The organism is Kocuria sp. CPCC 205258, from assembly GCF_040981005.1.
GTDB classification, from domain to species: Bacteria; Actinomycetota; Actinomycetes; order Actinomycetales; family Micrococcaceae; genus Kocuria; species Kocuria rosea.
In genome coordinates, this window is record NZ_JAVKPS010000017.1 from 1 (window position 1) to 45,898 (window position 45,898).

General features: G+C 63.3%; 39 protein-coding genes. 18 read left to right on the forward strand and 21 right to left on the reverse strand.

Annotated elements, in window-relative coordinates; all coding sequences use genetic code 11:
- From RF644_RS18005 to RF644_RS18015, 3 genes are all read right to left on the reverse strand, one after another.
- Positions 1–726 (reverse strand): ParA family protein (locus RF644_RS18005; protein ID WP_368797556.1); only part of this gene is annotated, 726 nt, incomplete at its 3' end.
- 82 nt (positions 727–808) lie between these two features.
- Positions 809–1,141, reverse strand: a complete 333-nt coding sequence (locus RF644_RS18010; RefSeq protein ID WP_368797557.1) for a hypothetical protein — start codon at positions 1,139–1,141, stop codon at positions 809–811.
- A gap of 75 nt (positions 1,142–1,216) precedes the next feature.
- A complete protein-coding gene (locus tag RF644_RS18015) occupies positions 1,217–1,480 on the reverse strand; it encodes a glutaredoxin domain-containing protein (RefSeq protein ID WP_368797558.1) in 264 nt (87 codons plus the stop codon).
- Positions 1,481–1,513: 33 nt separating this feature from the next.
- Between RF644_RS18015 and RF644_RS18020 the strand changes: the two genes are divergently transcribed.
- Positions 1,514–1,696 (forward strand): hypothetical protein, encoded by a 183-nt coding sequence (locus RF644_RS18020; RefSeq protein ID WP_368797559.1) that lies wholly within the window; start codon positions 1,514–1,516, stop codon positions 1,694–1,696.
- Positions 1,697–2,463: 767 nt separating this feature from the next.
- Here the strand turns inward: RF644_RS18020 and RF644_RS18025 are convergent.
- From RF644_RS18025 to RF644_RS18040, 4 genes are all read right to left on the reverse strand, one after another.
- On the reverse strand, positions 2,464–3,723 hold the full coding sequence (locus tag RF644_RS18025; protein ID WP_368797560.1) for a Y-family DNA polymerase: 1,260 nt from the start codon (positions 3,721–3,723) through the stop codon (positions 2,464–2,466).
- 14 nt (positions 3,724–3,737) lie between these two features.
- Positions 3,738–4,178 (reverse strand): LexA family protein, encoded by a 441-nt coding sequence (locus RF644_RS18030; RefSeq protein ID WP_368797561.1) that lies wholly within the window; start codon positions 4,176–4,178, stop codon positions 3,738–3,740.
- A gap of 125 nt (positions 4,179–4,303) precedes the next feature.
- A complete protein-coding gene (locus tag RF644_RS18035; RefSeq protein WP_368797562.1) occupies positions 4,304–5,407 on the reverse strand; it encodes a hypothetical protein in 1,104 nt (367 codons plus the stop codon).
- Between the two features lie 270 nt (positions 5,408–5,677).
- A complete protein-coding gene (locus tag RF644_RS18040) occupies positions 5,678–5,893 on the reverse strand; it encodes a hypothetical protein (RefSeq protein WP_047802221.1) in 216 nt (71 codons plus the stop codon).
- Between the two features lie 249 nt (positions 5,894–6,142).
- Between RF644_RS18040 and RF644_RS18045 the strand changes: the two genes are divergently transcribed.
- Genes RF644_RS18045 through RF644_RS18060 form a run of 4 tightly spaced genes read left to right on the forward strand, consistent with a single transcriptional unit; the run spans position 6,143 to position 8,599 of the window.
- Positions 6,143–6,556, forward strand: coding sequence for a hypothetical protein (locus tag RF644_RS18045; RefSeq protein ID WP_368797563.1), 414 nt, complete (start codon positions 6,143–6,145; stop codon positions 6,554–6,556).
- Positions 6,556–7,557 carry a hypothetical protein gene (locus tag RF644_RS18050; protein ID WP_368797564.1) on the forward strand — a complete coding sequence of 334 codons (1,002 nt, stop codon included), beginning with the start codon at positions 6,556–6,558 and terminating at the stop codon, positions 7,555–7,557. Before RF644_RS18045 ends, RF644_RS18050 begins: the two co-directional genes overlap by 1 nt.
- Positions 7,554–8,147, forward strand: a complete 594-nt coding sequence (locus tag RF644_RS18055; protein ID WP_336650597.1) for a hypothetical protein — start codon at positions 7,554–7,556, stop codon at positions 8,145–8,147. The genes RF644_RS18050 and RF644_RS18055 overlap by 4 nt, the downstream gene beginning before the upstream one ends.
- A gap of 11 nt (positions 8,148–8,158) precedes the next feature.
- Positions 8,159–8,599, forward strand: a complete 441-nt coding sequence (locus tag RF644_RS18060) for a hypothetical protein (protein WP_368797565.1) — start codon at positions 8,159–8,161, stop codon at positions 8,597–8,599.
- Between the two features lie 55 nt (positions 8,600–8,654).
- On the opposite strand, the gene RF644_RS18065 is transcribed toward RF644_RS18060, so the two are convergent.
- From RF644_RS18065 to RF644_RS18080, 4 genes are read right to left on the reverse strand one after another with little or no spacing between them, the layout of a single operon-like run.
- Entirely contained in the window at positions 8,655–9,239 is a 585-nt protein-coding gene (locus RF644_RS18065) for a hypothetical protein (protein WP_368797590.1), read from the reverse strand.
- Positions 9,236–10,348 carry a transglycosylase SLT domain-containing protein gene (locus RF644_RS18070; RefSeq protein ID WP_368797566.1) on the reverse strand — a complete coding sequence of 371 codons (1,113 nt, stop codon included), beginning with the start codon at positions 10,346–10,348 and terminating at the stop codon, positions 9,236–9,238. The genes RF644_RS18065 and RF644_RS18070 overlap by 4 nt, the downstream gene beginning before the upstream one ends.
- Complete coding sequence (locus tag RF644_RS18075) at positions 10,348–11,766, reverse strand: chromosome partitioning protein ParA (protein ID WP_368797567.1); 1,419 nt, start codon at positions 11,764–11,766, stop codon at positions 10,348–10,350. Before RF644_RS18075 ends, RF644_RS18070 begins: the two co-directional genes overlap by 1 nt.
- A gap of 16 nt (positions 11,767–11,782) precedes the next feature.
- Positions 11,783–12,025, reverse strand: coding sequence for a helix-turn-helix domain-containing protein (locus tag RF644_RS18080; protein ID WP_368797568.1), 243 nt, complete (start codon positions 12,023–12,025; stop codon positions 11,783–11,785).
- 170 nt (positions 12,026–12,195) lie between these two features.
- Between RF644_RS18080 and RF644_RS18085 the strand changes: the two genes are divergently transcribed.
- The 9 genes from RF644_RS18085 (at position 12,196) to RF644_RS18125 (ending at position 22,284) form a co-directional block, all read left to right on the forward strand.
- The gene (locus tag RF644_RS18085; protein ID WP_368797569.1) at positions 12,196–12,819 is read left to right on the forward strand and encodes a DUF6668 family protein; all 624 of its coding nucleotides are present in this window, start codon (positions 12,196–12,198) and stop codon (positions 12,817–12,819) included.
- Positions 12,816–13,115: a hypothetical protein gene (locus RF644_RS18090; RefSeq protein ID WP_290468098.1), complete on the forward strand. Its 300-nt coding sequence runs from the start codon at positions 12,816–12,818 to the stop codon at positions 13,113–13,115. Before RF644_RS18085 ends, RF644_RS18090 begins: the two co-directional genes overlap by 4 nt.
- Positions 13,116–13,154: 39 nt before the next feature.
- The gene (locus RF644_RS18095) at positions 13,155–13,904 is read left to right on the forward strand and encodes a hypothetical protein (protein WP_368797570.1); all 750 of its coding nucleotides are present in this window, start codon (positions 13,155–13,157) and stop codon (positions 13,902–13,904) included.
- Positions 13,897–15,735 (forward strand): hypothetical protein, encoded by a 1,839-nt coding sequence (locus RF644_RS18100; protein ID WP_368797571.1) that lies wholly within the window; start codon positions 13,897–13,899, stop codon positions 15,733–15,735. The genes RF644_RS18095 and RF644_RS18100 overlap by 8 nt, the downstream gene beginning before the upstream one ends.
- On the forward strand, positions 15,716–17,230 hold the full coding sequence (locus RF644_RS18105; protein ID WP_368797572.1) for an SCO6880 family protein: 1,515 nt from the start codon (positions 15,716–15,718) through the stop codon (positions 17,228–17,230). Before RF644_RS18100 ends, RF644_RS18105 begins: the two co-directional genes overlap by 20 nt.
- Positions 17,230–18,984, forward strand: coding sequence for an ATP/GTP-binding protein (locus RF644_RS18110; RefSeq protein WP_368797573.1), 1,755 nt, complete (start codon positions 17,230–17,232; stop codon positions 18,982–18,984). The genes RF644_RS18105 and RF644_RS18110 overlap by 1 nt, the downstream gene beginning before the upstream one ends.
- Positions 18,981–20,774, forward strand: a complete 1,794-nt coding sequence (locus RF644_RS18115) for a type IV secretory system conjugative DNA transfer family protein (protein WP_368797574.1) — start codon at positions 18,981–18,983, stop codon at positions 20,772–20,774. The genes RF644_RS18110 and RF644_RS18115 overlap by 4 nt, the downstream gene beginning before the upstream one ends.
- A complete protein-coding gene (locus RF644_RS18120; RefSeq protein WP_368797575.1) occupies positions 20,771–21,175 on the forward strand; it encodes a DUF4913 domain-containing protein in 405 nt (134 codons plus the stop codon). Before RF644_RS18115 ends, RF644_RS18120 begins: the two co-directional genes overlap by 4 nt.
- Before the next feature lie 263 nt (positions 21,176–21,438).
- Complete coding sequence (locus RF644_RS18125; protein WP_368797576.1) at positions 21,439–22,284, forward strand: serine/threonine-protein kinase; 846 nt, start codon at positions 21,439–21,441, stop codon at positions 22,282–22,284.
- Positions 22,285–24,402: 2,118 nt separating this feature from the next.
- Here the strand turns inward: RF644_RS18125 and RF644_RS18130 are convergent.
- The 3 genes from RF644_RS18130 to mobC are packed head-to-tail and all read right to left on the reverse strand — an operon-like array spanning position 24,403 to position 27,061.
- A complete protein-coding gene (locus RF644_RS18130) occupies positions 24,403–25,170 on the reverse strand; it encodes a hypothetical protein (RefSeq protein WP_368797577.1) in 768 nt (255 codons plus the stop codon).
- A gap of 2 nt (positions 25,171–25,172) precedes the next feature.
- On the reverse strand, positions 25,173–26,675 hold the full coding sequence (locus RF644_RS18135; protein ID WP_368797578.1) for a relaxase/mobilization nuclease domain-containing protein: 1,503 nt from the start codon (positions 26,673–26,675) through the stop codon (positions 25,173–25,175).
- The gene (gene mobC, locus RF644_RS18140; RefSeq protein ID WP_368797579.1) at positions 26,672–27,061 is read right to left on the reverse strand and encodes a plasmid mobilization relaxosome protein MobC; all 390 of its coding nucleotides are present in this window, start codon (positions 27,059–27,061) and stop codon (positions 26,672–26,674) included. Before mobC ends, RF644_RS18135 begins: the two co-directional genes overlap by 4 nt.
- A 214-nt stretch (positions 27,062–27,275) precedes the next feature.
- On the opposite strand from mobC, the gene RF644_RS18145 reads away from it, so the two are divergent.
- Positions 27,276–27,605 (forward strand): hypothetical protein, encoded by a 330-nt coding sequence (locus RF644_RS18145; RefSeq protein WP_368797580.1) that lies wholly within the window; start codon positions 27,276–27,278, stop codon positions 27,603–27,605.
- 588 nt (positions 27,606–28,193) lie between these two features.
- On the opposite strand, the gene RF644_RS18150 is transcribed toward RF644_RS18145, so the two are convergent.
- The 4 genes from RF644_RS18150 to RF644_RS18165 form a co-directional block, all read right to left on the reverse strand.
- Positions 28,194–29,540, reverse strand: a complete 1,347-nt coding sequence (locus tag RF644_RS18150; RefSeq protein ID WP_368797581.1) for a GTP pyrophosphokinase family protein — start codon at positions 29,538–29,540, stop codon at positions 28,194–28,196.
- 315 nt (positions 29,541–29,855) lie between these two features.
- Complete coding sequence (locus RF644_RS18155; RefSeq protein WP_368797582.1) at positions 29,856–30,275, reverse strand: hypothetical protein; 420 nt, start codon at positions 30,273–30,275, stop codon at positions 29,856–29,858.
- A gap of 206 nt (positions 30,276–30,481) precedes the next feature.
- Entirely contained in the window at positions 30,482–31,069 is a 588-nt protein-coding gene (locus RF644_RS18160; RefSeq protein ID WP_368797583.1) for a hypothetical protein, read from the reverse strand.
- A 323-nt stretch (positions 31,070–31,392) separates the two neighbouring features.
- Positions 31,393–32,115 (reverse strand): HNH endonuclease family protein, encoded by a 723-nt coding sequence (locus RF644_RS18165; RefSeq protein ID WP_368797584.1) that lies wholly within the window; start codon positions 32,113–32,115, stop codon positions 31,393–31,395.
- A 924-nt stretch (positions 32,116–33,039) separates the two neighbouring features.
- Here RF644_RS18165 and RF644_RS18170 point away from each other — a divergent pair.
- Together RF644_RS18170 and RF644_RS18175 are read left to right on the forward strand one after the other, a co-directional pair.
- Positions 33,040–35,946 carry a CHAT domain-containing protein gene (locus RF644_RS18170; RefSeq protein WP_368797585.1) on the forward strand — a complete coding sequence of 969 codons (2,907 nt, stop codon included), beginning with the start codon at positions 33,040–33,042 and terminating at the stop codon, positions 35,944–35,946.
- 480 nt (positions 35,947–36,426) lie between these two features.
- Positions 36,427–37,044 (forward strand): recombinase family protein, encoded by a 618-nt coding sequence (locus RF644_RS18175; protein WP_368797591.1) that lies wholly within the window; start codon positions 36,427–36,429, stop codon positions 37,042–37,044.
- Positions 37,045–37,582: 538 nt separating this feature from the next.
- Here RF644_RS18175 and RF644_RS18180 read toward each other — a convergent pair.
- Positions 37,583–39,280 carry a DUF262 domain-containing protein gene (locus RF644_RS18180; protein WP_368797586.1) on the reverse strand — a complete coding sequence of 566 codons (1,698 nt, stop codon included), beginning with the start codon at positions 39,278–39,280 and terminating at the stop codon, positions 37,583–37,585.
- Between the two features lie 5 nt (positions 39,281–39,285).
- The gene (locus RF644_RS18185) at positions 39,286–44,160 is read right to left on the reverse strand and encodes a DEAD/DEAH box helicase (protein ID WP_368797587.1); all 4,875 of its coding nucleotides are present in this window, start codon (positions 44,158–44,160) and stop codon (positions 39,286–39,288) included.
- Between the two features lie 549 nt (positions 44,161–44,709).
- Between RF644_RS18185 and RF644_RS18190 the strand changes: the two genes are divergently transcribed.
- Positions 44,710–45,039, forward strand: a complete 330-nt coding sequence (locus tag RF644_RS18190; protein WP_368797588.1) for an Lsr2 family protein — start codon at positions 44,710–44,712, stop codon at positions 45,037–45,039.
- A gap of 282 nt (positions 45,040–45,321) precedes the next feature.
- On the opposite strand, the gene RF644_RS18195 is transcribed toward RF644_RS18190, so the two are convergent.
- On the reverse strand, positions 45,322–45,729 hold the full coding sequence (locus RF644_RS18195) for a hypothetical protein (protein ID WP_368797589.1): 408 nt from the start codon (positions 45,727–45,729) through the stop codon (positions 45,322–45,324).
- Positions 45,730–45,898 lie beyond the last annotated feature (169 nt).

Genomic DNA, 45,898 nt, shown 5'->3' on the forward strand with positions numbered 1-45,898 from the left:
GCGGTCCAGGGCATCGCCGGTCTCGATGGCGTCGCGGATCACCGCGCGCTTGGGGATGGGCGGGTCCAGCAGCTGCTCCCCCAGGGCTTCTTGGAGGGTCAGTCGCCATTCGCGCCCGGCCAGGGTCGCCGGCTCCCACTTGTTGAGCAGCACCCCGCGGATCGTGAGGTCGGGGTTGTAGTGCTGCTGGACGGAGCCGATGGTGTCGCGCATCAACGCCACCCCGTCGGCGGCGAACAGGCCGGCCTCGGTGACCATCACGGCACCGTGGGCGGCCACCAGGGCGTTGACGGTGAGCATGCCCAGGTTCGGCGGGCAGTCGATGATGACCAGGTCGTAGCGCTCCCCCACCGCCTGGAGGGCGCGCTGGAGGGTCCGGGCGCGTTCCTCGGTGCGGGGGGCCTGGGTGAGTTCTTGCTCGATGATCGCCAGGGCCCGCCCCACAGTGGGGGCTAGGTCCACCCCGGGCCAGATGGTCGACACGATGACGTCGACCAGGGTTACGGGCTCCTCCCCCGGTGCCTGCTGAGGGTTGATGACATCGGCCAGGCTGACTTCATCCAGGGGGAGCCGTTCGGGGGTTAGGGCGGTGGTGAGGTTGCCCTGCGGGTCCATGTCGATGGCGAGCACGCGCTTGTCCGCGCGCTGGGCCGCACGGATGAGGTGGTAGGCCGTGGTGGTCTTGCCCACGCCACCCTTTTGCAGCACGGTGGCAAGGATGTCCATACGGTGCCTCCTTTGAGTGTTTCTCTCAGTTTAGTAAATGGAGGCGTTGAGTAAATGGAATGCACAGGTGTGTCGACGGGGCTCACGCGGTGATGGAGAAGTACACGCGGTAGAGGTCGTCCCGGGCGCGGCAGGCGGTGGCGGTGACCTCCACCAGGTGTTCCCCGTCGAGGTGGCCGGCGTTAACGCACGCCTCGGTGGCAGCATCCGAAAGGTGCTTGGCCTTCCGCGCCAGGTTCTCGAGGCGCCGGGCGTGGCGAGTGAGCCACTGAGTGTACTTCTCGCTGTCGGCAGCGGCCTGGGCGGCCGCGCGTAGCTTCTCGATCTCGGCCAGGACCTCCTGGGCGGCCTGTGCCGCCTCTTGGGCGGTTGCCCGGTGCTTGCTGGTCCGGTGGTGTTCGGGCTGGATGGTCATGGCGTCCTCCTGGGGGCGGGTGAACTTCCCGGGGTCCGGGCATGGGGATGCCGTGAATCTGCGGGTGATCACTGGTCAGGTCAGCTGGGCGCGCTGTCGCACCAGGGCGTAGAGCTTGTCCGGGCGCAGTCCGTGCCAGTGGTCGAGGACGGTGCCGTCGTCGTCGCGGACCACGGTCACGGGTACTCCCTGGTAGCCCAGGCCGCGGAGGAAGTCGGCGGCCGCGGGCAGGGAGGCGACATTAATCAGGCCGAAGGGGATGTCCTTGCGGTCCATGGACTGGCCGGCAGCCTGGCAGTCGACACACCCGGGGAGGGTGTAAAGGGTGATGGTGGTCATGATGCCCTCCTGAGCTCAGGGGAAGAGCGGGGCTTGGACGTAGAGGCTGTGCCCGGCGACGGCACCGTCGTCGTCGAGGACGGCAACGACTCCGGCGGTGCCGGCACCGGGAACACCGTGGGGATAGAGCACGTGGGCGATGTCGAAGTAGTGAAGCCATCCTCGCCAACAGGTCTGACTTCAGAACTTCTTCCATTAATTTACTCCATTACATGAATGGAATAAATGGCCTAAATGGAAGCTTTTGAGGAGCGGTTGGGAATGGTCGCGCAGACAAAGGCCCCTCACTGACGAGCAGTCGGCAGGGGGCGTGAGCATCCGCGTGAACACCGCATGGAAGGGTGGCCGCCTAAGAGTCCCTGCAAACGTGGAGTGGCTCGAATCCCTCGGGGATGGAGGCGAGCAGCTGCTCGCGGGCGGCAACGTATCCCTCGCCCTCGGCTTCAACCTTCTGGACCGCCGTAGATTAGATCATGCCGACGATCTTTCTGTTGGGACCCTTCTTCGTGCAGCGACATGCCCGTCCTGCGAAGACTTCAGCAGGGCCCACATGCGTCGAAGCGCGCGGATGCCGACTCATCCCAGTCCGCTGCTTCTCCTGGACTCCAGTGCCCACAGAGCGACTGAGTCGTCGGAGCTCAGAGGGCTGAGCGGACACCCAAAGCTCCCATCCTCCCTGGACACTTCCATCCCCCTCACACTATCTAATTGGAGTATTAGCCTCTATTTACTCCAAACCATCCATTTACCCCATCACAGTTGTACGCCACCTCGGCCGCAAAAAAGGTGCTGGTAGTGATCGCGGTCCAGTCCGGGCTCGCAGGTTCCCGCAGCTTCCCTTGGGCAATCATTTTGGAGGCCCGCCAGGGCCGAGGAAATGTGCGGCAGCCATCGTCCGCCAACCCAGTCCCAAGGAGGACTGTCGCCTTGATCGACTGGGGGAGTAGGTCAGTTCTAGTGCGGCCCAGCTAAGAAGTGCGTGTTCAGGAGACGGTGCGGAGCTCGTTCCAGTCGGTGGTGTAGTGCGGGGAGAGATCTGCTTGGCGATTGGTCCAGGGGGCGGGGGAGTGGGCGCCGTGTCGGCCCAGGGCGAGGGTTTCGGTGCCGAAGCGGCGGTTCACCGCATCGATGAGCTCCCCGATCGGAGCCGGCTGCTCGAGCACCCCGGGCAGAACTGGCACGGCGCCCTCGGGGGCGAGGTCTGTGCAGAGGATGCCGGCGCGCATGTACTGCATCCCGTGCATGAGCTTGGGCACCAGTGCCGCCCGAGCTGCGGCCACCAGGGGAGTGGGCTCGTTGGTGGGCACGGCCAGGCGCACGTGGGCTGAGGCATTGTGGGTGGGTCCGGGCCGGTGCGGGGAGGTGCTGGCGAAGACGGTGAGGCGCCCAGCGACCTCGCCCTCTTTGCGCAGCCGACGGGAGGCGCGTTGGGCGAACTCGGCCACCGCCTGGCCCACGATCTCCGGGTCCCAGATCGGGTCCGGGAACGACCGGGAGACCAGGATCTGCTGTTTGGTGGCGACCTCGTCCTCGACGGGGATGGCGGGGAAGCCGTTGAGCTCCAGGACGGTGCGCATCTGCACCACGGAGAACTTGTGCCGGATCGTCACCGGGTCGGCATCGCGCAGGTCGGCGATGGTCTCGATGCCCATCGCCTCCAGGCGCTTGGCCAGCCGTCCCGCGATGCCCCAGACCTCGGTGACGGGCAGGGCCGCCATGAGCCGGTCCCAGTACCCCTCGGGGGCCTGGTCCCAGTGGACCACCCCACCGGTGGCGGGCAGCTTCTTCGCGGCCTCGGTGGCGATCTTCGCCCGCGTCTTCGAGGCGGCTATCCCGATGCTCACCGGCAGTCCGACATTGCGGGCCACGGTGGCTTTCAGCCGGCGCGCCCACCGCACCTGCTCCGCCGGGGTGCCCTCGGGTGGGAGGAGGAAGCACTCGTCGATGGAGTACACCTCCTGACCCCGTGCGTGGCGGGCCAGCAGCAGCATCACCCGCTCCGACAGGTCCGCGTAGAGCTGGTAGTTGGAGGAACGTTTGATCAACCCCCAGCGGGTGGCGTCGGCGCGCAGCTGGAACCAGGGGTCACCCATCTTGATCCCCAGGGCTTTAGCCTCAGCGCTGCGGGCGACGACACAACCGTCGTTGTTGGAGAGCACCACCAGCGGTTTACCCGCTAGGGAGGGTTCGAAGAGGGCCTCGCAGGAGGCGTAGAAGTTGTTCACGTCGACCAGGGCGATCACCGTCGTCCACCGTCCTAGTGCAGCTTCCGCTGGTTGACGTGGCGGATGCCGTAGACCACGACACCCCAAATGTGCAGGGTCGACAGCGACGGGACCTCCACGTCCGGGTAGGCCGGGTTCTCCGGGTGCAGCACGACCCGGTCGGGGTGGACGTGAAGGGTCTTGATGGTGAAGTCCCCGTCGAGGACGGCGATCACGACATCGCCGTCCTTGGGGGTCAGGGACCGGTCCACGAGGACTTCGTCGCCGGAGTAGATCCCGATGCCTTCCATGGAGTCTCCGGTGACGCGGAGGATGAAGGTGGACGTCACGTCTCTGATCAGGACCTCGTTGAGGTCGATCCGGCCGTCGTCGAAGCTGTCCTGGGCAGGGGAGGGGAAGCCAGCCGGGACTCGGACCAGGACCGCAGAGACCAGCGCGGGGCGGTCAATGGTGAGCGGTACTGGGTGTCTCATGCGGCCAGGATAGAACACATATTCTAAAGCTCAGCCCATAAACACAATAGATCCGAACAAATATACGGTTGACTAGTGCTGATGGTGCGGATTCTCCCCCGCTGACCGGACACGCCAAGGCCCGGCTACGGAGCCGAGGCCGCCGCACCAGCGGCCTGGTTCTGGCCGGCGGCGATCTGGGCGGCCCAGCGTTGCCGGAACGGCAGGCGGGGGCCAGGCGCAGGGGAGGACGCGGGGACGGCCGCGGAGGCAGCCGTCCGGGCCGCGTAGCGTTCGGCGGCCGCGCGTGCGGCTGCGCGGCGCTGGGCGGCCTCGGCGGCGACCCGCTGATCGCGGGACCGCAGGGGGGTGCCGTCGGGGTGGGTCCAGGCACGCATCCGGGCGGCCAGCCAGGCGGCGGGGTTGTCGATGCCCTCCACGGTGAGGAAGCCGTAGCGGGTGCCCTGAGGCGTCCAGTCCAGGGCGGTGAGCACATCGGCGATGGTCCATCCGGCCTCGAAGAACGGTTTGCACACGCTCACGACGTGGGCGGTGGTGAGATGGCGCAGGACGATGGCCTCGTGCTGGAGCTCCAGGGCCGCCGCCCGCTGAGTCTCCTTCCGCGCCCGACGGGTCACCCGCTTCGTCAAAGGCTCCGTCGTCGCATGACGGGGCCACAGCGGGGCTGTACGACGGCTTAGGGCGGCGACCACCTCGCGCCGTTGCGCGGCGCGTTTTCGGGTGGGTCGCGGCGTAGCCGCGTCCTTCGGGGAAAGCTCTTCGCGCGCGTGCGGGGAAAGACTCTCCCACTTCGTGGGGACCGGGGTGTCAATTAGTTCCACAGGCTCACCCGCCGGCTGAGGGGTGCTGTGGATGAGCGCGTAGACGGGGGCCTCGCCCTGGGTGCGGCCGGTGGCGGCCGGGGTGCGCCCTGCGCTGCGGCCGGTGGCCACCACGGCCAGCAGCCCGCACTCGCGCAGGTGACGGATCACCCGCGCCACGGTGGAGCGGGAGCGGTCGATCTTGTTGGCCACCCAGTCCCAGGTCGTGCGCCAGGTGCGCGAGGCGGGGTCCTGCTGGCGGCAGATGATCTCCACCACGGCCAACAGGTTCGCCCGGGCATCGGCACGGATCAACTCCAGGCTGGGGTGCTCCAGCACGGCCCGGCGCCAGGCGGCGACGTGCTTGGCGAGCTGACAGCCCTTGGGCACAGCCCGCAGCACGACGGCCTTGGACTGCTCATGCTCCACCCGCACCCGCCGGCGACGTGAGGGGAACTCCCCAGCGGCCTCGAGGGCAGCGTCAGGGGCGGAATGTGACCGAAAATCGGCGTGACTGAGTGAAGAGGGGTCCATTTGCGGACGCGCCTCAGGTACACTAGGGGACACAACAGTCCCCTGGTATTGGATTCATGACAGGTTCCGATTCAGTTAGCTGTTGGAACGGCTGTCGCGAGTTTGGCGACCTGAGACAGCCGAATGACTTCGACGGCCCGCCCTGCCAGGCGGGTCGTCAGTCGTTTAAGCGGAATTAGCCAGCGGTAGGCGCGGCTCCTCCCTGTTGTCGAGCTTGTTGGACCTTCCAGCGTCGCGGTCGATCAAGGCGCCGATGTATTCGGCCATGCTGAGCCCCGCCTGATGCGATGCTTCGATCGCCGCGCGGTGTTGTTCTGGAGACACACGCGCCATCAGGGCCACCTTGTGGCCCTGCAACTTCGGCTGCTGGTACTCGGTCATGGGTCGATCATGGCATATCGACACTGCTACCGATAGCGGTATCAGGTGTGTCTCGGTGATTTTTCATCCCTCCGGTACACGAGGCGAGCAGCGATGGCCTGAGTCATCTACGGCCGGGCGCAAAGTGCCGCGCGGCATGCATCCACCCTAATACATGTTGAACATGTTCAACATAAACATGTTCAAGTTCCGGGTAGCCTGGAGGGCATGTCTTGGCTAGGGGGAACTGTTTCCCGTTCCGACTCCGATGTGCTGGCTGAGCTGCCGGACCATCTCACCTGGGAGGGTCTTCATCTGGAGGTGCAGCGTCGGCACGGCAAGCCCATCCACATCGAGCCGGCGCCGGCGTGGTTGGGTCAGGACGTCACGGGGTTGTGGTTGGAGAAGGCTGAGCGGTCCTGGATTTTCCATGCTGCCGGAGAGAGCGAGCTGCTGCGCCGGCACGTGATCCTGCACGAGTACGGACACATCCTCCTCATGCACGGTGGATGCGAGCTGACGCTGGGGAACGCCTTCGCCCACATCGGGGGCTCCCGACGGATCAAGACCCTTCTCGGGCGGTCCTCGACCTGGACGGCCCAGGAGATCGCGGCAGAGAACGCCGCCACGAGGTTGGCCGCCCGACTGATCCAGCAGGTGGATCCTCTGCTCGAGGCCTTCTGATGAGCCTCGGAGCGGTGTTGAGTCTGCTCAAGGCCGTGGCGTTCCTCTTCGCCGCCGTGGCAGTGGTCGTTCGTCTGCCACGAGTGGCGCGGCGACGCCGAGTGGACTTCGTCTGGGTGGGCACGGCGTTGGCGGCACTGGCCTTCTCGGCCAACGGGGTCATGGTTCCCGAACGGACCGTGGATGCGTGGCTGGGCGGGGAGAACATCTTCCATTTGGTGCGCAACCTGCTCGCACTCAGCGCCGTATGGTGCCTGCGGGCGGCCCTTGTCCAGTCCCTGCAACGCAGGGACTGGAGCCGGTCGCGGACATTGCGGGAGGCCGCCATAGGTAGCGCCTTGCTGCTGGGACTGACGGCAGCGTTCTTCTCGATCGACCGGGGCCCGACCTCGGGAGCGTTCATTCCGGACCACCTTGCCCAGGGCGGCACCCTGGTCTACACGCTGCTCATCATGGTGATGGGAGCCTGGAATGCCGCCGATGTTGCCCGTGTCGCCTTCCGGGAACTCACCCTGCGCCAGCATGGGCACGACCGCCTGCTGTGGCCGGGGCTGCTCGGCCTGGGTGTGGGAGGTTCTCTGCTCGTGCTCGGCTGCACGCTCGAGGCCGGCTACGCAGTCCTCGGGTATTCAGGCACGTGGGATGCTATAGCTGTGGCCCTGCGGGCCTCGTTCGGCCCGGTCTTCCTGCCCGGGGCCGTGCTGGTGTGCTTAGCCGTGGCGTGGCTGGGTCTCTACGCCCAAGGCCGGCGCCTGAAGATGGGTCTGCGCATGGACATCCTGAGGATCGCCCCGGTGTGGGCCCAACTCGGCGCGGACCGGTGGAGCCCTGGTGGGCGCCCTCCGGATTGGTCCAGCGCTCTGTCGGCTGATCCCCAGAAGGTTCTCTACAGTGCCGTCATTGCCGTCGAAGACGCCCTGCGGGCCGAAAACGCGGGCCTGTCGGAAAAGCAACGGTGTGCCCTGCAGGCCGCCGAGAGGAGATTTGAACTCACATCATGAGCACCTCGATCGTCGTCCCCCGCTGGGAGAGAACCGCCACGGAAGCCTTCCAGCCTCCGGTGCTGCTGGCGGCACTGCTCATCGCGCTGCCCTGGGGGGCGAACCCATCTGCGGCCTCGCTGTGGTGGGGAATCAGCGCGGCCCTGATCGTGTGCGGGGTTCCGCTGGCCGTGGTCCTCATGCTGGTGCGCCGAGGGGTGCTCACCGACCACCACGTGAGCGTGAAGGAGCACCGCCGACCGGTGATGGCCGGGGTGCTGGTGCTGGTCCTCAGCTACCTCGCGGCGGCGATCCTGCTGCAGGGACCGATCGAGATCGTGGCGCTGCTCGTGGCCACGTTCCTGGCCGGGCTGGTGATCGCTGTGGTGAGTCCGTGGTGGAAGATCTCCGGGCACGGCATGATGATGGGCGGAACTATTGTTGCCCTGACAACATCCTGGGGTGTTGTCGGGCTGCTGTTTGTTCCGGTGGGCCTGGCGGTGTGCTGGAGCCGCATCCGACTCCAGGACCACACCGGTCCGCAGGTGATTTCAGGCTTCATCTACGGGCTGGCCTTCCTGGGCAGCATCTACGCCTGGATCGTTACATGAGGAGAAACCACGTGGGGGACGCCAACCGGGAACGCTCAGCCCAGATCTTGGCCGACAAGATCAACCTGCTGTTGGATACCCTGCGCACCGAAGCCGGCCAGCTCTACGACTTCACCACGATCCAGCAAGGCCTCAAAGACCGCGGCGTGGCCATCTCACGGACGAAATGGCACTACCTGAAAACAGCCGACATCCGGGTGCGTCCCGACGGGAAACTGCTCCGGGCGCTGGGGGAAGTGTTCGGGGTGGACCCGAGATACCTCGTGCAGGAAGATGGGCCGCTCCCTCAGCAGGTTGAGCAAGAACTCCACACGGTCCGCGCCCTCCGGCGAGCCGAGGTCCGCAACTTCGCCGCCCGGGCCCTCGGTCAGATCGATCCTGAAGGGCTTCAGGCGATCCTGGACGTCATCGAGAAGAAGGAAAGTTCCTCTCAGGACGACTCCACACAGTAGGTAAAGGAGGCTGGCCCCGCCACAACGGCAGGGCCGGCCTCCTTCGTTCATCTACCTACTCGGCGTCACCCATGTCGCGGGATTGATGGCCGACGACGTCCCACTGGCCGTCGTGCTCCTCGAGGTAGAGGGTGACCTGCCGACGACCCGTTTCGTGGACGGTGGCCCCGTCGCGGGTATTCCAGGTCCATTCCACGGTGTAGGCGCGGATGGCCTTGTCCGGAGCGACGTCCTGATTGACGTCGCCGTGGACGGGGACGATGGTGGGTGCGCTGTACCCCTGGTGCTCAGCGGCCGCGAGCCACGGGGCACCTGCTGCGTTGCGTTCGGGCTCGACCTGATGCGCGGCCCAGTCGGCGGACATCAGCGGCTTGGCCCGGACCGCGGCAGCGGTCTCGGTGCGATCGGTGGCGGTGTCCCAGAAGTGGAGCATCAGGGCGGCGACCTCGGCAGTGGAATCCACGTCAGTGCGGTCAGCGTCGTCCGGGGTGGTGAAAGTTCCCTCGCCCAGCTGTGGCGGCACAGTAGAGACAGTGGCTTCTGGGGAACTTTGCTGGGCCTTGCTGGGCGAGTCACAGGCGGCAAGCGGCAACGCGCACAGCAGCAGTGCTGCGGCGAGGCTGAGTTGATGGCGCATCATCTCGGCCACGCACCTTTCTCTTTGAGGATGGGCTCGGGGTCGAGGTTGTGCCCTTGGTAGGGGAAGACGAGGTCGGGGGCGCCGGGCTTGTAGATCTCAAAGTGCAGGTGAGTGGCCATGCCGAAGCGTCCGTGGTTGCCCTCGACGCCAATGATGTCCCCGCGTTTGAGCTTCTGGCCCTTGGTCACGTCCCAGGAGTGCAGGTGACAGAACGCGAAGCCGAAGTCGGGGTCGGACCCGTTCTCTTTGGCGATCACGCAGCCATCGGCGGCGTTGAACCCGGTGATTCGCAGGCTGGTGGGGGCAACGACGACTCCGCCGCTGCCGTTGCCGGCCCCGGGGGTGGCGATGTCCACGCCCACGTGCTGGTTGGCCCAGGACGGGACACCGGCCAGGGCGCGGCCGCCGTAACCGGAGGTGAAGACACCGCCGGGCAGCGGGGTCGTCCATTGCCCGTCACCGAGGTCGCCGTCCCAGGCCCTGGCACCGGTAGGAGCCTTGCAGCCGGCGGAGAAATTGCCCTGGGCGCCGTCGAGGATTTTCTCGATGTACTGCTGGGTCTCCGGGTAGGGCGGGACGCCGTGGTGCTCCTGCACCGCACCGGGTCCGGCGTTGTAGGCGGCCAGGGTCAGCCGCACGAGCTCATCCGGATCGTCCCCGGCGATGGGCTGAACTTGGCTTTTCAGGGCTGCCATGTAGCGGCCCAGGGCAGCGATGGCATCTTCGGGATCGAAGGGGTTGCCGCCGCGGCCGTAGGTGTTCCAGGTCGAGGGCATGAACTGGGCCAGGCCCTGGGCGCCGACGGGACTGGTGGTGTCCGGATTCCACCCGGACTCCTGCGCCAGTTGCGCGGCGACCAGACTGGCCGACAGTCCGGCTTGTCTGGCGGCCGCGTCCACGAGCGGCCCCCAGCCGTTGGGAACGGACACCACATTGGCCTTCTCGTTGGTGCCGACGGCGGTGGCCGTGCAGCTGGTGGACAAGCCCGCGGCGTCTTCATCCTCGGCCAGGGTGGCCACGAGCATGGTCAAAGCCATGGTCATGCCCACCGGCAGTCCAAGGAGCAGCAGGGCCGCGCCGCCGAGGGTTCGGGGGCGGGGTCCGGCCATCAGAAGCTCTGGGAGACCAGGGCTGCGGCGTGCAGCCAGGCCCGTCGGGTGGCGGGGCGCAGTTGTCGGTGGTGAATGCGGCCCTGCACCAGGTGCGGGTCGAAGGGGACGATGGCCACCTCACGCACGAACGGGGCGTACTCCTGGGCGATGGCGTGGGCCTTGGTGCTGTGCGAGGGCATCAGCTCGGAGATGACCACCACGGCATTGCGGGCCAGTTCCCCGGCATGGGGGCCTCCGGCGTGCAGGGCTTTGAGGGCGTTGACTCCGCCCTGGGCCTTGTCGGACTCGGTGGTGGTGGCGATGACGATCTGGTCAGTGTGGGCGATCATGTGCGCCCAGTTCTCGCCCCGGGTGGAGTTGCCGCTGTCCATGATGACGAGCCGGTAGTACTTCTCGGCGACCCGGTGCAAGGCGTCCACCTCGGCCCCGGTGATTTCGTGGGTATTGGACGGCGATTCGTCGGAGCGCAGGACGTCGTAGGCATCCTGGGCTTGGTGGTGGACGAAAGCGGCCAGCTCGGCCGCTTTGGCTTCGGCGGTGAGGAAGTGATTGGCGTGGTGGAGAAGGTCCAGTGCGGTGGAGTCGTGGCCGGCGCCGTCGGTGCGCCAGCCCAGGGAACCCATGGCTTCGTTGTTGTCCCAGGCGAGCACGCCGGCCCCGCCGTGGCGGGCGAACTGGGCGGCGAGCAGTGCAACGGTGGGGGTCTTGTTGGCACCGCCCTTCTGGTTGACGACCGCGATGGTGCGGGAGCCGATCCAGTGCCGTGAGACCGCGGCCAGGTCTTCTCGTTCGACTACTTCCCCAGGCCCGGGAGGCAGGTGCATCCCGATACGGTTGAGCATTCCGCGCCAGCCGTGGGTGGCTGGTGCGTCGGCCAGGGAGCTGTCGGTGGCGATGAAACTGGGGGCGGAGTCGATGTCCCAGACTGTCGTGTCCGATGGTTGCAGCGCCGGGGCGCTGGAGGGCGTTGACTTTGCCTGCATGGGACGGGGCTGCGACGCGCTCTCGAAAGTCGGCGCGACGAGGGTGGAAGGCATCGGCTCGGCTTCCTCAAAAGAGGAACTTTCGGGCTCGGTCAGCAGTGGCTCCGGGGCCGACTCGGCGGGCACGAGCTCATCGAGGCTGACCGCACGGCTGCCTCGACGCCCGGCCCGAGGTAGGGGAGTGGCCGTCCCGTCGGTGGAGACCTCCCCGTCAGGCCCAACGACCAGGTAGGTCTCGAGTTCGCTGTCCGAAGACGGGTCGATGGCTACGACTTTGACGGGCCGACCCAAGATACGCGCGGTCTCGGTTAGCTGGGCAATGGCGTCGTCCATCGAGTTCAGGGGGGTCACCACACCGTCGATGGAGACTTCAACGGTGTCGTCGTCGGTGATCGTTGCGGTGCATCGCGGACGGTCGAGCGCCTGCGCCATGGGGATGCCTTTCGTATCAGTCGGTATCCCCCACTCCGAGGTTGGGCTGCTGAGAGACGTTGTAGTGAGCACGCAGGTGCTCTCTCACGTCGTCCCGGAGGATGATCCAGTGCGAGCCCAGCTGTATGGCTGGCACCCGCCCATCCCTCAGCCACCGGTAGGTCACCGTGGTGCTGGACAGCCCCAAAACCTCGGTCAGCTGGGCCACGGTGAGTCGCTCGGGCAACCCGTTGAAAAGTCTGTCCAGCGACTCAGTCATGGAGAGCGCTCCGGCGATCACGGCGGCTCCGGTAGATCAGAGTGGGAAAAAGTTGCTTACGGTTGCACACCATAGCTCGAAACCGCCTATAGTTGAACATGTTCAATTCGGTTCCGTGGGTGGCCCACGGGGATGCACCTCGGTGCATTGGATTCAACTTAGGAGCCTAGATGGGCAATCGGTGGACGGGGTTCGTCGCACCCGGCACGGGGACCCAGACGGTCTCGCTTCTGGAGGAGACCCATCCTGAGCCGCCCCCGGTGCTTCGGGGGGCGCAGGCGCCCCAGCAGGGGGTTTCCGCACCGGACGGCGACCGACGGCTCGAACGGTTCTCCACGTCCTCTGCTGGTCCGTACTGGTTGGGCGCCCATGGCGGAGCGGGAGAGACCACCTTCCGGGAGCTGCTGGGCGGTGTCGAATGCCATCACCGTTGGCCTTCTCCCACCCCAGAGGCACCGTCTCCTGTCGTTGTCCTGCTCGCCCGACAGACGCATGGCGGGTTGGAAGCAGCTCGACGTGCCGCCCAGGACTGGGCCTCCGGGCAACACCCGGAGGTAGTGCTCGCGGGGTTGGTGATCGTGGCCGGCACCCCGGGCAAGACCCCGAAACCCCTGGCAGCAGCGACCCGCGTGATTTCCGGTGGTGTCCCCTCCACCTGGGTGGTGCCCTGGATCGAAGAACTCCGACTCACCGGAGCCACGGACTGGGAGTCCTTGGCCCGTGAGCCGAGGAAAGTCCTCACCGCCCTCGGTGAGGCAGTCGATGAACTCATCTCCGAGAGGACCCCCCAATGATCGACCTCGTACTTGCCACCCAGGACACCGTGCTGGCGTTGCCGGCCAACCTGCCCGACTCCAGCCCCCTGGCCCCTCCCGGCATCGGCGACACCTGGAACCGCATGGTCGGTGTCGGCAAATGGATCGCCCTGGGCATTGCTGTGCTGGGCCTGCTGGTGGTTGGCGGAAAGATGGCCTTCGACGCCCGCCGTGGAGAGACCACTGAAGAAGTATCCGGGATCATCAAGATCGTCCTGGCCGTGGCTCTGATCTCCGGTGGAGCCTCGATCCTGACCTTCATCGCCGGGGCATAACCACCACCAGACGCAGCCCCCACACACGAGGAGCAACACGTGACAGACCACATCGAGACCGACGACAACAGCACATGGTGGAAGACCCCCCGCTTCCTCATCTCAGCCGTTCTCGTCGCGATGCTGATCGTGCTGGGCGTGGTCCTGTGGCTGTGGCCCGACGGAGAGGGGCCTACCCAAGCCGCTCCGGCGCCAGCCACCACCGCCGAACCGGTGGCGGGCGGGGAGTCGGAGTGTGGTTTGGACGCCACCAGCGGCACCACTCTCACGAAAGCGCCGGAGGACGTCGAGTGGACCGCTCTCGGGGCGATCTACGCACCGTCCTCTGAGGAGCACGGACCGGGCACCGTGGACGAGTCGACGGGTGTGCGCTCCTGCTACTCCCACACTCCTGAAGGGGCGTTGCTGACGACGGCGAACATGCTGGCCTCGAGCAACGATCCCCAGCTTCTGCTGGACACTCTCAAGGAGCTTGCCATTGAGAGCCCCGGTAAGGACATCGCCGTGGGGCAGGTCCAGCAGCGGGTCTCCGCGGGGGATGCTTCCACGGTCCCGGTCGAGGTTGCCGGCTTCCGACTGCTTTCGTACACGGGCGAGCGAGCCACGGTCGAGGTCGTATTGGCAGGAGACGACGGGACCGAGAAGACATACATCACCAGTAGTGCAGACCTTATGTGGCAAGACGGCGATTGGCGCTTCGCCCTGCAGGACAACGGCGACACAGGCCCCGTCTCCGGCCAGGTGTCAGACCTGAACGGGTACATCGAGTGGGGACCCCACGATGGCTGAGGAAGAGAAGTGCTTCGCACTCGATGGCTTCTGCAAGGTCAAGGAAGGAGTCAGCGACGCACTCACCGGAGCGGCCGGTGATGCGCTGGATCAGATCGCCGACGGTGTAACCGCTGCCGTGGTCGACACGATCGCTTCCCTGGGGTCGATGTGGACTCGGATCGGCAGCGCCAACCTCACCAGCAACAGTGCACCCGCCTCCCAGGCTCCGGCGCGTGGGGAGTTCAACGCCTACATCGACCTGCTGCTGAGCTACGCGAGCTGGATCGGGCTGGGGGTGTGCGTGTTCGGGGTGCTGTTCCTGGGCATCGTGTTGGCCGCCAACGCCCGCCGCGGCGACGGGGCCGGCTTGGTCAACACCGCCACCGTGCTGGCCTCCGGGGCGGCGCTGATCGGTGGGGCCACCAGCCTGATCGGCTTCCTCGTCCCCGCCCGGGCGGGAAATCTGTCCGGGTCGGTGGGCTTCATTCAGGACCAGACCTTTTACCTCACCCTGGCCGTGGCCGCGCTGAGCGTGATGATCGCCGGGGCCCACATGGCCTGGACCCAGCGCGCTGAACCAGCCCGGGACCTCCTCAAGGGCCTGCTCACCTTGGCCGTGGTCACGGCGTCGGGGGTAACGATCCTCAACGTCTTGGTGGCCGGCACCGACGCCCTGGCGGTGCAGATCATTGACTCCGCCATCGGAGAGGATTTCCAGACCGATGTGCTCCAGCTGCTGGCCCTGGACAACGCCACCAGCGCCGGGGCGGCGGGTCCGGTGTGGTTGGGCGGCAATGTCATTCTGATCATCGTGGGCGGGGTGGTGGCGATCATCGTGAACCTGATCCAGTTGATGCTGATGGTGCTGCGCACCGGGATGCTGTTTTTGATGGCCGGGATCCTGCCGCTGTCGGCGGCGTTTTTGAACACCGAGACGGGCAAGAACTTCTTCCAGAAGGTCATCGCTTGGACCCTGGCTTTCGCCTTCTACAAGCCGGCTGCGGCTCTGATCTATGGGTTGGCGATCAAGATGTCCACCACCGGGGTGTGGGAGGACTCCGGCAGCGGGCTGATCCAGTTCGCCGCCGGGCTGATGATGATCGTCGCCTCCGTGTTCGCCCTGCCCGTGCTCATCGGGTTCCTCAGCCCCGTGCTCGGCTCGATGTCCTCCTCCGGAGGCGGGGGCGGCGCGTTGGGCATCGCGGCGATGGGTGCCGCCATCCCTCAGGGCGCGTCCCATCTGGCGCGGTCTGGGCGTGGCTTCGGCTCCGATTCCTCGTCCACTCCTTCGCCCCAGTCCTCCGCCTCTTCCAAGGGCGGACCAGGCTCCCCGCCCCCTGGGCCCGTTGCAAGCCCCGGCGGCACCACCGGTACTACTGGCACCACGGGGACCAGCGCAGCCAGCACGGCAGGAACGGCTAGTACCGCTGCAGCTGGCGCAGCCGCAGCTCCGGTGGCCCTCGGCATGGCGGCGGCCAACGCCGTGCAGAAGACCGGCGAAGCAGTCTCCGAGACCACCCAATCCAGTGCGGGAGACAGCCCCTCCGGGACCTCCTCGAGCAGTGGATCGACCGGTGCAGGTTCCCAGCCTGCGAGTGGGCAAAGCGGCAGTGGAACGGCCACCTCCCGCGCAGGCGTCGACCCGTCCACGACCAGTCACACCGGGGCGCGCCCTACCCCGGGAGGTAACGCCGCTACATCACCGCCCCGCACCGGAGCTCGGCCCCCGGGACCCTCCGGGGCAAAGCCGACAGTCAAGGCCATCCAGCAACAGGCGCGTGCGTTCAAGGCGCAGATCGCCAACGAGACCGGAAACGAGGGCCGCCCTGATGGCGCAGACCGCAGCTAAAACCGAGAACCGTCCGCGGGTGTACGGCAACTTCCGCACTCCCACCTCCAAGGGCCTGGCCGGGCTCTCCACCGCCGGCACCGTACTGCTGATCGGTGGGGTGGTCGGCGGGATCCTGCTGATGATGCTCAACCTGTGGCTGGTGGCCCTGGGCTTCGAAGCGGTGATCTTGGTCCTGATCGCGCTGTCCATGAGCAAGAACAAGCACGGGCGCACCCTCATCGAGCGCATCGTCCGCCGGGCCGGGTGGGCCAACGCCGTCTACGCCGGGGCCAACGTCTACCGGGCCGGCCCCGTCAGCCGGATCCCCGAGGGCACCACGAAGCTGCCCGGCGTTTCGGCCCGCTCCAGGATCACCGAGCGCGTCGACGGCTACGGCCGCCCCTTCGCCTTGGTCGAGGTCCCGCAGAAACACCACTACACCGTGGTGTTCTCCTCCGAGCCCGACGGCGGGGGCATGGTCGATCAGGAGCACATCAACCGGTGGGTGGACCGCTGGGCGCACTGGCTGGGCATGCTCACCGACGAACCCGGGCTGACCGCCGCCTCGGTGACCATCGAGACCGCCCCGGACTCCGGGTACCGCCTCGCCCGGAAGATCGAGGCCCGCATGAGTCCCGACGCCCCGGCCTTCGCGCGCGACGTCATCAACGAGACCGTGCAGATGCTGCCCACCGGCGCCACCGTCACCCGGGCCTACATCGCGGTGACCTTCAAAGCCTCCGTGCGGGCCGGCGGACGCATCCGCAAGCCGGACGAGGTCGCCGATGACCTGGCCGCCCGCCTGCCCAACCTCACCCTGTCCCTCAACGACACCGGGGCCGGGGTGGCCGCCCCACTCACCGCGCAGCAGCTGTGCGAGGTCATCCGGGTGGCCTACGACCCGGCCGAGGCCATCCTCTTCGACCGCGCCCACGCCCAGGGGGTGGCCCCGGAACTGAACTGGAGCGAGGTCGGCCCCCAGGCCGCCGACACCTTCTGGGACTGCTACCACCACAACAACTCCTGGTCGAAGTCCTGGGCGATGTCGGTGCCCCCGCGCTCCACCGTCCAGGCCAACGTGCTCCAAGCCCTGATCGCCCCGAACCCGGAACTGGTGCGCAAGCGCGTCACCCTGCTCTACCGCCCCATCGACCCCGCCCGGGCCGCGCAGATGGTGGAGAACGACATCAACACCGCCACCTTCAACGCCTCCTCCCGCAACCGCGCCACCGCCCGCGATACCCGCGAAACCCGCGCCGCCCAGGCCACCGCCGCCGAAGAGGCCGACGGGGCCGGCCTGTTGAACTTCGGGCTCGTCGTCACCGCCACCGTCCGAGCACGTGGCGAGCTGGACGAGGCCGAAGCCATCATCGAGAACCTCGGCACCTCGGCGAGGATCCGTCTGGAGGAGGCCTACGGCGCCCAGGACTCCACCTTCGCCGCCGGCCTGCCGCTGGGTGTGGTCATTCCGGACCACCTGGCCCTGCCTTCGACCGTGAGGAACGCCCTCTAATGGCCACCACGAAACGCAACCAGATCATCCTCCCGGCCAGCCGGGGCAACGCCTCGACCACCGTCCTGGACCGGGCCTTCGCCCGCACGAAGCTAGGCAAGGTCTTCGCTAAGCCCAAGCGCACCGGCAGCACCTCGGTGACGGCCGCCTTCACCCGTCGCCCGGGCCCGCGGGGCCACAAGGGCCGGGGTCTGGGCGAGGCGCAGCTGCTGCACCCGATCCGGGAGATGCGCGGCACCAACTATCAGGTCTGCGGGCTGTTCCCCTTCCCCATGGGCGGGGGCTCCCCGCTGGAAGGGGTCCCGCTGGGGCGCAACCTGCTCTCCGGGGAGCCGGTGTGCTGTGACCCGATCTCCTGGTTCCAGAAGCTGCGGGTGATCGCCAACCCATCGGCCTTCATCATGGCCAACCCGGGGCTGGGCAAGTCCTCCCTGCTGCGGCGGATGGCCATCGGGTTGGCCGCCTTCGGGGTGTGGCCGATGGTCCTGGGAGACATCAAGGGCGAACACGTCGCCATGATCGAAGCCCTCGGCGGGGCCGTGCTGCCGCTGGGCCGCGGGGTCGGCCACATCAACCCGCTCGACGACGCCGGCGCCGTGGCGGCGGCCAAGCTGCTATCTCCTGCCAAGGCGGAGGAGCTGCTGGCCGATCTGCACACCCGGCGGTTCGACCTGATCCGGTCGCTGATCGCGATTCTGCGCAAGAAGCCGCTGGACGAGCGTGAGGATCAGATCCTGGACCGGTGCCTCACTGTCCTGGAAGCCCGTCACGCCGAGACCGGCACGGTCCCGGTCATGGCGGATTTGCGCCAGGTGCTCAAGGACAAGCCGGTCGAGGTGCGCGAGGTCTCCCTGGATCGCGGCAACGATGAGCGTTACGAGGCCATCACGGAGGGTCTGGAGTCCTCGCTGAACTCCTTGTGTGGGACCGGGGCGTTCGGGCAGATGTTCGCCCGCCCCTCCACCAACAAGATCGACGCCTCGAGACCGATGGTCTTCGACCTCTCTCGTATCTCCCAGTCCGAGTCCGACCTGCGGGCGGCCACGCTGTTGGCGTGCTGGTCCATCGGCACCGGAACGGTGCGGACCTCCAACATGCTGGCCGACGACGGGGTGATCGCCCGGCAGCGGTTCCTGCTCATCCTCGATGAGCTGTGGAACACCCTGGCGGCCGGGCCCGGCATCGTCGATCAGGTCAACGCGCTGACCCGTCTGAACCGGGAGATGGGGGTCGGGCAGATCATGGCCTCCCACACCCCCTCTGACCTCATGGCTGTCCGTGGGGAGGAGGACCGGGCGAAGGCCAAGGGCATCATGGACCGCTGCGGGATCAAGATCCTCGGCGGGCTGGCCAAGTCGGAGATGCCGCTGCTGACCGAGTCCGTGCCGCTGTCGATGCGCGAGCAGGAACAGCTCGCTGCCTGGCAGGACCCGCCCGCCTGGAACCGCCGCGGGGACGAGGAGATCCAGTACACCAACGACGACGTGTACACCCCCACCGACGCATCGGCCATCAATGATGCCGAGTTGCGGGCCTGGCTTCAGGACCCCGAGAACCGGGAGTGGTACTTCGACGATCGCACCACCTCCCCGCCACCGGGTCAGGGGAAGTTCTTCATCAAGGTCGGCGCGAGGGCGGGGATCCCGTTCTCGATGGAGTTCACCCCCACCGAGCGCCGGTCCCAGGTCCACGACACCGAGAAGAAGTGGCACGAGGCCAAGTTCCGCGCTGCTCAGGAGAGGGGCGAACGATGAGCTCCCTGGACCGCAAGTACAAGACCGGCGGCGGGGAGGTCGCCCTGCTGCTGACCCTGCTCTTTGCCCTGGTCGGCATCCCGGCCATCCTCTACGTCGTCGCCAGCGCCGGCCATGCCTTGACCCCGCGCACCGATCCGCTGCCCACCGGGTACTGGGAACGGTCCCTGGGTGTCTTCACCGGAGACCTCCCGTGGCGCACCACCGAGATCGTCCTGGCCGCCGCCCTCGGACTGGTGGCGGCAGCACTGCTCGTGCTGTGGAACCTCAAGCGCCACCAGAAGGCTCAGAAAATCGTGAAGCACGACCGCTCAGCACCGCGCATGGCTTCGGTCCGCGACGTCGCTCCCTTCACCGAGAAGGAAGCCCGTGCCAAGGCGGCGCGCTTCGGGGTGGAAGCCCCAGGGGTGATGATCGGGAAGATGGTCCGCGGTGGCCACACCCTCTACGCCTCCTGGGAGGACACCCTGGTGCACATCTGGGGCACCCGCACCGGCAAGACCACCTCTCAGGCCGCCCCCTCGATCATCGAGGCGCCGGGGCCGGTGATCGCCACCTCCAACAAGCGCGATCTCTCGGATCTGACCCGCGAGCCCCGCGCCGAAGCAGGGAAGGTGTGGGTCTTCGATCCCCAGGGCGTGGCCGGGGAGAAACCGAGCTGGTGGTGGAACCCGCTGAGCTACGTCACCGACAGTGAACGGGCGGCGGAGATGGCCACCAACTTCGCCCTGGGCTCCCGCGCGGTCGGGGCCAAGGGTGGGGATGCCTATTTCGACTCCGCCGGCAAAGACCTACTTGCCGGGCTGCTGCTCGCTGCTGCCGTGGGGGGGCAACCCATCGAGCGGGTCCATTACTGGCTCTCACGCCCCACCGACGACACCCCGGTTAAACTGCTGGATGAGCATGGGTGGGCCAAGGAAGCTGACTCCCTGTCCGGGGCGATTACTGCCCCCGACAAGCAGCGTGAGGGCATCTTCGGCACCGCCCGCCAGATGGCCTCCTGCCTGAAAAACGAGAAGGTCGCCCCCTGGGTCAACCCCACCGGTCCCGACGATGACCGCCCGGAATTCGACCCCCAGGCCTTTGTGCGCGGCAAGCACACCCTCTACGCCCTGTCCAAGGAAGGGGCGGGCACCGCCGGGCCCCTGGTGACCTCCCTGACCGTGGCCACCGTGACGGCGGCCGAGGAGTACGCCGTCGTCCAGCGAGGAGGTCGGCTGTCCACACCGATGCTGTGCGTGCTGGACGAGGCGGCCAACGTGTGTCGGTGGGCCAACCTGCCCGACCTCTACAGCCACTACGGCTCCCGCGGCATCGTGGTCTCCACGTTCCTGCAGTCCTGGTCCCAGGGCGTGGACGTGTGGGGAGAATCCGGGATGCGCAAACTGTTCTCCACCGCCAACGTCGTCACCTACGGCGGCAACGTCAAAGAAGAGGGCTTCCTCAAGATGCTCTCCGAGCTGATCGGCAAGTACACCTACACCTCCGTCTCCTCCTCCCGGCAGAAGGACAGTGGGTCCACCTCCCGCCAGGACGCCACCGACGACATCCTTTCCGTCGCCGACCTCGCGGCCCTCCCCAAGGGTCGGGCCATCATGCTCGGCTCCGGGGCTCGGGCCGTGCTGCTGCGCACCGTCCCCATCAGCGTCCGCCCCTACGCGCAAGCCGCCGATGCCTCCGAGGCTGCACACAACGCCCCCGCCGTGGAAAAGGAGGTCGCACCTGCTGACACGGTCCAGGATGGCCCCTCTGGCAACCGCTGGGCCGCGCTGGCACAGGAGCAGCGATGAGACTTAGCGACGACTTCGAGGAAGGTGACGAGGACGTCCAGGACCAGCCACAACCCGAGCTGTTCTACCCCAGCGTCGACCAATTCGTCGCCGGCTACCTCACCCAGACCTATCGCCGCAAGATGCCTGTGGCCGGACGCGGCACGGGGGCCACCTGGTGCGCCCAGTGGTGGCGCCACCCCGAAGCCATCAGCCGCCTCACCGCCCTGTGGCGAACCTGGGAACACCTGCGCCTGGACCCCACCACCGGCATGGCCGTGTGGTGGCGCGACTATGCCGACCCCACTATGCGCACCCTCTTCGACGCCAACGGCCCCTTCGAGGGCTGCACCCCTGAAGACCACAATCCGAAGGTCGTCCCCTTGCCCGTCATCGCCCCGACTACCGGCCTTTTCGACTGACCAGTTCGCCGAGTATGAGGGGCGCGATCCGTAACGGGTTGCGCCCCTCAGTTGTAGAAGGCCACCCAGCCCTCTGGGCAGTCCATCGTCAGCACATGCGATGCCCATAGGGCGTGTTCGCAGCGTTCCGCCAGGTGCCTTGTCAGACCTCTGGGTAAGATGCAAAGTGAAGCATTTGCGCCCGCTGTCGGCCGTAAATAGAAGCAGCCGGTCCTCTGAGCCGCTGCTCAAACCTTTGACAACTCCCTACAGGAGAGGCCCACGTGGATCTTCATACTCTTCTCCCAGAGGTCACAGCCGCCCTCGGCATGGAGGACACGTTTCCCCTCACTCAGGGAGGACAGAAAATCGTCCTCCAGGGGACCTTGAGCGGCGCGCCGGCTGTAGCGAAGGTCGTGATACTAGCGCCTGGACCGAATGGCGACATCACCCTGGAACGGGCGAACCGAGAAGTTGAGCTGCTATCGGCAATTGACTCTGACTACGTTGTCAGGGTTCTCACCGATGCCGTGGAAGTGGGGGAGCCTCCCGTAGCTGTGTGCTGGGTCGAAGAGCTCCTGGACGGCGAGGACCTGAGCGGATGCCTTAACGCTGACTGGACGGAGGAAGAGGTATGGGCCCTCCTGGCAGACCTCTCTAAAGCGTTGGAAGCTTGCCATGAACTCGACGTCGTACACCGCGATCTTTCGCCGGGCAACGTACGACGGACGGCTTCAAGGCGCTATGTCCTCATGGATCCAGGTCTCGCGCGGCATTTGGCAAAAACCGCATTGACAGGCCAGTTTCAGCCCGGAACGCCGGGGTGGCGCTCACCCGAGCACGTGCCGGGAGGAGATCCAGTGCCCGCTAGCGATCTATTCGCCGCAGGGATTCTTGCCTTCTATGCGCTCACCAAGACCTTCCCCATCAACCCGCACCTGGATGCTGGGGAGTACGACCGACAGCTCGTGGAATCCCAAGCACCGTCCGTATCCACCCTTGCCCCCCACGTTTCACCCGAGCTTGTCGAGATCATTGACAGATGTCTGCAAAGGCAGCCGGCCCGTCGCTTCCTCGACGGAACTGAACTGCGAGAGGCCCTTGTGAACCTGGGACGGTGCAGCGCATGAGCGGCGTACTGATTCATGACGGTCGTCGAAGTGGCCACCGCAAGTGGAGCATCGAAGCAATCAGTGCCGGCAATGCCAATGGCGTTGTGCTCACGCCCTTCGCGACACCCCGTATTGCGGAGCCACGACACCCTGATGCTGCAGACGTTGCACGTGGCGTCCGAGGAGTTGGGGGCGAAGTGGTTTTTGATGCCATGACCCATGCTTTGTTTCTGCCCAACAGCAATAAGCGCGACTTCTACGATGCCTGGGACTTGTGGGGGCCAACCGGTATCCAGCTCGAGACACCACAGGAGCAACTTGCCCACGTCGAACAAGTGTTTCGTCGGCAAGACCAAGTTGGGTCGCCCCATTTGGCGCCCACCTTGCAGCTTCGATCTCCTCTCTCGCTAGACGCATATAAGGCTCGCAATATAGCGCGAATTGCCAGGGGTCTGGACCGTCAGTCTTGGCAATCTTTGGTCGGTACGCGCGGATTCTGGTCGTCTGGAAGCTATCTGGACGCCTACGTGGGAAGTTTGGCTTCGTTGCGAGCCCCTGTGTGGGTACTGACCATGGCGAACGAGGTGGTGGTGGATCACGTCCCAGATATGCAGGACACAGAAGCGTTCGAAGGATTTTGCCGCACGGTCCACTCGCTGTCCTTGCGATCTCGCGTCATTGTGGCCCACGCTGATTTCGCCGGTCTCCCGGCTGTGGCAGCAGGTGCAGACACCGTAGGGAGCGGCTGGGACCGCGGACAAAAAACCTTTGACCCAACCTCTTTTCATATCAACTCTGACGGCGGAATCCGCATCCCAGCCTCATATGTAACCCAAGGGAGCCTGCACTCCGTCCTACGACGGGACACTGCCGACGCCATCGAGCGGTGGAACCCGCCCCAGGCACGAGCAATTCGCGGGGCCGCAATGCCTCCAAGCGACAAAGCTCAGCACATGCATCATTTGGGTCAGCTACGCGCTGCCGTTGCGCAGCTCAATGCAACAGCAAATCGCCAGGGTAGAGTCAATGCGCTTAGGGCGCGATACCAACAAGCTCACACGGATTACGACACTCTAATCGCTGCTCTGCCAAGGACCGTCCGCCAGTCCGACAAAAGCGCCTGGGCCGTTGCTCCCTCAATGGTCCTCGAGGGCTACGCAACTGCTGAGGGACTCTGACTAGTCACGCTTCGTGCCCACTGCTCAGAGGCAGCTAGGCGAAGGCCGGGGTGTGGCTTGCCCAACCTTGGGCGCACCAGCCATCGATCCTCAACAGCAAGGCCCAAGCCCAGCGCTTTGCATTTGCTCGCCGCCTCAGTCAGGTCTCGCGGCGGCTTCAGCAGTACAACGGCAGCGGCATCACACCAAGACGAATAGCGGAGAGATTGACTGATGCCTTGTTGCCAGTCTGAGACCTTGGCCTCGAATGCATATGACCTGCCGATGGGGGTCAAATCGCCGACACGTTGATATCCCGCGCCTGAGCGCAATAAGTAGCCTCGGCCGACCAGCGAGCTCAAACGGCGCCGCACTTGATCGGAACTCATGCCAAGGGCGCGAGCCAGCGTCTCGGGCGTGCGCGTTCTGTTTGCGGACGTCGCAGCCACAACGCTGCAGTCCGTTACGTTGACCAAAAACGGCAACTTTAGGTTGAGCCGCGCTTGGAGACCAGGCAAACCTCGGGTCACAGCAACGAGATCTGCGATCCCACGAGGCCCGGCCACCTCGGAACTGACGACCACTCCCTGGTCAGCGCTCGGGAGACGTTCAGCCAAAGACCGTAGGGAGCCCTCCAGGAGTCGCTCGTCAGTTGGCTGGAACCGCTGGCCTGGACGAACAGCTGCCGAGACTTCCATCACCGAGGTCGTACCGGCCTTACTCAATGTGCCACGAACCTCTCTACTCCACCCACATGTTTTCCACTTGCCCGGGAGCCGAAACCCTCTTTGACCACGTGCAACTGCTCCGCTCACAGGGAGGTGAAGCGTGTTCGACGATGCGAGGGCATGCGTTGGGCGTTCGGTGAGGATCAAAATCCTACTTGAACGCTCTGACAACCCACGATGTCGCCTACTGGCCGAATCTCGACACGTTTCTACCCTCGCCGGGCCCCTCATGCACAAGTTGCTCGTTGGAATCACCCAAGCCCGAGGGGCCTCTCACGGCCGGCTCCCCGCGCAAGGTGCTTCCGGGCGCGAGGAGCACGCTTGCTGGAGCGCACGGCGTCGGTTGGAGGGGTGCCTTGGTCCTGATCGGTAAGCAGGATAGCTTCTGCGGCTTCCCTGCCTTCGGCACTGCTACCGATCAAGCTACTCAGCCGCGCGGCCAGCCGGGCGCGGCGGTCTCCGGAGTCCCACAGCTCCTCGACTTCGGCGGCTGCGTTGCGGGCATCTTGATCGTTCTGCAGGTCGCCTAATGCGGACCGCTCTACAAGGCGTGCGGCTTCGACTTGGTCGCGTTGAGCGTTGACCGCTTCACGCATCCCTAGTGTCCCGTCCTGGACGGGGACCGGCTTACCCGTGCCGTGGTCACGCAGGTAGTCCTCGACCCCCAGACCGTGCCGGTTCTTCACCTCGACCTCTATGCGCTCACGCGCTGCTCGGGCGACCTGGTCGTGGCCTTCCCATTGACGCGCCAGACCGTACCGCTCCGCGATTTCCTCCGGCTTGGCATCCTCCCAGAAACGGTCCTGGCCTACCGGGGCCAGTTCGGTGCGCGTCATGGCTCTTTGGGCTTCGAAGCGTTCCTCAAGCTCGCGCCGGCGCTGCTGTTGCGCGTGATGCAAGTCTTGAGCTTGTTCGGCACGGCGGCGGGCCATCATCTCGCCCCAGCGACCGGCCACGGCCATCGCCGCTTGGAGGTCACGGGTCAGCAGATCATTCACGCCATCGGGTTGTGCGCTCATCGTCAAAGCTCCATTCCTGTCGCGGTCGATCTGTGCTCGATGTGGGTGCGGGCTGTGGGACCGGTGGTTTCGTTGAGCGAGCCGCGGTCGCGTGTCGGCCCGGCTTGTGCCCGGCTGGCGGCCAGGGTCTTGGGCACGTCGGGCAGCGGCGCAGCGAACTCGGCTAGCTGTCGTTCGATAGCGTCAGCGATCAGAGTGGTCTCGCGCAGTTCCTTATTGTCCCGGTGCATGTCGTAGAGCGCACGGGTCATGCGGACCATCTGCTGCATGATGAGCGCCTGGGCCATCGGGGACGGCGCGCTGGTGGCCGCGAGCAGGAACGCGGTGGTCCCAGCCATCCGCAACGACACCGGCAGCGGGTCTTGGATGCGCACCCCGTTGCGGTGGGCCGAGCGGGCCAGCACGCGCGCCGTGCGTCCCAGCGGCCCGTTCTCCTCCTCAGTGACCTTCGACCAGGCAGCGAGCACCCCGGAGGCCTCCCGGGCCACGTGCGCCCAGCTCTGCTGGTCGTCCGAGGGGACTTTCGTGAGCTGCCTGCGGACCTTCTTGAGGTCTCCTGCAAGCCGTCGAGCTGTCTCTTCGTCGAGCACGGTCCCGCCCGGATCGGGATGGACAATGCGACGATGCCGCTTGGCCGCAATCCACTCCTCGGCCGCCTCCTGCGCCAGCATTGGCTCATCAGGCCAGCGGGTCCGCAAGGAGGGCAGAGTCAGATCTTTGGCGAGCTTGCCGCCACCGAACCACACCGGCCGCATTCCCTTCGGCGGCCGCTCGGCCACCGAGTACCCGGACACCACCGATTGCCCGCCGTCGGCGAAACGCGGGTGGACTAGCAACCCGGCCCGGCGCATCGCACGGACGAACTGGCTCTCGTCTCCGGCGGCGACCGCGCAGGCGCGCACGGTGCGTTCCAGGCGGAACCGCACGGGTTCCCGATCTGTCCCGTGCTGCTTTTCAGCAGGCTTGTAGCCACGTTCGGAGTGCTGCCCCAGTTGGATCAACCCGTACTGCTGCTCGAGCTTTCGTGCCGCCTTCTGTGCCAGATGAAAGTCGGCACCGTCGTGCCACTTCGTGCCATCGGCTCGCACCCGGGAGGCCACGATGTGGATGTGGTCATTGCCTGCAATCGACGTCCCGTGGTGCACCGCGACCCACTGGCACGGTGCCTTGTTCCCGGTGTCGGTGAAGTCCATGTCGTCCATAAACTGGGCCGCGATGTCAGCCCACTCCTGATCGGTGAGCTGACGCTCATCAGCTCGCAGTGACAGCGAGCAGTGCCAGACGTGCTGGGGCATCACAACGTCGAACAGGGACCTGTTGAGGTCCAGTTCCTGCGCAATGGATACGGCGTGATCTTCAGACAACTGGGCGTCGTCGAACCACGCCATGATCGTCGCTGACCCGGTGATCAGGTGCGGATCGGTGTGTTCGTTGCGCCTGCCCGGACCGAGCAGGTAGTTCATCAGCCCCACCGGCCGGTCTCCCTTGGTGATGTTCGGGATCACGGCTTGATCTCCTCCAACACGGTCAGAATCTCCTGACCGATTCGGCGGGCCTCGGCCACGGTCGCGGTCGTCTCGGCCGCCAGCTCCCCCGTCGCGTTGGCGTGGCGGGTGATCTGGTTGACGTTGTTGGCGATGGTGGCCACCAACCGACGAAGCTCCAGCAGCGTGGCCAGCTCCTGCTTCCGCAACATCAACGACGTGGGATCTCCGGTACCCAGGGCGGCGTCAACCAGGATCGCCGACGGCGACAACCCGGTCTGCTGCTCCAGCACCATCAGCTGGGCCCGTTCCTTCTCGGACATCGAAACCCGCACGTACTGGGTCGCACCCTCAATGTTGCGCCGGCGGGAGTGCCAAAGGTGACTTTTCGACTGCTCTTTTGCCACGTCCCTGTCTCCCTCCTCCGGCCCAGCGCAGCACCCCCATACCGTGGGCCCCACACAACCAGTGTGCCACCGCAAAGGCCCGTCGGCCAGCGGAATACGTATTTATGGCACATAAATACATAGCTTGCTCCGTCGAAACACCACGGGTGCGAAGCGCCGGCGGAGCGCCCGTGGACGGTGGAACGCCACGGTGTGCGTCCGTTAAGGTGTGGGCATGGCGAAGCTCACTGACCCCCAGCAGGCAGAGGAAGCCGCTCAGCGACTGCTCAACGACCGGATGGACTACGTCCGTCGGGCGATTGCTACTCGCGGCGCCCTCGACGAGGCACGCGAAGCCCTCAAGGAGGCCGAGAAAAATGACGTTCAGGCGTTCCAGGCCGCGGTGAACAGCGGCGGCTGGACCGTCGACGAGCTACGCAAGATTGGACTTTCCGCACCGGAGAAGGTGCAGAGAGTGCAGCGCCGGCGGAAGCCCACTCAGTCCGCCCCGGACGCGCAGGCCTCGTCCATTCAGAACGGTGGCAGCACCGAGTCGGAGCAGTGACGGCCAGTCGCTGGGTTCTCGCCACGTGCTATGGGGTGCTCCTGAATCTTTCCATCGTCCTGGTGGCTCGGGGCTCGAAGATCGGCTTGATCTCCGGCCTGTTCTTGGTAGTGTCCTTGCTCATCATCTGGCGCGAAGCACACCAGGTGCGCGCGAACCGCGACCTGGACAACCGTGACTGAGTTCCTGGCCCCTTGCCCACATGTGCACGGCAAAAGCTCCATCGCTCCGCGGCTTTTCCCGCACTCATGATGGACACGGGGACCCCATCCGACCACCCGCCCCCAACCGGCAGGTCACCTCACGCACGACCGTGGCTCTTCCGTAACCGCCGACTGTGGACGGCCTCCTGCACGGGTGGTCACCACACGAACAACGGTGCCGCGTTCCGCTGCGCAGGACAACTACCCGACATGCAAAAGCATGCCGACTTCCCTGAACTTGCGGCGCTGCTCGATCAGCAGTACGACCACCTCACGGTTATCACTGACTGCGTCGACGGCCTCTACTGCGCAGGCTCAACCCTCAATGAACTGGAGAACGACTACTACCGACTCTTGCCATACGCTGTTCGCACTCCGAACTGTTTCAGCTCTCGCCTGCAGTACGTCTTATGGTTTCTGCTAGATTCCGCAACCATGCTGCCGCTTCCCTCAAATGCTCCGGCGGCACACCTCCGGCCCTTCCATGGAAGACCCGATTGCGCAGTTCACGCATCATGTCTAGCTCCGCATACTGCTCTTGCGAGATCAGTTCCTCATCACCGAGCCGCCGGAACAGGACCGTCAACGGTGGCAGTCTTGCTCCGTCAGTTCGATAGAGGTCCTTCAGCACGGTTTCAAGCAGCACCCATGAGGCGACGAACTCGCCGAGAGCGAGTGTCTCTAGCGAGTTGCCTTTCGGGCCTGCAACAGAGGAGCGTCGAAGAGCCGAGGGGTGGCGAGACGCCGACATCGCCCGTGAGTACGCGTCGTACCGGGACTTGTTGCCGGAGAGCATGAGATCCGCCAGTTGCTCGGCAACCGGTCGGTGTTCGAAGTCCTGCTCCAACAGATCCAAGTAAGGCTCGATTGCGGACGCGGTTGCTGAGCTCTCGTCAGCGAGGAAGTTAAAGAGAACATCGACCCGACCCAAAGTCGCGTCAGTAAGGTCGATCCCCAGCGTCGCGAGGTGTGTACGAAGAAACTCAGCCAGCTCATAATGATCCCGAAATGGCGTTTTGGCAGCAGCTACTCTCTGATCCCCTGCCATCTGAAGTTGCTCAAGCGCAATCTCCCCGGCGAGAACGAGTCCGTTGAGCTGGTCGAGAAGCGCGTATTCGGATGGAGACAGCTCGCCCTCCAGCGGCTTGTACACCAGGTCATGCTCGACCTCAGACCACGCGTGCATGAGAACGGACGCTACCTGGATCTCAACGAGGGCGGACGCGTACCGCTCTTGTTCGGCGCTCAATCGCGATACGGGAATGTGGACGCGGAAATGCCGCGCACCGTAACCCGAGAACCGCTGCGGACGCTCGACAACGGGCACCGATGACTGCACGGTACTGTCGCCGGTGACAGGCCGCGGCGCGGTGGCCTTCAGATCGACCGGCTTAGCAGATGGAAAGCCCTTCTTGTGCCGCACGTCCAGTGTTGCTCGGATAATCTGCTCCGCTTCATCCATCTGTCCGGGAAAGTAGAGCGCTACCCGCACTCCGGCAAGGTCAGCGATGTCATCTCGAATCGCGGCAACCGAGGGATACTGAGCGTCAAGGTTTCGTCGGTGCAACTTTTCACGTAGCCGATCAACAGACTTGGCCCGACTTGTAACTATGGCGCGGAGACCCGAACTAGCTAGTTCGGCTTCCAGCAGGCCACGAGCCGTGCGTGCCGAGGCATCCCAGAAGTCAAACTGCCGCTCGTACTCGCCTACGAAGTCTTCGATGACCCCCACGCTTGCCTCCTCGGATTGCCCGCTACACCAAGAGTCTATGATTCAGCGCAGCGCGTTCCGATCCGCCGCCGGTGGCACGCCCAATGGCACGCCCGATGGCACGCCCGAGCAACCTCTACCACAGCACGGTCCGCCGCTAACCACCTTATGAAAAAGGCGTTTGCAGAGCCCCTGCCGGTCATAAGTGTGGGCGCCTGCCGTATTCCTGCGGGCCGCCCCAGGGGCAAGCCCGGTTATATGACACCTATCGGTGCGGCAGCCTAAGTAGTAGGGGAGTAGGGCATATGGCTTATTGAGTATTTGGCTCTACTGCACCTACCCCACCGCGCGCATAAGCTCAACGATCTGAAGTAGCAATATCGCTCCAGCGAACGAAATCATTACCAAGGTCACGCCGAACAAACCGATGAAGTATGGGACTCGCATGTATCGCCATAAGTCCGGGTGACTCCGCAACCACGCCCTCTTTAGCAACACGAGGACGTACAGTGCTATCAGCGCGAAAACTGTTCGCCATATGGGTCGCACGCTTTCTGCGACTGCCGCCATGTCCTCCGCTACAAGACCTCGGGCCACGTTCGTCAGCACCAAGACGACCGCGGCGATTAGGTAGGCGGTCACGAGGTTGATGGTGATGTTCTTCCAGAACTCTTCTTGTAGTGCCCACTTAGCTGGCCAGAAGTTAATCCACTTGGGCTTCTGCGTCTCGGTCGCCTCTGTGGCTTGGTTCCCCATGACGACTAGCCTATCCACCTAGCCTGACACTCAAGTAGCCAACCTCGTCTTTCAAACTGTTGAGCATCGCCATGGCGCGTCTGGCACTTCCGGTAGCCGCCCACGCGGCCTACTGCACGTTGAGGAGCTAGGACCTTTAGGGGATGGCTTCTACTCCGACTAGCCTCCAGTTCCTGCAGGTAGTGGGGGAGTAGGGTGTATGGCTTCTAGATGTGGTAGCTGCCCACTCCATCAACCCCGTCTCTAACAAGTGCTTTCTTGGTATTTTTCTGGTTCACCTTAGTATTGATGTATAGAATTATCATGGCTATTACGAAAATAAAGTAGCTGAACATAGCGCTCAGAAATACGGCTGTACTCACGATCATCAAGAATTCTTGAAAATCTAGGCTCGAGGACACATATATTTCGTAGGAGGCAACCGAAACAATGGGCAATACTACGAGAAAGCTAAGTAGGGCAATCTTTATGGGTTTGCCGTAGGGGCCATCCATCACACGTTTGATTTTTGCGCGGCGCATATTTGTCTTCTCGCGTCGTGCCTCGAGCTCATCGAGCAGTTCGTTTTCAAGAAACCGGTTCAGCCGTTTGGAGGCCTCGCTGGAGGAGTCCAGTTTTTCAACGGAACTCGCTGCCAGCTCGATTGTCTTCAGCATCCTGTCTTCGGCCCGGTTCGTCGAGTAGGAGGAGTAGAAGACCGCGAGTCGCTCCAGGGCAATGAACAACAGTACTAGCACCGCTGCCACGACTACCCAAACGCTGTTTGGTAGCAGGTTAAAGAGGGTCTCGGTCATGCTTTGTGCCGTCCGTTCAGTGGGGGTTGATGGCTGCTATCAGTATGTCGAATGCAAAGCACCGCCCCGTCTAGGGTGGATCCTATAATCGATCCCTACTGCAACGTAGTTCGCCGCTAACCGGCCATATGTAAAGCAATGGGTGTTTACTGGCCCGCCATTGGTCTCCGACTGACACACTTGTCGCTTCGTCGAATGTGGATGAGGGACTATCGCTTTCACTGTGAAAGGTCATCTCCATGATGAGGGGTTCCTCGTCGGCGCAGCGCTGAGCGGGCCGGACACCGTTGCGGTGTCCGGCCCGATTGCACCCGGGGGCCCGGTCAGGCCCTGGTGACCTTGATGGTCGCGTTGGGGCAGGCCGCGGCGATCCGGGTCAGTGCTGCCTTTTCCTTGCTGTCGACCTTCAGGCCCCAGCGGATCTTCACCGCGGCCCACTCCCCTACGTAGGCGCAGCGGTGCTTCGGCGGCATCCACTCTTCCGGGCCGCGGGCCTGCTTGGTGGAGTTCAGCTTGGAGCTCTGGGCGCTGAGCGTGCGGTGGTCCCCGAGGTCGTTGTAGAACGCCACCCGCTTGGTCTGGCTCCAGCCCCGCGCCCCGGAGCCCCAGGCCTCGTGCACCGGCACAGTGTGGTCGATCTGCACCGTGGTGGCCGAGGTGTGGGCGCGCCCGTCCCAGGTGGTGACCCACTTGCCGCCCTTGACGGTGCACCGCTTGGTGGTGGTGAAACTCGTCTTCACCTTGGACTCGTTCTGCAGCACCTCGGCCCGGGTGTTCTGGCAGTCCTTGTTGGTGTCTTTCCAGTCGCCGAACTGCTTGTCCCGGTTGTAGCCGGCGTTGTTCTCCGCCGCCACCGGCAGGGACTTCACCGCGGTGCGCAACGGGGCACTGTAGGTGGTCGCCGCCTGCGCCGGCGCCACCCCACCGGTGAAGAGCAGACCCGTCACCACGGTCGAGGCGGCCGCGGCACGCCACCCCGCACGAGTAGTACCCCCAATGGGCGAGGACGAGGTGGGGCGGGGACGCGAGAGCAGACCGAAGGGCACGAGGAGCCTCCAACATCAAAGGGATCAGGGCGCCTGTATCGGCGCCCCCTCATGTTGGCATCACGAATGCAAATAGTACCGATGTGACGCTGACTCGGCGTCTGCGCAGGTGAGAAGGGCGCTGCTTGCCCAGAGCAGGCGGCTTCTGGTCGCCGCCGACACCTGCGGATCCGCCACGACACAGGCATGCAGGCGCCGGCTGTACCCCCTGCGCAGGACAACCCTCGAGCAACCGCTGCAGCAGACAGGAACGTGGCGCCGGTCAGGTCAGGGGAAGCAGACGACCATCCGGCCCCTCGCGCAGGTACCCCAGGTCGGCTGGGGACTGCTGCATCAGCAGATGTCATCAGAGCTGGCTTGATGGCCGCTATTCGGGCCATATGTAAAGCGGATGGATGCTGAGGCGGAATTAGATATTACTTAATAGCGAAGCAGCCATGAACTTGGCAGCACTTGCGGTCTTCAACTACCGATCCACCGACCCGGACACTGGTATATCGCCCACACCACGACAGAACACTTCCAGAATTGGTTGTCACCAGTACCATGGCCACCATGGCCACCGAAGCAGAGTCCTTCCAAGAATCCGATCTGATCCTCGCCACGCTTCCAACGCCTATTGCAGACGAACTCATCGCAACCGGACACGCTCGGCCCGTCCCCAGGGTACGGGCCGGCGATGCCCTGGACGCTGACTTGCTTGTCACCATCTCGCAGATGGCAGCGACAGTCATTACGCTCATACAGGCTCCCGGCACCATAAACCATCTCGTGGAATTGCTGCGAATGGCACGCGGACCCAAACCGGAAGTGACTGGACGCATCGTAGTGAAGGCCAAGGGGGCGCACGGCCGAATCGAACTCAATTTGGATTCAGACACCCCGACGGAGGAGATCGCTCGGGTTTTACGCCTCCTAGCGTAAATGTTAGATCAGAATAACGACTTTCGCGCCCTGAGCGCCGCCGTCGAACAGATCGTCTACAAGGGGCCACCCCGGCAAGCAATTGCCGAGCTGACGCGCATGCGTCCGCAATTATCGGCGACTGAGGCAGCACTGGTCGACTTGTCGATCGCCCAGTTGCTCTTCACTCTTGGAGAATCCACCGAGGCTGCGCAAGCGGCCAAACGCGCAGAGGATGTAGCAGAAACACTCGACACGACGTCTGAGCTGGCGATACGTCTGCAAGCGGCGTTACTCGTAGTTCGCGGAGTGATGTGCGCGATGACAGATCCCCAAGCCGCGATCGATATGTGTATCCGGGCGCGCACCCTTTACAAGGCTCTCGAGGACCCCTGGAAAATGGGAGGCGTCGAGTGCAATCTATCTATTGCCCTCGCCTATCAGGGAAGGGCCTCCGAAGCGCTGGATCAACTGGAGGCTGCGGAGCTTCACTCGAACTCGGCTGCACCGACCCCTGCGCTTCTTGCGTCACGACTCCGAGCCATTCAAGTGAATCGTGCTGCACTGCTTTCAATGTTGCAGCAAGATAAAGACTATCTGTCAGCAAGCATCTCAGCACGTTCAGCAGCGGTTGATGCTGGCGACCATCCAAATATTGGCCGCATCGATCTCAACCTTGCGGCTTACTACCACTCTCGGCAGCAGTTCGGCTCTGCACTTCGGGCGGCAAACAGCTCAACCCAGGCCTATCTTAAGTCTGGCCTTATGATGGACGCCATTGCTGCCAAAATACAGGCAACAAGGGCACTGATATCCCTTGGGCGATTCGATGGAATCGAGGAGTTCCTTACTGGACTAATCAGCAAGTTTGAACATGAGGCCGGCGCGAGACCCCTCTGGTGGGAATCAGCCCACGATGCCTTCGCCGAGTTTCATCGGGCACTGAATCCTGAAGTTAGCGCAAATATGCGAACAGATCTGTCACCCCTGATACGTCGCACTCCAGCTGGTAGTGCAATGGCACATATCCAGACAATCCTCGATGACGTCCTCGAGGCAATTGCACGTGGGGATTCCACATCTTCTACGCCCGATCTCACCAAGCAGACAGATCGCCTGCGCGGGTATGGAATCTGGTGGGCGCCAGCAATCGCCGACATTCTGGAGCGGATGATCGTCGCGATACATGCAGGAAACGACCTCCCTCCCCTGTCAGATGAGCATCACAGTGTCCTTCGACTGATAGGGAATAACCCTGATACCCTCCAAGACCTCGTACGCTCGGTACAACTTGTTCAGTCCTATGATGCGCGTAAACATCTAAAAATTCTTCTAGGCGAGATTGCAGATCACCAGATCATTCTTGCCAAGCAGGAATCGGAGTACGACCGCAGCAGTCTTCACGATCGGGCGATACAGTCCCTGAACCATGCGCTGCAGATCAGTTTGACCCTCGAAGAGCGAGAGACCACGTTTGAAGTACTCGAGGCCGGACGTCGCGACCTGTCAGAATGGTCCGGCGGCTTCGAGGCGCTCTCGGCGCTTCCATTCGGCGAGCTCGTCACGGCCAGTGGCCAGGACGGACCCACCTGGGAAAGCGCACCAGCCGACGCCTTGCGGACTCCGGACTTCATGTCGGTTAAGGGACGAAGCGCTCTCTCAGGCGTGCGGCCGAGGAGAAAGCCTGGTGGAGAGGCCGACTTCATTCGAAGAAAGCTTGGGGGTCACGAAGCCACTTGGTTAAGCATGCGTATTGTGGATCGACATGTTGTGTGGGCATGGCTGACCGAAGACCGAATTGAGACTGGATCACGGCGTGTTGATGCCTCATTTATGGCGGCGTGGCGCTCCCACAGCCTTGCACTTCCACTCGTCATGCGGGAGCACCTCCAGATCGCCGGCCCTGACGCGCCACTATGGGCAGTCGAGATTGTTGCCACCGCAATCGCGGCAGCTGGCCCACTTATTGCTCAGCCAGAGCTCGTATCGGAATGCTTGGACGCGTTGCCAGGCTATATCGCGAAGCGTACCGCTGAAGCCATCAGCCAATACGCCAATCCTCTGCACATTTACAAGGATATCGCGGACACGGTCATCCCAGATCCTGTACGCCACTGGTTGGACCACGGCACCGAAGGAAATCGACTTCTAGTTTCCGTCCCTGCAGAACTTGCGACGCTTCCGTTCCCCATATTGGAAATCGGAGATGGAAATTGGCTTGGAGAAAGTGCCGTCGTTGCTTTTACGCCTCCCAGTAACCTTGCAACTCAAATTGCGAGCCGCGTGCGACGGGAGACACCACTCCACGGCGTCGTAACCATCTCCAACCCGACGGACGATCTAAAGAGTGCTGGAGTAGCTACCTACGACCCACAAGGGTTAACTGGTTGGAGCCTTGCCCCGAACATCGAGCATGTCGCAAGTCATGCCAATGTTTTTCGACGGTTTCGAGAACTAGGCGAATACGGCGACTACGGGCTTTCGTACGTAGGGCATATACGGGCTGGCTCAAAGTCAAAGCCTGGTCTCTCAGCGCTGGTTCTATCGGCCTCCACCCCCGAGGGAAATCCGACGTTCGTTGATTCGAGAAGTTTGATTGGAAATCAATTTGTCGCCCCACGTGACGTTTATCTTGGCGGGTGCGAAAGCACAGGATTCGGGACAGGCTTGGAATGGGCAAGCATCGCTGGCGCATTCCTAGCCTCTGGCTCTGATCTTGTATTGGCACACGCCTGGCCGATTCTCGACAGTCGACATGCGGCACGAGTGGACAAGAACCTTACCGAGATGCTCGTCTCAAAACAGGTTGGGTTTCACGAAATTCTTGACCTACAACGTCACTGGATTCACGAATGGAAGCGTAGCCCCGAGACGGCAGTGCCAGCACATCATTGGGCAGGCTTGAATTTTGTTGGTCGCCTCCGCTGAATCTCTTGAAAAAAGGTCAACGACTCGCTCGATTTTAGATTAACGATCCGGCCTCAACAGCCCTCTTCCGCGAGCGTCACGCTCACTAAGCAGGCACTTCACTTATACCGAGGTCCCCGGTCGTAATGGTTGGCCTTGCAGGGTTAATTGAGGCTGGTCTTGGAACGGGTGTTTCCGATGCAACAGGCGGAGCATCTGTGTGAACCGCAGAGATAAGTGGCTGGCTTTTTTACACAGCTATCTGACCGCTCACGCTCAGTCGTGCCCGCAAGAGGACGCAAGACACGGAAGGCCGTCCATCGATTTCGAAGCGCATGCGACCATTCCTGCAACCCAAGAGTCCTTGTCACATTTATCGCGCTGGTCGTCGTCTGTGTGACATAGAATAGATGACGAGTTATGTGACAGGTTGACTGCTCCCTGCATGCCGCTGACCTTCTGTCACGTAAACGATCGAATTAGTGACAATGGAGGTGCATGATGCTGGTCGGGTATATGCGGGTGTCTAAGGCCGATGGATCTCAGGCTACGGACCTGCAGCGCGATGCCCTGGTCGCCGCCGGGGTGGAGGCCGGTGGTCTGTATGAGGACAAGGCCTCCGGCAAGACCGATGACCGTCCTCAGTTGGCGGCCTGCCTAAAGGCGCTCCGCTCCGGGGACACCTTGCTGGTGTGGAAGCTGGACCGGCTCGGCAGGGACCTGCGTCACCTGGTCAATGTCGTCCACGACCTAACCGAGCGGGGTGTGGGGCTGAAAGTCCTTACCGGCCAGGGCGCGGCCATCGACACCACCACCGCCTCGGGCAAGCTAGTGTTCGGGATCTTTGCCGCTCTGGCCGAGTTCGAACGCGAGCTGATCTCCGAACGCACCAAGGCCGGCCTGGCTTCCGCCCGGGCCCGGGGCCGCAACGGCGGCCGCCCCCACAAGATGACCCCGGCCAAGGTGCGCCTGGCGATGGCCTCGATGGGGACGAAGGACACGAACATCAGCGCGTTGTGCAACGAACTGGGCATCACCCGGCAGACGCTCTACCGTCACGTCTCACCCACTGGCCAGCTCCGCGAGGCTGGGCAGAAGGTGCTGGAGCAGCGCCGATGAGAATCGCGGGGAGCTAATCAGGTCGGCAATGATGAAGCGTATGAGTGCACTCGACCAGTACCGACGCCAGATGTCGACGCGCGAGCTAGAGAGAAGCATCCTCTGATGGTCAGGAAATTTCTTCGCGGGCTCGCGGACGCGATTACGAGCTCCGACAGTGAGAGCGACAATGGTCGACCCAATAACGACGCCAACCCCTACACCGTCAGGTCCGGAACCTATTGGCACTGGCGGTGTGAGTGCGGCGGCCACTCCAGAGGGGGGGATTGGTTCAAGGCAGATGCAGATTACAACGCGCAGCGGCATCAGTGGAGTAAGGGCGTTGGTCATCCAATGCCCGAGGTGTACTCGACCGATTCAGTCTGACTGTCACGCTAATCAGCTGGCAATGCCCACCATGGGTCCCACGCTTACCGCTGGGAGTTGCAAGAGCGAAGGCCATGGTTCAGTGCGTTGAACTGCCGTTACGGTGCCGCGTAGCAAGGCGCCGATGCTGTCCAATGTGCAGCGCAAGTGCGGCCCAGGAGTCCAAAGACTGTTACACGAGGGTCCAAAGGCTCGCTAGCCTATCGATTAAGTTCTCCTGACGTTCCTCCAGAATCTCCGGGGTCCACTTAGATGTTCCATTGACCTGGATCGTTAAGGTGAATGGCGCGGAACCGTTCGGCCCAGAAAAGTATCTAGATTTTTTGTAGTCGAACTCCCGGTTGGACGCCTCGGCATTTTTCCGTCGATTCAGCAACACCAAATTTGCCAATCGATGCGTCCATTCCAGACGTTCCTCGTCACTGAATGTACGTCTCCACTCGGAATCCTCCTGCGGTTTTTGCGGCAGCACATGTTCAACTGTGATAATCGGGTGTTCGTATATCACGCCCGAATTTCCTGTTAATGTCTCATCCAGACGAAGGAGAACGTATTTAACCACCCTCCTCGCCTCGTAAATTGGTCCAGACAGACTAGTCAATGTTTCACGACACTCGAAGGGCTCTAGATCCAAGCTCGGAGCATTCAACCCAAGCCCTGCATCCAAGTCCTTCAAAAGGTTCGCATAGCGCTGGGCACGGGGCGTTTGGTACTCACGCCGAATGAGCATACTCGCCGCCACCCGCTCCAGTTTTTGTAGAAACGTGTCCAACCACTGCTCATCGTTTCCGTGGTTCTTGAGGGCCCAGAGGACCGGTGGAACCCAGTCCTGATTGTCCAACTGACTGAGCCGAACCAGCCATTTGTTGATTCGATCAGCCGATCCCGAGGACTGATAGCTTTTGTCGATCACCGTGCCGTATGCGTCGGCATACGGCAAAAGGACGTCATCAATGAACGATGCAGCCGTACTCTTTTTCAGGTAAGGGTCCAGTACTTGCTCTCGAAATTCTTTGAGGATCTCTTGCCGAAGGCGAACTTTAGTGACGATCATCCTGACGTGTTGGAACAGATCGGCGAAGCCGTCTCGACCGAGTTCGACCTCCGCCGCCTCCCATTTTTCTGCGTAGGCGCCACGTGCGTGATCGGGGACCCGCCCTATGAGTTCAGCCTTAAAGATGTCCGCGGCTGACAGATCAAGGCCTCGAGCGTTCATGACGCTGAAGATTCGGTGTGCGCTGTCTAAATCCTCCGTCGACACCATCACCAGAAATGTCCGCAGTGTGAGCATCATGATGAGCGCCATGCGCTGTTCCTCGCTCAGCTTCCTCAATTGGTCATGGAGGAATTTCGCGTTGTCACGAATCGCCAACTGGGCGTCGGTCTTGAGTTGAACGTCGGCTAAGCCGAAGAGCTCTTGGAGCTTCCCTTGATCCTGTACGTACCGAGTGAAGAACTCGCGATCACGGGCGCGAAGATGAAGACGTGGATTACTGGCGATGCCAGACGTGATCCTTCCCGGTTCCACGATGTACTCGTGCATCTCCGACCGGACTTGAGGGTTCTCGCTGAGCTCTCTCAGGACGGCCAACAGTATCGACAGCGTTGTTAGGCGCTGCTGTCCATCGATGACGTCTGCCTTTGGGCTGCCCTCCTCCTTGACCAGAACAAGTGATCCCAGGAAATATGGCTCGTCCGGGTTCCGCTGCTGAGCTTCCAGAATGTCGGACAACAGTTGACTGGTCTGCTCGCCGCCCCATGCGTAAGGTCGCTGGTAATCAGGGATGGAGAATTCGAAGTGTGGGCTGAAAATTTGGTTTAGAGGTTGTTCCGCAGCATGGATCTTACTTTTGACAGTTTTTTCAACCATGACTTTTACTCAGCGATCTCTAGGGCGGGCAAGTTTGCGACGATGTTATTGATTTCCATCGACACGGTGACGATGCGCTTAACGAGGTTGATGATGTAACGCGGGTCGCCGACCTCGCGGCTGTAGTCATTGGGGTCGTTGGTAATCCGAGAGTCCTTGTGGATGGTGATCTGGTAGCGGTCTAGAATCCACTCCAGCGCCGACTTCCCGTTCACCTGATAGTCGAATGCTTCCTCGGGGATTCCGACCAGTGTGATGTGCCCGTTGTAGTGGATGCGCGAGCGGTCTTTGCGAGATCTGAAAGACATCTTGGTCACTCGGTAAAATTCGTACAGCGCTTCCGGGGCAGCATCGACGGGAGCCGACGACGACAGCACTTCTTCGAGCGGGTACGGTTCCACCGTCTCGTAGTTCAGCTGCAAATCAGCCAACTTGCGGCCCGCCATACTGAAACCCCAGAAATCCTTCACCTTCGGGATGCGGGGAAGCATCTTCTTCAGGTCTGCCCCGTAGCGGTCCTTGTACTCAGGACTGTGAAGGAGACCGACGACGTAGTGAAAAATGTCCTCCTTGCTAATGCCGACGTCCTCATAGAAGCCGCGGTACGTATTGAGCGTGGCATCGGTGATGTTGTCCCGGCGGCGGTAGCCATTGACGACGACCTCACCCGGGCTTGCGACGGCGAGTTCGCCTTCAGGGACGGGTTCGTAGGTGTAGAGACCGAAGATCTGAGCAGCGCTTACGGCACATACGCCGAGGTCAGGTAGAAGATCAGTCACCTGAGCGGAGAAGGCACGAGCCAGAGACCCAGGGGCTGGAAGGTAGATGACCCGATTCGGGTGATTAGAGCTAGGGAAAAACTTCGGTAATTGATAAATCATGTCATTCAAGCCCCGGCTGAAGTAGGCGGTTTGCCGAATGAAGGGGCGATACATCGAGGGAACCACGGCATCTTGATCGAATTCGTGTTTGCGTCCTTTCCGAAGATCAGCAAGGAGTCCCCGGTTCCAGCTGATCTTGGTGGGGTCGTTGTCTGGTTCAGTTGCTCCTGCTGACCGCTCGCTTTCGTAGTTCGCGATCATGCGATGCATATTCGTCTCGACTGCGTCGCGAGAGAAGTTGTAGCACCACGCATCCCGGCTGGTTGACAGCCCACGGGAGTAGTTTTCGAACATGCCCGCCGTCGTCGGCCCGCCCTTGGTTGCTTTTTCGCCGATCGGCTGGAATTCGTCGTAGCTTTCGTCGCGGTGGTTGATCCAATCGCCGTGGTTGTTCGGCGTGAGCGTCTCCCAGTCGGTGCCCTCGAGGGACTGCTCGCTGTCGAGGATGTCGAGTTTTTGCTCCCGTGTGAGGTAGTCGCCGATGTCCTTGTACTGCAGGTCGGCCGGGCCTGTGTGGGTGGAGCTCTTGACGAGGATCGCGATGGCGATAGGCGTTCTTGCGCCACTGCCGAAAATCTTTCCGCCCTCCCTGCGGGAGACCTCGCCTGAGGTGCGCTGGTTGCCGCGCAGGTTGTATATAAACATCCGGCTGAACTCGTTGGCGAAGGTCTTGCGGATGCCGTCCGCTGTGTTGCCGTCGATGAAACTGCCGTTGGAGACGAAGGCGATGACGCCGTCGCCCTTGATTCGGTTGGATGCCCAGCGGATGCCGCGGATGTAGGAGTCGTAAAGGTTGTTCTTGTTGGTGGCGGTGGATCGGTTCGCGTAGGTGGCAGCGATGGAGGCGTCCAGTGCCGGGTATTTCTGGTTCTGGTTGTTATCGTTCGCGCTGGTCTGGCCACCGGAGTAGGGCGGATTCATGACGATGACGCGGAGGTCCTGGTTTTTCTGCCGCCTCACGCGCTCCGAGTTCTCGGGGAAGAAGCCCCCCGATTCGAAGGCGCCGTCGGACTCGTTCAGCTGGAACGTGTCCGTGAGGGCAATGCCGTCAAACGGAACATAGCCATGGTCGAGCCCATGTCGGGTCGACTCCTCTGCAAAGACTGTTTCGATGTTGATGGCTGCTATGTAGTAGCTGAGAAGCACGATTTCATTGGCGAAGAGTTCCCGCGTGTACTTGCGATGTAGGTCCTCGGGTTTGATCAACCCGGTCTGAAGCAATCTAGTTACGAAGGTTCCGGTGCCTACAAAAGGTTCAAGGATGGAAACTCCCTCGTCGGAGAGGGACTTGCCGAACTCTAGTCGCAGGGCGGCATCCGCTGAGCGCAGGATGTAGTCGACAACGGGGACGGGCGTGAAAACGATGCCGAGTCGATCAGCAACCCGCGGGAAGGCATTGCGGAAGAAGTTGTCGTACAGCTCTAGGATGATTTTTTGCTTGGCCGCGGCGTTATCGATGGACTTCACCCTGGCGCGGACGGAGTCGTAGAACTTCTCCAGCCCAGCACGTTCCTTCTCAAACGCGGAGTTCTCATCGAGCTGGTTCAGGATGTTCTGCATGGCCAGAGACACCGGGTTGTGTTCGGTGAAGTTGGAGTTCTTGAACATGGCATCGAAGACGGGCTTGGTGACCAAGTGTTGGGCGAGCATCTCGACGGCCTGTGTCTGGTCAATGTCCGGGTTTAGGTTCTCCTGCAGGCCTTTGATGAAGTCATCGAAGGCCTGGCGGTGTTCCTGGTTTGCTCCAGCGAGGAGGTTGTTGATGAGGGCGATGTGCTTGTTGGCGATGTCTGCGATGTCCTTGGACCAGTCTTCCCAGTACATGCGGTTGCCGCACTTGTCGACGATTTTTGCGTAGACGGCGTCCTTCCACTCATCAACCGGAAACAGCAGCTCGGACTGCTCATAAACGGATTGGTTCCCTCCGTCATCGTCGCCGCCTGCGCCGCCGGAGGAGTCTCCACTTCCGGAGTTCGCTCCGACGTTGGTTTTGGCTTTCTTTTTCGGTGCGAGGTCAACGGTGTCCACGAGGATTGATTCGGGGGCCTTGGCGTTCAGTTCGATCTGGTTGATGGCAGCGTCCATCCGCTCATCGTGGGCGCGCAAAGCCTGCAATACCTGCCAGACGACCTTGTATCGATCGTTATCACGCAGGGCTTCGGAGGTGGACATGCCATCGGGAATGGCGATCGGCAGGACGATGTAGCCGAACTGCTTGCCTTCGGCGATCCGCATGACCCGGCCCACGGCCTGGATAACGTCGACCATGGAGTTCCGAGGATTGAGGAATAGGACGGCGTCCAGGGATGGGACGTCGACGCCTTCGGTGAGGCAGCGGGCGTTGGTGAGGATCCGGCACTTCGGGTGCTCCGTGTCGACGTCTTCCTTGAGCCAGTCCAGGCGCTCCGCGCGGGTGATGGCGTTAAAGCCGCCATCGACGTGCTTCACTTCGACGCTGAGGTCATCGGTGACATCGTCGTTGTCGAGGTTAGTCAGGTGCACGCGGACGAGGTCCTCGAACTCGGACTCAACAAGCTTTGAGGACTTGATGTCCCGGTTGAACGCCACTGCGCGGCGCATGGGCGCGGTGTCGTTGCCGAAGGATGCCTCGCGCAGTCCGGAGCGGCGTTTGGCGAGTCCGTTCCAGCAGCCGATAAGTTTCGCGACGTCGTCGATCTGCAACTCCATGTTGGAGTCTGCCAGCTGGTCTTGGAAGCTCGTCACGACCTGGCTCTGCTCCACACCCAGGACGAGGACTTTGTAGTCGGTCAGGAGCTTCTTCGTGACCGCTTCGCCAAAGCCGATGCGGTAGAACACCGGCCCGTACATGGACTCGTCGTCCATGGAACACAGGATCGCGTCGCGCTCCATCGCCTTGTTTTTCGTGTCGTCGTTGAAGAGGCGCGGTGTTGCCGTCATGTACAGGCGCTTCGCGCCGGCCACGACGTCATTGCGGTGGACCTTCACGAAGTGCGATTCCGCCGTGCCGGCCAGGGTCGCCCCGGTCGTGCGGTGTGCCTCGTCGCAAATGATGAGGTCGAAGTCCGGCAGGCCTGCCTTCTGCGCCTGGGATACCGCGTCGATGGACTGGTAGGTGGAGAACACCACCGTCATTCCCTCGTCCAGCTCACGGGAGCCCATCGCCTCGAGCAACGTGGTGCCGTCCGTGGTCGCAGGGATCTGCAGGTCGTGCAGGGCAACGTCGGTGAAGTCGGAGTTTTTCTGCCGGCCCACCTTCGTGTCCGAGCACACGGCGTAGGCGTGCATGACCTGCGTCGTCTCATCCGACCATTCCTTCAGCGACTGCGACATCAACGCCAGGGAAGGAACGAGGAACAGGATCCGGGCGTGGCCTTCCTGCTCAGCGAAACGCTCGGCGATCTTCAACGCGGTGAACGTCTTGCCGGTACCGCAGGCCATGATGAGCTTGCCGCGGTGATTGGCCTCAAAGCCATTCATCGCGGCGTTTACAGCCTCGTGCTGGTGCGTACGGAGCTGCTTCTTCTCGTGCAGCCGCGGCGCCGTGGCCGGGTCGGTGAGCTCGTACGTCGCCCAGTCGATGTTGGAGTTCCGGAAGTCGGTCAGGCCGATGCGCTGCACCGGGATGTGCTGGTCCTTCAGCATCTCCTCAGCATTCGGAGACCATTCCCTGCCCGTCGTGTCGACGATGAGGCGGTGTGTGAAGGGGGGCTTGCCGGAGGCGGAGATGAAAGAGTCGATGTCCGACTTCTGAATCCGATGGCCCTCAGCGTAGAACTTGCACTGAATGGCAGTAAACCCGCCATCCTGGCGCTCTGCCACCAGATCGATACCGTTATCCTTTTTCTCGGCGCGGTCCGGCCAGTCGCGCCACAGCCACACGCTCCTGTACTGAGGCGCCTGGACGCCGTCCTTTTCCAAGTACCGGCCGACGAGTTGCTCGAAGTAGTTGCCCTTCATCCGTTCCGAATCCGCAAGCTCACGGTACGAATCGAGCAGTACATCGAACGTCGTTGTCACAAAGACCCCTAAAGACAGAAGAACAGCAGAAAGCCGGCTCAAGGCCGCAGCTCCGATCATAAGGTCCGACGAAGGCTCAGCCTCATCGGCAGGCGTGAGGAGCTGGCGTCGCGAAACAAGGGAGTAGTCCCCGCACACCCACCGTCCTGGTGTCGGCCCGAAAAGCACTCCAGCCCAGGCCGGTAGCAGGTCACCAGAACCGCGATACTAACTCCCCGGACCGCCGGCACCAACTGGCCCTACCTGCCACTGCGCAAGCGCATGAGCTTCCTCCAACTACTGTCGGACCCCTGCATGTCAAGCTTAGTTAAACCAGTGGTGGGACTTATTCCGGTGACATCTATGCGGTCGTGCCCGTTACCCCAGAAGGCACCCCAGGAATGACCGGCATTTTCCGCTAGGGTAAGCCAGTGTCCGAAAGCGCTCACCACAAATGGCTCCACCCCGATATTCCTAAAAAGCATGCAGGGAAGTAGGTCGGTGCCGACGTTCCGGACCGTGGGCGCATTTCGACGAAGGCAACGACGACATCAAGGGAAAGGTGCTGTGATGGCCCAGAGCGTGCAGATCATTTTGGAAGACGACCTCGAGGGTGGTCCTGCTGAGGAGACCGTCCAGTTCGGCTTGGACGGCCGGCAGTACGAGATCGACCTGTCCACCGCGAATGCGGAGAAGCTGCGGGAGGCCCTGCGCCCCTACGCCGCCGCTGGGCGGCGAGCCCAGGGCAGGTCCTCCCGGACCACCGGGCCCCGCTCCTCTTCTGGTGGTAACCCGGAGACGGCGAAGATCCGGGCCTGGGCGAAGGACAACGGTTACGAGGTCTCCGACCGCGGCCGCATCCACCAGTCCGTCAAGGACGCCTACTACGCCGCCCAGTAGTCCCCCACTCCCCCACTGGACAGCACTCGGCCTTCCGAGGGCTCCGTGACGGCGGGCCCAGTGCTAGCCGGTCACCGCCGCGACATGGCGTGGGAGTGTCTCGGGCAGGGCTCGAGCACGTGGGCCGTCACCGCGGTTCCTCCGCACGGTGAGCAGCCGGTGGCGGGCTGATAGTCCTGATCCGATACAGAGCCGCCCGCTGGACTGCTTGGCACCCTCCCATCAAAACACCCCATTTACTCCGTTCATTGAATGGGGTAAATGGGGTGTAAGGCTACTCGGCTAGTACTTGGGAGGCCGACCCCGGGTCACGGTGCCGGCACCACCGAAGGGCCGCCCATCGTTGACCTCGTCGCGGTACTGGTGGATCCGGTCGGTGATGATGCTGGCGACGAAGTCGCTGAGGGTCTGCCCGCGCTGGGCGACGTGGTTGTAGGCCGAGCGCAGTTCGGCGAGGTCGTCGATGTCCATCTGGACCTGGAGGCGACGGCGGGTGTCCGTGGCGTTGCCCTTCTTCTCGCCCTTCTGCTGCTCGGCCACAGGCGCCGGCACCGCTTCCTGTGGGGCGGCGGGGAACGCTGCCTCCGGCGCCGGGGCGGGGGCGGGGGCGGTGGTGTCGGTGATGGAGGGGGCGACGGCGTCTTGGCCGGTGAGGAAGGTAGATTTCCGGCGGCGTCCTGCGGTGCTCATGGTCGGGGTCGTTCCTTTCGTGCCGGCCAGGCTCAGCGGCTGGTGATCTTGGCCAGGTGGCGGGTGTAGAGCTCGGCCATGGACTGGCCGCCCTTGATGCGGTCCAGGGCATCGCCGGTCTCGATGGCGTCGCGGATCACCGCGCGCTTGGGGATGGGCGGGTCCAGCA

Excerpts from the sequence above, each read along its gene's own strand:
- RF644_RS18010 (WP_368797557.1), bottom strand. The coding sequence starts at position 1,141 with ATGACCATCCAGCCCGAACACCACCGGACCAGCAAGCACCGGGCAACC.
- RF644_RS18065 (WP_368797590.1), bottom strand. The coding sequence starts at position 9,239 with ATGATGCGCCATCAACTCAGCCTCGCCGCAGCACTGCTGCTGTGCGCG.
- RF644_RS18070 (WP_368797566.1), bottom strand. The coding sequence starts at position 10,348 with ATGGCCGGACCCCGCCCCCGAACCCTCGGCGGCGCGGCCCTGCTGCTC.
- RF644_RS18190 (WP_368797588.1), top strand. The coding sequence starts at position 44,710 with ATGGCCCAGAGCGTGCAGATCATTTTGGAAGACGACCTCGAGGGTGGT.
- RF644_RS18090 (WP_290468098.1), top strand. The coding sequence starts at position 12,816 with ATGATCGACCTCGTACTTGCCACCCAGGACACCGTGCTGGCGTTGCCG.
- RF644_RS18170 (WP_368797585.1), top strand. The coding sequence starts at position 33,040 with ATGTTAGATCAGAATAACGACTTTCGCGCCCTGAGCGCCGCCGTCGAA.
- RF644_RS18120 (WP_368797575.1), top strand. The coding sequence starts at position 20,771 with ATGAGACTTAGCGACGACTTCGAGGAAGGTGACGAGGACGTCCAGGAC.
- RF644_RS18195 (WP_368797589.1), bottom strand. The coding sequence starts at position 45,729 with ATGAGCACCGCAGGACGCCGCCGGAAATCTACCTTCCTCACCGGCCAA.
- RF644_RS18075 (WP_368797567.1), bottom strand. The coding sequence starts at position 11,766 with ATGGCGCAGGCGCTCGACCGTCCGCGATGCACCGCAACGATCACCGAC.
- RF644_RS18115 (WP_368797574.1), top strand. The coding sequence starts at position 18,981 with ATGAGCTCCCTGGACCGCAAGTACAAGACCGGCGGCGGGGAGGTCGCC.
- RF644_RS18130 (WP_368797577.1), bottom strand. The coding sequence starts at position 25,170 with ATGAGCGCACAACCCGATGGCGTGAATGATCTGCTGACCCGTGACCTC.
- RF644_RS18040 (WP_047802221.1), bottom strand. The coding sequence starts at position 5,893 with ATGACCGAGTACCAGCAGCCGAAGTTGCAGGGCCACAAGGTGGCCCTG.
- RF644_RS18100 (WP_368797571.1), top strand. The coding sequence starts at position 13,897 with ATGGCTGAGGAAGAGAAGTGCTTCGCACTCGATGGCTTCTGCAAGGTC.
- RF644_RS18030 (WP_368797561.1), bottom strand. The coding sequence starts at position 4,178 with ATGAGACACCCAGTACCGCTCACCATTGACCGCCCCGCGCTGGTCTCT.
- RF644_RS18050 (WP_368797564.1), top strand. The coding sequence starts at position 6,556 with ATGAGCCTCGGAGCGGTGTTGAGTCTGCTCAAGGCCGTGGCGTTCCTC.
- RF644_RS18175 (WP_368797591.1), top strand. The coding sequence starts at position 36,427 with ATGCTGGTCGGGTATATGCGGGTGTCTAAGGCCGATGGATCTCAGGCT.
- RF644_RS18055 (WP_336650597.1), top strand. The coding sequence starts at position 7,554 with ATGAGCACCTCGATCGTCGTCCCCCGCTGGGAGAGAACCGCCACGGAA.
- RF644_RS18105 (WP_368797572.1), top strand. The coding sequence starts at position 15,716 with ATGGCGCAGACCGCAGCTAAAACCGAGAACCGTCCGCGGGTGTACGGC.
- RF644_RS18145 (WP_368797580.1), top strand. The coding sequence starts at position 27,276 with ATGGCGAAGCTCACTGACCCCCAGCAGGCAGAGGAAGCCGCTCAGCGA.
- RF644_RS18015 (WP_368797558.1), bottom strand. The coding sequence starts at position 1,480 with ATGACCACCATCACCCTTTACACCCTCCCCGGGTGTGTCGACTGCCAG.
- RF644_RS18110 (WP_368797573.1), top strand. The coding sequence starts at position 17,230 with ATGGCCACCACGAAACGCAACCAGATCATCCTCCCGGCCAGCCGGGGC.
- RF644_RS18155 (WP_368797582.1), bottom strand. The coding sequence starts at position 30,275 with ATGGGGAACCAAGCCACAGAGGCGACCGAGACGCAGAAGCCCAAGTGG.
- RF644_RS18080 (WP_368797568.1), bottom strand. The coding sequence starts at position 12,025 with ATGACTGAGTCGCTGGACAGACTTTTCAACGGGTTGCCCGAGCGACTC.
- RF644_RS18160 (WP_368797583.1), bottom strand. The coding sequence starts at position 31,069 with ATGACCGAGACCCTCTTTAACCTGCTACCAAACAGCGTTTGGGTAGTC.
- RF644_RS18180 (WP_368797586.1), bottom strand. The coding sequence starts at position 39,280 with ATGGTTGAAAAAACTGTCAAAAGTAAGATCCATGCTGCGGAACAACCT.
- RF644_RS18085 (WP_368797569.1), top strand. The coding sequence starts at position 12,196 with ATGGGCAATCGGTGGACGGGGTTCGTCGCACCCGGCACGGGGACCCAG.